Consider the following 42,892-nt stretch of genomic DNA (forward strand, 5'->3'; position numbering starts at 1 on the left):
CGATCGCCTGGGCGATGTTCCTGATCCTCGTGCTCGCCTTCGTCCTCCAGCGCGTCGTCAAGGGTGTCACGTCGCGCCGGACGCGGGCCACGGGCCCGACGAAGAACACCAAGTCCACGCCGTCCGCCACGTCCTGACCAGGGAGCAGCAGCCGCATGACCATCGACACCGCACCCGTCCGGGCGGACGCGCACGACCACGCGCACAAGGCGCCGGCCTCCACCGACCGCCGCCGGATCCGCCGCGCGCTGCGCCCCGGCGCCGGCCGCACCCACCACGCCGGACCGCTCGCCTATCTCCTGCTCGGCATCGCCGCGCTCGTCTCGCTCTTCCCGCTGTACTGGACGGTGGTGGCCGCCTCCACCGACAACACCCGTGTGGCGCAGACCCCGCCGCCCTTCCTGCCGGGCCCCAACCTCCTCAAGAACCTCGGCATCGCCTGGCAGGACGCGGCCCTGGGCAAGGCGATGCTCAACAGCCTGATCGTGGCCGGCGTCATCGCGCTGTCGACGGTCTTCTTCGCCACCCTGGCCGGCTTCGCCTTCGCCAAGCTGCGCTTCCGGGGACGCAACCTCCTGCTGCTGCTGGTCATCGGGACGATGATGGTGCCGCCGCAGCTCGGAGTCGTACCCCTGTTCATGATGATGGCCGACCTGGGCTGGGGGCAGACACTCCCGTCGGTCATCTTCCCGACACTCGTCAGCGCCGTCGGGGTGTTCTTCATGCGGCAGTACCTCAAGGAGGCCCTGCCCGACGAACTCATCGAGGCGGGGCGCCTGGACGGCGCGCACTCGCTCCGTATCTTCTGGAGCATCGTGCTGCCGATCGCCCGGCCGCCCATGGCCGTCCTCTTCATGATCACGTTCGTGCACGCGTGGAACGACTTCTTCTGGCCGTTCATCGCGCTCGACATGACCAACCCCACGGTCCCCGTCGCCCTCACCCAACTCAGCGCGGGCTATGTGCGCGACCAGTCCGTGATCATGGCGGGCGCGCTCCTCGGCACCCTGCCGCTGCTGGCGATGTTCGTCGTCTTCGGCCGCCAGATAGTCGGCGGAATCATGCAGGGAGCGGTCAAGGGCTGACCCTCCCGCCGCCCCCGCGCCCCGCGCCTCCCCGGTAACACCCAGCACACGGAACACAGTTCAACTCCTGAAAGGGACCCTCGTGGCCACATCCCCCTCCGTACGAGTCTTTCCGCCCGAGTTCCTCTGGGGCACCGCGACTGCCGCCTACCAGATCGAGGGCGCCGCACGGGAAGCCGGCCGCACCCCCTCCATCTGGGACGTCTACTCGCGGACCCCCGGCAAGGTCCGCAACGGCGACACCGGCGACATCGCCGCCGACCACTACCACCGCTGGCGCGAGGACACCGCCCTCATGTCGGACCTCGGCGTCGGCGCCTACCGCTTCTCGGTGTCCTGGCCGCGCGTCCAGCCCACCGGCAGCGGCCCCGCCTCCCAAGAAGGACTCGACTTCTACCGCCGCCTCACCGACGACCTGCTCACCAAGGGCATCGAACCGGTCGTCACCCTCTACCACTGGGACCTTCCCCAGCACCTGGAGGAGGCGGGAGGCTGGCCCGAGCGCCGTACGGCGGAACACTTCGCCGAGTACGCGGCCCTCGTCGCCGACGCGCTCGGCGACCGCGTCAAGACCTGGACCACGCTCAACGAGCCCTGGTGCAGCGCGTTCCTGGGTTACGGCTCCGGGGTGCACGCCCCAGGACGTACCGACCCCGTCGACGCCCTGCGCGCCGCCCACCATCTCAACCTCGGCCACGGACTCGCCGTCCAGGCGCTGCGCGAGCGGCTCCCGGCGGACGCGCGGCTGTCCGTCACGCTCAACCTCCACCTCGTACGGCCCCTGACCGACAGCGAGGCGGACCGCGACGCGGCCCGCCGGATCGACGGGCTCGCCAACCGGGTCTTCACCGGACCGATGCTGGAGGGCGCGTACCCCGAGGACGTCGTGGCCGACACCTCGTCGCTCACCGACTGGTCCTTCGTCCAGGACGGAGACCCGGCGCTCATCCACCGGCCGCTGGACTTCCTCGGCGTCAACTACTACTCGCCGACGCTCGTCTCCCATCACGAGGGGCCGCCCGCCCACGGTTCGGACGGCCACGGCGCCAGCGAACACAGCCCCTGGCCGGCCGCCGACAATGTCGCCTTCCACCAGACGCCGGGCCCCCGGACGGCAATGGGCTGGACGATCGACTCGCAGGGCCTGTACGAGTTGCTGATGCGGGTACGCGCGGACCACCCGGAACTGCCGCTGATGATCACCGAGAACGGCGCGGCGTTCGACGACTACGCCAATCCCGACGGCGAGGTCCACGACCCGGAGCGCATCGACTACCTGCGCGACCATCTCGCCGCCGTGCACAGCGCGATCGAGTCGGGAGCCGACGTACGCGGCTACTTCCTGTGGTCGCTGCTCGACAACTACGAGTGGGGCTACGGCTACAGCAGGCGCTTCGGCGCGGTGTACGTCGACTACGCCACCCAGCGGCGTATCCCCAAGTCCAGCGCGCACTGGTACGCGAAGCTGACGCGCAGCGGCAGTCTGGCGGCGGGCGGCGACGGGTCTCAGGCGGGCGCCGACGGGTCTCACGCGGGCGGCGCCGAGGCCGGGGCCGGTTCGGTGGTGGCCGCCGGTGCGGGTGATGTGGTCGACGCCGGAGAGGGCGTTCGGTAGGCGCGGAGGGGGCCGTTGACCACCGCCACGACGGCGATCGCCAGCGTGGCGGTGAGGCCGCCGGAGACCAGGGAGAAGGGAGCGGAGGTCGCCGAAGCGACCAGGCCGCCACGGAAGTTGCCGAGTTCCGGGCCCGCGACGCCGATGACATGTTCCACGGAGGAGACCCGCCCCCGGTACGCGTCCGGGGTCTCCAACTGGACCAGCGCGCTCCGGGTGACCACGGACACCGTGTCGGCGGCCCCGGCCACGGCCAGACAGCCGAGCGCCAGCCACAGCGGCCCGGCCAGACCGAACCCGGCCAGCGCCAGACCCCAGACTCCGGCGGCGCTCAGCTGGACGAGGCCGGCGCGGCGTCGGCGGGTCACCGTGCCGGAGAGCAGGCCGGCCGTGATCCCGCCGACCGCGACGGCCGACAGGAAGAACCCGAGGGTTCGCGGGTCGCCGCCGAACCGGGCCTCGTTGACCAGCGGGAAGAGCGCGATCGGCATGGCGAGCAGCGTCGCCGACAGATCGGTGGCCATCATCCCCCACAGGGTGGGGCGTTGCAGGACGATCCGCCAACCGCCGCGCTGCGCCCGGCGTTTACCGTCCGGCGCGCCGGTGCGCTCGGGGCGCATCGGTGGGAGGCGGATCACCGAGAGCATCGAGATCGCGACGGCCACGGCCTGGGCGGCGTACGCGGCGGGGAAGTCCCAGCGGGCGATGACCAGCCCGGCCAGCGCGGGCCCGGCCAGCATCGCCGCCTGGAAGGAGATGTTGCTCAGCGCGAGCCCGGCCGCGACCTGGTCGGGCGGCAGCAGCCGGACCGGGAAGGTCCGCCGGGCGGGCGCGCCGAGCGCGCCGCACGCGGCCCCCGTGGCGACGAGGGCGAGCAGCACCACGACGTTCCGGTTGCCCGCCAGGGCCTGGGCGCACAGCCCGGCGGCGGCCAGCAGTTGGCCGCCGGTCGAGACCCGTACGACCGTGCGGCGGTCGACGGCGTCGGCCAGCGTTCCGCCGACCAGCCCGAACAACAGCGTCGCGACACCGGTGACCAGCCCGATCGCACCGGTGCCCACCGGACTGCCGGTCAGCTCCCAGACCTGGGCCAGCACCGCCACCGTGGCTATCTGACCGCCGAGCTGGGAGGCCAGGGAGCCGATCCACAGGTCCCGGAACGGCCGGCTGCTTCGCATCGGACGCGTGTCGATGAACCCTCCGCGCCCCTTCACCGCGGCTCCACCAGATGGTCGAGGATCCGCTGCCGCATCGACCGCCGGTCCAGGGCCTGCCGCAGTTCATCGACCACGGCGGTCAGCGCGTACGGGATCTCGGCGTCCAGCTCGGCGACCGTGGCGTGGGTGGCACGCCACTCGGCTTCCAGGAACGGTACGAGCGACCGCCCGCGCTCCGTCAGATCGATCCGCCGGGTCCGGGCGTCGGGCCCCGGTTCGGAGGTCACCAGCCCCTCCTTGCGCATGGCGGTGAGGGTCTGGCTGAGGGCGGAGTGCGACCGGTTCAGGGACTCGGCGAGTTCACGGATGGTGAGCGGTCCGCTGTGCGCGAGCCGGATCAGCGGATAGGCGAACCGGGGCCGTACGCCTTCGATGCCGCGCGAGACGTAGACCTGCTCGATCTCGGCGTCCATGGCGGCGAGGAGGGTGTGCAGCGGCTGCCAGGGGTCGGGCAGCGTGGTGGGATCGGAAGATGTCACAGCGCTAATATAACAGCGCGGTGATAAATCACGCGGTGATTGTTCCGCCGCCGTCTCCCGCCTGCGCCTCAGCTGTCGAAGTCCGTGTCCCGCGCCACGTCCTCCCACGCCGCGATCTCCGCGCGGACAGCGTCGAGATGGCCGGTCACCGCGTCGACCGCGTCCGGGCCCAGGGGCAGCCGCAGCGGCGTCCGCTCGGCGGCCAGCGCCGTCAGGATCGCGGCGGCGGCCTTGGCCGGGTCGCCCGGCTGCGTACCGTCCACCGTCGCGGCCATCCGCCGCGTCGGGCCCACCGTGTCCGCGTACGCCTCGATCTCCGTGCTCAGGCTCTTGCCGCCGAACAGCCCCGTACGGAACGCGCCCGGCTCCACCACCAGCACCTTGATGCCCAGCGGCCCGACCTCGTCGGCCAGCGCCTCGGACATGCCCTCCAGGGCGAACTTCGTGGCGCTGTAGGCGGCGAAGCCCGCGAAGGACATCTGTCCGCCCATGCTGCTGAGCTGCACGATCGCACCCGAGCGGCGGGCCCGCATGTGCGGGAGCACGGCGCGGGTCAGCGCCGCCGGGCCGAAGACATGGACCTCGAACAGCGCGCGCAGCTCCTCGTCCGTGGTCTCCTCCAGGGCCCCGACATGTGTCCGGCCCGCGTTGTTGACGAGGACGTCGATCCGGCCGTGCCGGGCGGCCACGTCCGCCACCACCGCGTCGATCCGCGCCGTGTCGGTGACGTCCAGCCGGACCGGCTCGACCTGGTCGGGGTGGCGCGCGACCAGATCGTCCAGCGTCCCCGTACGACGGGCCGTAGCGACGACGGTGTCACCCGCGGCCACCGCCGCCTCGGTGATCGCGCGTCCGAAACCGCTGTTCGCGCCGGTGACCAGCCATACCCTGCTCATGCCGTACTCCTCGGTCGATGGGGCCCGTCCGTCGGTGGGGCCCGCACATACGAGCCTGCGCCCGGACGCCCTCGCGGGTCCAAGACCCTCCGTGATAACCATTGGTTATGGACGTGCACGGCCGGGACCTCCGCTACTTCGTCGCCGTGGCGGAGGAGCTCCACTTCACGCGCGCCGCCGAGCGCCTCTTCGTCTCGCAGCCCGCCCTCAGCAAGCAACTCCGGATGCTGGAGCGGACACTCGGCGCGCCGCTGTTCGACCGGGACCGGCACGGCGTACGGCTCACGAGCGCGGGCGCGGCGCTCCTGCCGCACGCCCGGCGGGTACTGGCCGACTGGGACACGGGCCTCGTCGCGTTCGAGGAGGCGAAGGCCGCGCAGCGGGCCACGCTGGCCGTCGGGATGAGCACCAGTCCGGGCCGGGGCGGCATGCTGCCCGCGATCAGATCACGCTTCACCGCCGCCCACCCGGAGGCCGCGCTGACGCTCCACCAGGTCAACTGGTCCGACACGACGGCCGGACTCGGCGACGGCGCGAGCGACGTGGCCTTCGTCTGGCTGCCGCTGCCCGACGGCGCCCGCTACCGCTGGACCGTGATGGCCGAAGAGCCCCGGCTGGTGGCGATGGCCGAGTCGCACCGCCTCGCGGCGCGCGAGACCGTCGACTTCGCCGACCTGCTGGACGAGCCGTTCCTCGCGCTGCCCGAGAGCGCCGGACCACTGCGCGACCACTGGCTCGCCACCGACGCCCGCGACGGCCGGCCCCCGGTGATCGGCGCGGAGATCGCGAGTCCCGACGAGACGTACGAAGCCCTCGTGGACGGGCTCGGTGTCTGTCTGCTCGCCGCCGGGAACGCACCCCTGGTGGCACGCGCGGGCGTCGTCACCCGGCCGGTCGCCGGCCTCTCGCCCGCCCAACTCGCCCTGGCCTGGCGGGCGGACGACACCCGCCCACTCGTACGCGCCTATGTGGAGGCGGCACGCGCGACGCACGGGACGACCGCGTGACGGCGAACCCGCGCGGCACGCGCCTCCCGCCCTTCGACGCCGTGCTGTGCGACCTCGACGGCGTCATCCGCTTCTACGACACCTCCGAGGTGACACGCCTCGAACGGGCGGCGGGACTCCCCGAAGGCACCACCGCGTCCGTCGGCTACGCCCCGGAGAACGATCTGCCCCTGCTGCTCGGGCGGATCACCCGCGAACAGTGGGCGGACTCGATCGTCCAGGGACTTCTGCCACGCGTGTCGCCGTACGAGGCCGAGGCCCTGGCACTGGCGTTCACCACCGCGGACTTCCGTGCCGACGAGACCGTCGTCGGCCTGCTCCGGCGCGTCCGGGACCACTGCCCGCTGGTGCTGGTCACCAACGCCACGCGCTGGCTCGACGAGGACCTGCGCCGCCTCGGGCTGACCGGCCTCGCGCACAGCGTCGTCAACAGCTCCCACGTGGGCGTGGCCAAACCGGACCCCCGCATCTACGAGATCGCCGTCCGGCGCGCGGGCGTGCCCCCGGACCGGTGCCTCTTCGTGGACGACCGGCAGGAGAACGTGGACGCCGCCGTCGCGCTCGGCATGACCGGTGTCCTTCACCGCGACGCAGCCGGTCTGGGGGCGGCGCTCGCCGCCGCCCTCGGCCACTGGGCGGGCTGACCGGCCCGCCCAGTGGCCCCGCGCTCCTCACACCGCGCGGCGGCGGACCTTCACGGCGTTGTCCGTACGTGTGCCCGGCCGGCCGTCGGGGCGGGTCTGGATCCGCTCGTGCTCCTCGCTGAGCAGCACCTCCCACTCCCCGTCGGGCAGTTGGAGCGAGGCGACGACCTCGTCCGGCGTGGGCAGGTGCACCTCGGGGTGGGGGAGTGGCTCCCAGGACGGCAGCCCCGCGTGCCCGACGATCAGCAGCACCCCGCCGGGTGCGACGGCAGCCGCGGCGGCCCGCAGGATCTCCTCGCGCGGCATGTCGCCCGGTGTGTGCAGGAAGTGCGTGGAGACCAGGTCGAACGTCCCGGCGGGGAAGGAGACCCCCAGGTCGTGCCGCTGCCAGTCGATACGGTCGGCGACACCCCCGGCCGCGTCGGCCGCGTGCCGCCGCGCCTTGTCGAGAGCCACCCCGGAGATGTCGCTGGCCGTGACCCGCCAGCCCCGGGCGGCGAGCCAGATCGCGTCGGCCCCCTCGCCGCACCCCAGGTCCAGCGCCCGGCCGGGCCGCATACCGGTCACCTCGCGGACGAGGACCGTGTTCGGGTTCCCGCTCCAGACGCGGTCGCTCTCGCCGTAACGCGAGTCCCAGAACTCCTCCGTCGTACCGCCGTCCGTCCCGTCCGTCCCGCCAGTCTCCTGGGTGCCGTTGTCCGTCGAGGTGTGGCCGTGGGTCATTACCGCTTCTCCTTCGCCGAGTTGGTCCCGCGCACTGTCTTCGCCGCTCACGCCGCGTCCCCCCGCCTCGCCGCGACCGCGCGCCGCGTGTCCTCGGCGGTCAGGTCCGCGTTGATCGCGGCTCCCGCCCGCAGCCCCGCCACCGCGGACCCGATCACGGTCTCCGCCGGATCGGCGACGTTGCCCGCCGCCCACACCCCCGGTACCGATGTCGCGCCGGCCGGGTCGGTGGGGACATGGCTGCCGACCACCTGACCCGCCATCTCCCGGTCGACCGCCGGCGCCCCCAGGTCCGCGAGGAGGCCCCCACGCGCCGTGAACAGCGGCGCCACCACCACCGCGCTGACGGGAATCACCCGCCCGCCGGCCAGCGTGACGCCGGTCAGCCGGTCGGCCGTCACCTCCAGGGCGGCGACCTCCCCGTCCACGACCGCGATGTCACGCGCGGCGAGCTGCTCGTACTGCTCGTCGTCGAAGTCGGGCGCGGTGTGGCGGAACAGCGTCACGTCATCGCTCCACTGCCGCCACATCTGCGCCTGGTGCACCGCGAGCGGCCCGGTCGCCAGAACGCCGATGGGCCTGTCGCGCACCTCCCAGCCGTGGCAGTACGGGCAGTGCAGCACCTCGCGCCCGAAGCGCTCGGCGACACCGGGGACGGGCGGCAGTTCGTCGACGAGGCCCGTCGTCACCAGCAGTCTGCTCGCCGTCACCTCGGCCACGGCCGCGCCCTCTTCGAGTACGACGCGGAATCCGTCGGCCGCCGGGCCCTTGACCGTCGCCACCCGGCCGGCCATGAACTCGCCCCCGTAGCCCGCCACTTCCTCACGTCCCACGGCGAGCAGTTCGCCGGGCGCGATGCCCTCACGGCCCAGGTAGTTGTGGACATGGGACGCCGGGGCGTTGCGCGGCTCACCGGCGTCGATCACCAGCACCGAGCGGCGCGCCCGCGCGAGGGCAGCGCCGCGCTCAGCCCGGCGGGCCCGCCGCCGATCACGACGACATCGAAATCCACCTTGTGTGTCTTCATGCGAAGCACCTCCATCTGCGACTGCTGGAGATGGTCCGTCCCCGCCGCGCGGTTGACAAAAATACTTGCCGAGGTGGCAAATGGAACCATGGCTGATGACGACTTCTCGACCGTCCTGAAGGGTGTGGGACCACGCCTGCGCGCCCTGCGCCGTGATCGCGGTACGACACTGGCCCTGCTGAGCGAGTCGACCGGGATCTCGGTGAGCACGCTGTCGCGACTGGAGTCGGGGGGACGCAAACCGACGCTGGAACTGCTCCTGCCGCTCGCCAAGGCGTACGGCGTGCAACTCGACGAACTGGTGGACGCGCCCCCGACCGGCGACCCCCGCGTCCATCTGCGGTCCTTCTCGCGCTACGGCATGACCTTCGTCCCGCTGACCCGCCACCTCGGCGGACTCCAGGCGTACAAGCAGATCATGCCGGCCGGCCCGCTGCAGACCGGCGAATTGGAACAGCGCACGCACGAGGGCTACGAATGGCTCTACATCCTGGCCGGCCGGCTCCGGCTGCGCCTCGGTGAGCACGACCTGGTGCTCGGCGCCGGGGAGGCCGCCGAGTTCGACACGCGCACCCCGCACGGGTGGGGCAGAGCGGGCACGGAAGCGGTGGAGTTCCTCACGATCTTCGGTCGGCAGGGGGAGAAGATGCACGTACGCGCCCGGCCCACCGAGAAGTGAACAGCGCCCGGAGCCGACCCGGCCGCAGGGGGAAGGGCTGTTCCGGGCCAAACGGCGGGCGCCGCAGGCCGGCTGACGCCGGATCAGTCCTTCGCGGGCGCGATCGACGCCAGCAGGGACAGCACCACGCGCTCCGTCGACGCGGCCATGTCCACCGACTCCGGCGACAGCAACCACTGCACCTGGAGCCCGTCCATCACCGCGATGATCGCGTTCGCCACGTTCTCGACGTCCAAGTCCTCGCGCGCCTCGCCCAGTTCGGCCGCCTCCCGCAGCGCGTCGACCACGAAGGCCCGCAGCCCCGTGTACCGGTTGCGGAAGTACTCCTGCGCGGGGTGGCTGTCGGTGACGCTCTCGGCCGAGAGCACCGCGTAGAGCCGTACGATGCCCTCCCGCTCGGAGTTGCGGCGCGAGGTGTCGATCAGATGCCGCAGGAAGGCGAGTCCGCGCGGGCGGTCGGGGCCGAGCTGTTCTATGTCGGTCTGGTCCCGTAGTTCGAGCACGCTCGTGAGCAGCAGTTCCTTGGACCGGAAGTAGTGCAGCACGCCCGCCTGCGTGAGACCCGCGCGGTCCGCGATCTCCGCCAGTGACGCGTTGTTGTAGCCGCGCGCGGCGAACGTCTCCATGGCGATCCGCAGGATTTCCTCCCGCCGCTGCCGTGCCCCCGGACTGCGCGGTGTACGCGGCCTGGCAGGCCGCCCGGCCGTCGCGCCGCCCCGTTCCCCCGCTCGTCTGTTGCTCACCGGGCGCAGTCTACGGCGCCGCGGATCACACCCAGGGTCCGCGCCCAACGCCCGTGCGGGCCAAGGAACTTCCGTCTGGAACAAGTTCGGCGCAACGACTTACTAAGTACTTAGTAAGCATGCTTTCATGTCGCCGACGCGCCACCCGGCCACGGCACGGGACGCCCCGGGCCGCAGGCGATTCGTTGGACACGAACCGGCAGGAGCCCCCACATATGCGAAGAGCCCCGCACACCCTGCAAAAAACCGTCGTTCGCAAAGCCGTCGTCGCGCTCAGCGTGCTCACGCTGGGCGGCAGCCTCGGACTCACGGCGTCCGGTACGGCGCAGGCCGCCGATCCCACCGCCCAGGTGTGGATCTCCACGGCCGACGGAAGCCGCAAGCTGGCATCGGACGGCCAGATCACCTTCAACTCCACTCCGCAGGCCATCGACATCAACGTCAACCCGGCCCAGCGCGAACAGCAGTTCACCGGCGCGGGCGCCTCGGTGACCGGCGCGGCCGGACATCTGATCAACCAGCTGCCCGCGGCGCAGAAGAACGCCCTGATGACCTCGCTCTTCTCCGCGCAGGGCGACGGCATCGGCATCAACTACCTGCGCCAGCCGCTCGGCGGCACCGACTTCAACCAGGGTGCCGCCTACACCTACGAGGACAACCAGGGCGACTTCAACCTCGGCCGTGACCACGAGGCGATCATCCCCGTCCTCAAGCAGGCCGTGTCGATCAACCCCGGCATCCGCTTCATGGGCAGCCCCTGGACACCGCCCGCGTGGATGAAGACCAACAACAGCCTCAACGGCGGCAGTCTGCGCACCGACCGCTACCAGAACTACGCCGACTACCTGGTGAAGGCGATCCAGGGCTACCAGCAGCAGGGTCTCAAACTCACCGACCTGACGGTGCAGAACGAGCCCGAGTTCGCGACGAGTTACCCCTCCATGAGCATGACCGCCAGTGAGCAGGCCGCGTTCTTCAAGGTGCTCGACCGCACCCTGACGGCGGCGAACCTGCCCACCAACCTCCTTGCCTACGACCACAACTGGGACCACCCGAACTACCCGCTCCAGGTCTTCGCCGAGACGCCGGGCATGAACCGCGTGATCGGCGCGGCGTTCCACTGCTACGGCGGCCAGCCCACCAGCCAGTCCCAGATCAGGCAGGCCGGCAAGCGCGTCTTCTTCACGGAGTGCTCGGGCACCGACAGCGACAACCCGGCCAGCACCTTCGCCGACACGCTGAAGTGGCACGCCGAGAACCTGGTCGTGGCCAACATGCGCAACGGCGGCGAGACCACGGTCATGTGGAACCTCGCCCTGAACCAGAACGGCGGCCCCCACCAGGGCCACTGCACCACCCGCTGCAACGGCGTGGTCGAGATCAACGGCAACACGGTCACGCGCAACGCCGAGTACTACGTCCTCGGGCATCTGACCAAGTTCGTCAAGCCCGGCGCCACCCGCATCGGCTCCACCAGCCAGGGCGCGGGCGGCGTGCAGAACGTCGTCTGGCACAACCCGGACGGCAGCAAGGCGGCGTACGTCGTGAACGGCGCGGGCGCGGCCCGGACCTTCTCCGTCACGGACGCCGGGCGCTCCGCCACGTACACGCTGCCGGCGGGCGCCGTCGCCACCCTCGTATGGACCGGCGCCGACACCGGCAACCCGGGCGACGGCTCCATCGACCCGGCGAAGTGGTACCAGGTCGTCAACAGCGGCAGCAACGCGTGCCTCGACGCGACCGGTTGGGGTACGGCGGACGGCACCGGTCTCCAGCAGTGGGCCTGCTCCGTCCCCGCCGCGAACAACCAGACCTGGCAGTTCAGGCCCACCAGCAACGGCTACCACCAGGTCGTCAACCGGCACGCCGGCAAGGTGTGGGACATCGACGGGGGAGCGGGTGCCACCGCCGACGGGGCCCGCGCGCACCTGTGGAGCTACACCGGTGCGACCAACCAGCAGTGGCAACCGCAGCGCATCGGCACCACCGACCGCTACCGGTTCGCCGCCCGGCACAGCAACAAGTGCCTGACGGTGAGCGGCGGTACGGGGAACGGGGCCACGCTGACGCAGCAGCCCTGCACGGAGGCGGCCAACCAGACCTTCCGTCTGACGGCGCAGCCGTAGCCCCACGCCCCACTGCCGCCACCCGGGCACCGGCTCGTACCACGCCGGCGCCCGGGTGGCGGCGGGACCGGGCACGGCACCGTGTGCGGGGTGATCCGTTCGGTGGCAGATTTGGCGCCAGAGGCCCGAAAGGGTCCGACTGGTTCGCCGGAGCCTCCAGGAGAGGACCACCCATGCCGTTCGTCGAGATCTCACTGGCCCGCGGCAAGTCCGCCGAGCACCTGGAAGCCGTCTCCCGGGCGGTGCGCGAGGCCCTGGTCGCCGAGCTGAAGGCGGATCCGGAGGACGTCTTCCAGCTCATCCACCAGCACGATCCGCACGAGAGGGTGTTCAGCCGCACCTTCCGGGGCGGTTCGCGCTCCGACGGCTGGACCGTCTTCAGGATCACCGACACCGCCGACCGTGGAACCGGGGTCAGGCGAAGGCTGTGCGAGACCCTGGTCCGGTTGCTGCGGGAGAGGCCGGGCGTCGAGCCGGCCGATGTGTCGGTGCTGATCACCGTGGTCCCGCCGGACGGTTTCTCGTTCGCCGGCGGCGTGCTCGGCAGCGACGCCCAGGCCGCCGGGGACCTGGAAGCGGCGCGGGACAAGTCGGCCGCCCGCACGGCCTACACCAAGGCGGAGATGGCCTACGCGCTCTCCGGACTCTTCGAGCGCCGCGACCTCGACCTGATTCTGCCGATGCTCCGCGACGACTTTCTGCTCAGCGTGCCCACGTCTCTCCCGTACGGCGGCGAGTTCACCGGCCCCGAGGCCTTCAGGGGTTTCTTCTCGGGTGTGCCCGGCGGCGCGGAGGTCTGGGAGTCCTTCTCCTCCGGCGTGGACCAGGTCCTCGAAGGCGACGATCACTTCACCGTGCAACTGACGAACACCGCCGTGCCGAAGGCGACGGGCAAGACGCTGGTCTTCCACAACCTCTGGCTGTTCGAGACGGCCGACGGCAGGCTCGTCAGCGGCCAGCTCTACGCCGACACCGCCGTCGTCACCACCACCGCCCCGGCGGGCAAGGGGTCCTGACACCCCGAGGGGTCAGAGGTCGAGCACCGCGCGCAGAGCCTGGCTGACGCGCTCCATCACCGCCGTGTCGACAGGCCCGAGCAGCTTCGCGCCGTCGAAGCGCGTGACCCTCAACTGCTGGAGGTTGACCGCCACGGCCGTGGAGGGCAGCGGGTCGTCGATCACCACGGACATCGCCGTGTCGGGGTAGCGCCCGGCGTCGTGGAGGACGACGGTCAGCACCGCGCCGTACGCCTCCTCCAGACCGTCCAGCGAGACGATCAGGACATTGCGCCCGTCGCCGAGCGCCCAGATCTCACCACGTTTCACAGGGTGTCGCCCTCGCCGCCCAGGTCGTCGCCGAGCCCCAGCGACGCGAGCCGACGGGCGGAGTCGAGCACGGCCTGCCGCTGGGCGGCGCGCACGATGTAGGCGTTGAGGGACAGCCCGGCGGCTGCCGCCCCCGCCTTGATCGAAGCGTTGATCTCGTCCGGGATACGGAGCGTCATGGCGGTCATGCGACCGACCATAGCAACCGCACCATGGTTGCACCATGTGGTGTCACACATCGAGCGGCCCGGACTTCAGGGAGCGGGCGGCAGCGCCGTACACAGCGCCTGGAGCGCCCCGTTGAACGCGTGATCGGGCGGGGCGCCGAAGCCGATCACCAGACCCTCGCGCGGCTCCATCGCGCTGTCCGGGTGCCGGAAGGCGCCGAGCCCTTCCAGCGCCAGCCCCAGCCGCCCGGCCGCGCGCACCGTGTCCCGCTCGGTGCCCGGCGGGAGATCGAGCACCGCGTGCAGTCCCGCGGCGATGCCACCGACCCCGATGTGCGGCGCCCGCTCGGCGAGGACCGCGACGAGCCGGTCGCGCCGCCGGCGGTAGGTGCGCCGCATGAGACGTACATGCCGGTCGTACGCGCCGCAGGCGAGGAAGTCGGCGAGGGTGAGCTGGTCACCGACCCCGGTCCACATCTCGCGCACACCCTTCACGGCCAGGACGTCGTCCACAAGAGACTCCGGCAGCGCCAGCCACCCCAGCCGCAACGCGGGGGAGAGGCTCTTGCTCGTGGAGCCCAGATACACCACCCGGTCCGGATCGAGCCCCTGCACGGCGCCGACCGGCTCCCGGTCGTAGCGGAACTCGCCGTCGTAGTCGTCCTCCAGCACCACCGCCCCGGTGGCCCGCGCCCAGTCGACGGCCGCCGTCCGCCGCTCGGGACGCAGCGGACCCCCGGTCGGGAACTGGTGGGCGGGCGTGAGCAGTACGGCCCCGGCGCCGACCGCGCCCAGCTCGGCGGTCCGCGCGCCGTCGGCGTCCACGGTCAGCGGCACGGTGCGCAGCCCGGCGCCGGTGAGCAGCGACCGGTGGAAGGCCAGCCCGTACGACTCGACGGCCACCGTGCCCTCCAGCACCTCCCCGAGGATCCGCAGGGCGTGGGCGAAACCGGCGCAGACGACGATCCGGTGCGGCGCGGTCCGTACACCACGGGCGCGGGCCAGATACTCGGTGAGCGCCGTACGCAGTTCGACCCGGCCCCGGGGGTCGCCGACGCCGAACGCGTCGCCCGGCGCGTCGTTCAACGCCCGGCGCGCCGACCGCAGCCACGCGGACCGGGGGAACGCGGAGGCGTCCGGCGACGTCGGCATGAAGTCGTACGCCACCTGACGCGCCTCGGGAGCGGAACGCCGGGCGCGGTCACCGGCGGCCGGCGCCGGCAGCGGCGTCGCGCGCGAGGCGACGTGGGTGCCCGAACCCTGCCGCGCCGTGAGCCAGCCCTCGGCGACCAGTTCCGCGTACGCCTCACCCACGGTGTTACGGGCGATGCCCAGATCCACGGCCAGTGTGCGGTACGGCGGCAGCCGCGTGCCCGGCGCCAGCCGGCCCGACGTGATGGCCTCCCGCAGGGCGAGCATCAACTGCTCCCGGCGCGACCCCCGCCCGCTCAGCTCCAGATGCAGATCCGTCCCCACGGACGCCTCCGCCTCACCCGAACTGACCCCTCGATCCGCCATGGAAACGCACCCTACGCAAGGTCTGTCCCACGACAGCCGCCGGTCGGCCCGGCTCGACGTGTTTTGCCGACCCGGCAAGTTCTCTTGGTGCGGGCACGGTGCCCGCCGAATCATGGTCAGCGGAAACGATCACCCCGAGGAGGACCCATGCCGGACCCCGCGACCCCGTCCGAGACAGCCACCCCCGTCACCCCGCCGGGCGCCCGGCACCGACTGGTCGACGTGCCCGGCGGCCGTATCCACCTGGTGGAACAGGGCAGCGGCCCCCTCGTCCTGCTGGTCCACGGCTTCCCCGAGTCCTGGTACTCCTGGCGCCACCAGCTCCCGGCGCTCGCCGCCGCCGGGTACCGCGCGGTGGCCGTCGACGTACGCGGCTACGGACGCTCCTCGAAGCCCCCGGCCGTCGAGGAGTACCGGATGCTCGCCCATGTCGCCGACAACGTCGGCGTCGTACAGGCACTCGGCGAGCAGACCGCGACGGTCGTCGGCCACGACTGGGGATCGAACATCGCCGCCGACTCGGCGCTGCTGCGCCCCGACATGTTCACCGCCGCGGCGCTCCTCGGCGTCCCGTACGCGCCACGCGGCGGCCCCCGCCCCACCGAGGCGTTCGCGCGGATCGGCGGCGACGAGGAGTTCTACGTCAGCTACTTCCAGACCCCCGGCCGAGCGGAGGCCGAGATCGAGTCGGACGTCCGCGGCTGGCTGGCCGGCTTCTACGCCGGGCTCTCCGGTGACACGATGCCGGCGCCCGACGAGCCGAGCCTCTACTTCGTGCCGCCCGGCGGCAGGCTCCGTGACCGGTTCCCCGCAGGCCCGCTGCCCGCCTGGCTCTCCGAGGCCGAACTCGACCACTACGCGGGCGAGTTCGAGCGGACCGGACCGACCGGAGCGCTCAACCGCTACCGCAACGTCGACCGGGACTGGGCCGACCTCGCCGCCTGGCACGGCACCCCGCTCACCCAGCCCTCCCTCTTCATCGGCGGCGCACTCGACGCCTCCCTCGCGTGGATGGCCGACGCAGTGAAGAACTTCCCGGCCACCCTCCCCGGCCTCGTCGCCTCGCACATCCTCGAAGGCTGCGGGCACTGGGTGCAGCAGGAGCGCCCCGACGAGGTCAACACCCTGCTGACCGAGTGGCTGGACGCGCTCCCGGCGCGCTGACCGCCGACACGTACGGGTGAAAAGCGCCGGGTGGTCCGGCCGGCGGCGGGCCGGACCACCCGCGATCACCCGAACGGCGGTATGCCCGCGCCGTGCCGGGACCGAAGGGGGCGGGCATGCCGGCGGGCCGGGAACGGGTCACGCCAAAGGGCGGGCGCGAGGCGCGACGGGACGTTACCCACGGTCCGCCGCCGGTCACCGGCACCCCGCCACCGAAAGGGGACAGGTCGGGCAAAGCGGCGAGAATGGTCGAACCGAGCACGCTGATCAGTTCGATCAGGTCAAGGAGTGAAGTCAGTGGAGAACGCCGACGTCCGGCCGACCGGGCCCGCTCTGCCGACGGGCCGTGGCGCCCTCAGCTACGGAGTCGTACGTGCCCTGCGTGGCCGCCCCGGTTCCGGCACCCCCCTTCCGCCGCGCGGGACGGCCGACGACGCCGCCCCGTACGGCGAGGACCTGCACCTCGCGCTCTACCTCTGCTACGAGCTGCACTACCGCGGCTTCTGCGGCGTCGACCCCGCCTGGGAGTGGGACCCCGCGCTGCTCGCCTTCCGCGCCGACCTCGAACGCCGCTTCCTCGACGCGCTGCGTACGGACACCAAACGCCGCACCGACGTCGACGAGGCGCTCGCCGACCTGCTGGTCGAGTCGCCGGACGGCGCGAGCGCGTCCCACTACCTGAGGGACGAGGGCGAGCTGTGGCATCTGCGGGAGTACGCGGCCCAGCGCTCCGTGTACCACCTGAAGGAGGCCGACCCGCACGCGTGGGTCATCCCCCGGCTCCGGGGGCGCGCCAAGGCGGCCATGGCCGCGGCGGAGTTCGACGAGTTCGGCGCGGGCCACGCGGACCGGATGCACTCACGGCTCTTCGCGGGCCTCATGACGGACCTCGGGCTCGACACGACGTACGGCCGGTATGTCGACGTCGCATCGGGGGAGATGCTGGCCTGCGTCAACCTGATGTCGATGTTCGGCCTGCACCGCGCGCTCCGCGGCGCGCTGGTCGGACACTTCGCCGCCGTCGAGGTGGTCGCGTCACCCGCGTCGCGCCGGCTGGCGGAGGCGATGCGGCGCGTGGAGGCGGGCGACGCGGCCGTGCACTTCTACGCCGAGCACGTGGCCGACGACGCGGCCCACGAGCAGCTCGTACGCCGGGAGGTCGTCGGCGGGCTGCTGGAGGAGGAGCCCTGGCTGGAGACGGACGTGGCCTTCGGCGCCGACGCCACCGGCGTACTGGACGCGCGTCTCGCCGAGAAACTGCTCCCCGCCTGGCGCGACGGCCTCTCCGGACTCCGTACGCCCCTGTGAACCCGGCCCCGTGACAAGGATCCGGCCCCGTCCCCCACCAATCCGCGTGGGGGACGGGGCCGGGTTCACGAAGCAATGTCCACGAAGCGGAGCTCACAGGCCAAGGTTCACGAGCTGAGCGAGCGCGCCCGCACGGGCGTGCTGAGCGCCTGCTGACCTCCGCTGGCCAGCATCCGCACCTCGCCCCGGTCGCTGATCTCCGCGCGCACGATGCCCGTCTCGTCCTCGTACACCGGAAATCCGCCCGCCCCGGCCCTGCCGGTACGCCGGACCGTCACCGCGTCCCGTTCGACGCCCTCGCGTGGGGCCGGATTCGTCGGGTCCGTCGGGGTCGGTTCCTCGAAGACGAGCTCGTAGCGTTCCGGATACGCCATGGGGGCCTCCTCCCGCGATAGGCACCACCCCCCATGGTCACCCAGTCAGCGGAGGCGGGCGACTCCGGCGTAGACGGCGTTCTCCTCGGGCTCCGGCGCGGCCGTGTCCTTGTACCACTCGGGGCCGGTGACGAGTCCGGGCTCGACGAGGTCGAGCCCGTCGAAGAACCGCGCCACCGCGTCCCGGGTGCGGAAGCTCAGCTCGATCCCGCCCTTGCCGTAGGCGCCGGTGATCTGGGCCTCCAGCTCCTTGTGGAAGTCGAAGGTGCCGTGCGAGAGCACCAGATAGCTGCCGGGCGCGAGCGCGTCCAGGAGCGTGCGGGTTATCTCGTACGGCCCGTCGCTGTCCGGGATGAAGTGCATCAGCGCGATCAGCGACACGGCCACGGGCCGGTCGAAGTCCAGATGCCCGCGCGCGTGGTCCAGGATCGCCGCGGGCTCGCGTACGTCCGCCTGGATGTAGTCGGTCCCGCCCTCTACCGTGCTGACCAGCAGCGCCTCGGCGTGCCGCAGCACGATCGGGTCGTTGTCGGTGTAGACGACCCGGGCCTTCGGATTGATCTCCTGCACGATCTGGTGCAGATTCGGCGCGGTCGGGATGCCGGTGCCGATGTCGAGGAACTGGTCGACGCCCTGGTGCGCCAGCCACGCGGACGCGCGGTGCATGAAGGCACGGTTCTGCCGGGCGCTGCGCTTGCCCAGCTCGGGCAGCTGCTCCCCGACGGCCCGGTCGACGGGGTAGTTGTCCTTGCCGCCCAGGAGCCAGTCGTACACCCGCGCCGGATGCGGCCTGCTCGTGTCGACCTGGGACTTCGGTGAACCTGCGTTCATGGGGTGCTCCGTTGACTGTCTGATCCGAACAGGGGGGTGGCGAGAGCGGGGAGTACGCGGCCGGGGACGGCCCGCGGCCGGACTCCGGCGGTCACAGCGCGTCGCGGTAGCCGGACAGCAACTGCCTCGTCCGGCCCGCGGACTCCGCGTGGGCCACCATCCGGTCCATGGCCTCCATGTGTTCGGAGACCTCGGCGTCCTCGTCGAGGTAGAGCGCGCCGGTCAGATACTCGATGTAGACCATGTCGCGCACCTCGGGGATACCGAAGCGGAACAGGACGAACGGGCTGTACGTGCCGGGGTGGTGCCCGGCGCTGAACTCGGCGATCTGGAGCGTCACGTTGGGCAGCTCGCTCGCTTCGAGCAGCCGGTCGATCTGGGCGCGCATCACGTCCGGCGACCCGACGTGCCGGCGCAGCACGGTCTCGTCCAGTACGGCCCAGAAGACGGGCGCGTCGGTACGGGTCAGCAGCGCCTGGCGCTCCAGCCGCAGCGCGACCTGGCGTTCGATCCGGGACGGGTCGGACAGTTGCTGGCCCAGGGCGCCGGCGGTCAGGACGTGCCGCGCGTACTCCTCGGTCTGGAGCAGCCCCGGCACGAAGTGCGGCTCGTAGCAGCGCATGGTCGCCGCGGCCTCTTCGAGGCTGACGTAGCCGCTGAACCAGTCGGGCAGCACATCGTGGAACCGCTGCCACCAGCCGGGTCTGTTGGCCTCGTCGGCCAGCCGGAGGAAGACGTCGATCTCCTCGTCCGGCACGTTGTACGCGGGAAGAAGGATCTGGAGGTACGGGACTTTGAGCCCGACCTCCGCCATCTCCATCCGGCGGACGGTGGCCGCCGTGACACGCAGCAGCCGGCCGGACTGCTCCCGGCTGAGCCCCGCCTTCTCGCGCAGGGCCAACAGCTGTCTGCTGAGCACGATCTGACCGATCGTCGGAGCCGACCGTGGCTCGCTCATCGTGTACCCCCGAGCACCACCGCAGCCATGGCGGACAGTCTGCCACAGCAACTCGCCTGTGGGGCAGTCCTGTTGATCTTTCCCGGCGTCCGGGCGGCGGGTCCGGCGGCCGTTCTCCGTGCTCTCAAGTCCTCAGCTCTATCCGGGATCTTGGCCGTCGGGCGGCCGGTCGGGCTCGCAGGCGGTCGTGCGTGCTGCCCTGGCCGAAAGGTGCGGGCACGGGCGACAGCATGGCGTTCCGGAGCCCGTGCCGCCAGAGGGCGGTGCTCCGGTCGGTCCCGCCGACCGGGTTCCGCACGGTGCGGACGGCTTCCGCGCGTCCTGGTTACGCGGGGGTCAGTCCCGGTTTGCCGGCCTCCGTGACGAACGACGCCGCCCTGGTGAGTGCCGAGCCCGGCTTCGTCACGGCCGTCAGGGTGTTGAAGGTGACGGTCGCGCGGTCCGCCGTGAGCGTGAACGTCGTATAGCCCCGGCGCCCGTTGTAGTACCTCATATGCGGATTGGCGGAGGTGAGGTTGGACCAGTTGGACGGCTTCTCCGCGCCGTCCATGCCGCTGCTGACCGAGGTCGTGGCGATCTCCGTCCCCACGGTCCGGGACTTCGGGTCGTCGAAGTCCTCCTTCAGGTCGAAGCCGTAGCCGACGTGCACGTCGCCGGTCAGCACCATCAGATTGTCGATACCGGCCGTCTTCGCCCCGTTCAGGACCCGTCCCCGGGAGGCCGTGTAGCCGTCCCACGCGTCCATCGACAGCTTGAAGCCCGACCCGGGCCGGTCACGGCGCTGGGAGAACGTCACCTGCTGGGCCAGCAGATTCCAGGTCGCGGCCGAGCTTCTCCAGCCGTCGATCAGCCAGCGCTCCTGTGTGGCGCCGGTCATGGTCCGCTTCGGATCCTTCGACTCGGCGCCCGGGACCTGCCAGTTGGCGCCCTGCACCTGGTTGGAGCGGTACTGCCGGGTGTCGAGGATGTCGAACTGGGCGAGGCGCCCGAAGTGCAGCCGGCGGTAGAGGCGCATGTCGGGGCCGTTCGGCTGTTGCGGGGCGCGCAGCGGCTGGTTCTCCCAGTAGGCGCGATACGCGGCGGCCCTGCGCAGCAGGAACTCCTCCGGCGGGACGTCGTTCTCCGGGGTGGCGTCGGCGTAGTTGTTCTCGGTCTCGTGGTCGTCCCAGGTGACGACGAAGGGGTGCGCGGCGTGCGCGGCCATCAGGTCCGGGTCGGACTTGTAGAGGCCGTAGCGCAGCCGGTAGTCCTCCAGTGTGATCGTCTCTTTGTTGTAGTGCGCGGGCAGCTTGCGGTCGGTGTACTTCCGCGAGCCGCCGTCCGCCGCCACCGCGTACTCGTACAGGTAGTCGCCGAGGTGCACGACGACGTCGAGATCCTCGGCCGCCAGGTGTTCGTACGCCGTGAAGTAGCCGTGGTAGTAGGCCTGGCAGGACAGCGTGGCGAACCTGAGCCGGCCGGGCGCGGACCCGGCGGCGGGGGCGGTACGTGTACGGCCGGCCGGGCTGATCCACGTACCGGCGCGGAAGCGGTAGTGGTAGACGCGGTCGGAGGTGAGCCCCGGGACCTCGACGCGCACGCTGTGGTGGAACTCCGGATGGGCGGTCGCGGTGCCGCTCTGGACGATCTGGGCGAAGCGCTCGTCGTGGGCGACCTCCCACTCCACCTCGACCCGCTCGGCGGGCAGACCGCTGTCCGCCGCGTACGGCTCGGGCGCCAGCCGGGTCCACAGCAGAGCCGTCTCCGGCAGCGGGTCGCCCGAGGCGACCCCCAGCGTGAAGGGATTCTTGGTGATGTCCCTGGGGTTGAGCCGGCGGGCGCTCGCCGCCCCGGCGGTCGGCAGGTGCGCCGCGAAGGCGAGCACGGCCGCCGCGCCGGTGCGGGTGACGAATTGGCGGCGGTCGATACGGCGGGCGGCGGCGCGGAATTCCGGCAGATGATTTCCCATGGTGAGAACTCATATGCCCTCTTATGTACGTTTACTGACCCCGCATCAGGGTGATCTCTTCCTCCTCCCGGCGTAGCCCGGCGTGCAGCGCGCGGGTGTGGTCCACCTCCCGTACCGCGCCGGTCAGCACGGCCCGCACGGTGAGCCGGGTGTCCGTGCTGGACGCGGCGAGCCGCAGCTCCAGCTCGCCCGGCTCCACGATCCGGCGCCCGTCCCGCCCGGTGAAGGAGGCGAGGTCGGCGGGGACGGTCGCGCCGATCCTCGCCGTCTCGCCCGGCTCCAGCGGCACCCGCAGATAACCCACCAGGCGCTGGACGGGCTGGACGACCGAGGCGACCGGGTCGTGCAGATACAGCTGCACCACCTCGGTCCCCGACCGGGCCCCGGTGTTGCGCACCGTGAAGGAGAGCCGCAGCTCGCCGTCGGTCGGCGCGGCACTGTCGGCGCTCAGCCCGGACCAGACGAACGACGTGTACGTCAGTCCGTGCCCGAATCCGAACGCGGGCGTCGGATCGACGTTCGACGAGTCGCCCGCCCGCGCCAGCCGCGCGCCCAGATAGGTGGACGGCTGGCCGCCCGGCCGCCGGGGAACGCTCACCGGCAGCCGGCCCGACGGCTCGACCCGGCCGCTCAGCACCCCGGCGATCGCCCGCGCGCCCTCCTGACCGGGGAAGAACGTCTGCACGATCGCGGCGGTCGCTTCGACGGTCTCGTCGCCCAGCGCGTACGGCCGTCCCGCGAGCAGCGTGAGAACCACCGGCGTCCCCGTGTCCAGCAGCGTGTCGAGCAACTGCTGCTGTACGCCCGGCAGGGCCAGCGACTCCGCGTCGCAGCCCTCACCACTCGTACCCCGGCCGAAGAGCCCCGCCCGGTCGCCGAGCGCCGCGACGATCACATCCGCCCCGCGCACCGCCCGCAGCGCGGCGGCGAACCCGTCGGTGACCGTCGAGTCGATGCCGCAGCCGGCCGCGGTGACGATCTCGCAGCCGGGGAACTCCGACAGCAACCCCTGGAGCAGTGTGGGCAGTTGCACCCCCGCGGGGGTGCCGGGGTGCTGGGACCCGACATGGACGGGGAAGGAGTAGCAGCCCAGGACCGCGGTGGGCGTGTCGGCCTGGGGGCCGACGACCGCGATCCGGGGCGGGCGCCCCAGCGGCAGCACCCCGTCGTTCCGCAGCAGGACCACCGACCGCTCCGCGAGCCGGCGGGAGATGGACCGGTGCGCGGTGGTGTCCAGGTCCACGGTGTCGCGCAGCCGGTGCGGCGCGTCGAGATCGGCGCCCGCCAGGGCGGGCGGCAGCGGGCTCCAGTCCGGGTCGAGCAGGCCCAGCTGCGCCTTCTGCGTCAGTACCCGGCGCAGGGCGCGGTCGACCGGCGCCGGCGTCAACTCCCCTGCGGCGACGGCGTCCCGCAGCGGCTGCCCGAACGTCTTCACGGTGGGCAGCTCGACGTCGACACCGGCCGTCAGGGCGATGGCCGCCGCCTGGCCCCAGTCGGCGGCCACCCCGTGCAGGGACTTGAGGAACGCGATGCCGAAGTAGTCGGCCACGACGGTGCCTTCGAAACCCCAGGTGTCCCGGAGCAGACCCGTCAGCGACTGCTCGTCGGCGGCGCCCGGTATGCCGTCGGTGTCGGTGTACGCGTGCATCACCGACCGTGCGCCGCTCTCCCGTACGGCCATCTCGAACGGCAGCAGGATCACATCGGCGCGCTCCCTGAACCCCATGCTCACCGGGGCCAGATTGCGCCCCGCGCGGGAGGCCGAGTAGCCCGCGAAGTGCTTCAGCGTGGCGACGAGCCCGGTGGACTCCAGCCCCCGCACATACGCGGTGGCGATCGTCCCGACGAGATACGGGTCCTCCCCGATCGTCTCCTCGACCCGGCCCCACCGCGCGTCGCGCACCACGTCCAGGACCGGGGCCAGCCCCTGGTGGACGCCCACGGACCGCATGTCGCCCCCGATCGCCGCCGCCATCGTCCGGACCAGCCCCGGATCGAAGGAGGCGCCCCAGGCCAGCGGCACCGGATAGGTGGTGGCGCCCCAGGCGGCGAAGCCCGCCAGGCACTCGTCGTGGGCCATCGCCGGGATGCCGAACCGGCCGCCCGCGACGATCCGTTCCTGTGTACGCATCAGGGACAGGGCGCCCAGTGCGGGATCCACCGGGACGGTGCCGAACGGCCGGGTCAGCTGGCCCAGCCCGTACGGGATCAGCTCGTCCAGACCGGGCGGCTCGTCCATGTCGTGCTGGTGCGGGGCGACTTCGGCGCCGTCGGCGGAGGCGCCGGCCCACAGGCCGTACAGCTGCGCCAGTTTCTCCTCCAGGGTCATCGCGGCGATCAGTTCCTCGACGCGGGCGGCGCGGGCGGCCCGCAGCGTGTCCCCGGTGACGGTCGCGTCCGAGGTGACGTCGGTGCTCACGTTGGCGGTCACTTTCCTCCGACGCCCATCAGCCCCTGGACCAGGGCCCGCCGGGCGAACAGGTAGACGAGCAGGACGGGCACGGTGGACAGCACCACGGCTGCCAGCAGGCCGGGGATGTCGACGCCGTACTGGGTCTGGAAGTTGTAGAGGCCGAGGGTGATCACCTTGGTCTCCTCGGACTGGGTGAGCACGAGCGGGAAGAGGAACCCGTTCCACGCCTGGAGCGCGGCGAACACCACGACGGTGGACAGCCCGCTCTTCGACAGTGGGACGACGAGCCGGAAGAACACCCGCCGGGCGTCCGCCCCGTCGATGGCCATCGCCTCGAAGAGGTCGTCGGTGATGTCACGCATGGTGCCGGTCAGGATGAGTACACAGACCGGCATGCAGAACGCGGCTGTCGGCAGGATGACGCCGATGAGGTTGTCGTAGAGCCCCGCCTTGCTGATGACGTAGAACATCGGCACGATCACCGCCTGCGCTGGAATCGCCAGCCCCAGCAGAAAGAGCCGGAAGACACCGGACGTGGTCCGGCGCCGGTTGCGTACGATCGCGAACGCCAGCGGCGGTACGAGCAGGACGACGATCGCGACCACACTGGCCGTCACGATCAGGGTGTTGACGAAGTACCGGCCGAAGCCGTTCGAGAAGCTGTCCAGGTAGTTGGCGAGGGTGACATCCTCCGGGAGGCTCAGCGGTCCGCCGGTGCCGTAGTCCGCGCGCGAGCGCACACCGGCGCCGAGCATGACGTACAGCGGCAGACCGACGACGAACAGCCACAGCGTGACACCCACGCCGGCCAGGTAGTTGGGGCGCCGCCGCCTCACATGCCCTCCTTGGTGCCGGCCATCTTGTCGAAACCGGAGACCCGCACCACGACCAGCGAGACGGCGGTCGCCACCAGGACCAGCAGCAGCGCGATGGCCGCGCCCGCGCCGAACTCGAAGCCCTTGAACGCCTTCTGGTACATGTAGTAGGCGCTGATGGTGGTGTCGGTGCCCGGTCCGCCCTGGGTGAGGATCAGCACCGTGTCGAAGGTGGTCAGACCCCCGACGACCATCAGGATCACCGACGTGATGATCGAGTTGCGCAGCTGCGGCAGCGTGATGTGGAAGAACTGCCGCACCCGCCCCGCGCCGTCGATCTCCGCCGCCTGGTAGAGGACCGCCGGGATCGCCCGCGTCGCGCCCTGATGGATGAGTGCGTGCAGCGGCGTGAACTGCCAGGTGCTCACCAGGACGAGTACGGCGACGGCTCCCGTACGGCTGCCGAGCAGGTTGCCGTCCCCGAAGAGCCAGGCCGCCTCCGCCGGCACCCCGAAGTTCGGGTCGAGCAGCGCCCGCCACAGCACCGAGACGGCGGTGGCGGACAGCAGCAACGGAACGAAGAAGACCGCCGACAGCACGGCCCGGTTGCGCTGCGGACCCGCCGCCCACACGCCGAGCAGGATGCTCAGCGGTGTCTGGACCAGTACACCCAGCCCGGTGAGGAGCACGCTCAGCCACAGACTCTTGATCATCACCGGGTCGTGGAACAGCGTGACCCAGTTGTCGAAGCCGCTGAACTCCGGTGTTCCCAGGCCCGACCAGGTGGTGAAGGACAGGACGGCCACCAGCACCAGCGGCACGACGGCGAACAGCGCGAAGAACACGACGGCGGGCAGCGCCCAGCCGAGACCGGGCCGGTGCCCGTCCTGCACCGAAGAGGCGGGAGAGACCATGGAGGACGTCACCCTCAGACGGTCGTCAGGTCTTGCATGGCCTTGATGAAGCCGTCCGCGTCGAGCTGCTTGTTGAAGAACTGCTGGACCGCCACATAGATGGGCGTCATGTTCTTCGGCGGATACGCCTGGTCCCACGAGAGCTGGAACGCGGGCGCCTTGTCCACCAGGTCGTACTGGTACCTCAGATACTCCGGGTTGTCCGCCGAGTCCAGGAACTTGGTGGTGTTCGTGGTGGTCGGCAGATTGCCCATCGCCAGCTGCGCCTCGACGAACTCGTCCGAGTACATGAGCTTCAGGAACTCGGCTATCGCCTCGGCGTGCTTCGTCGACTTGCGGACCGAGTAGAAGTTGTTGGTGTTGCCGACGAGGCCGGCGGCGTCGCCCTTGCCACCCGCGACGCTCGGGAAGGTCCCGTACCCCAGGTCGTTCCTGGCGAAGCCGGGATCGGCCTCCTGCTGGGTCGAGTACGCCCAGGACCCCATCAGTTCGAAACCGGCCTTGCCGCTCGCCAGCAGGGCGGGGGAGCCCCCGTCGGTGAACTTGACCGAGTCGTAGTTGGTCCCGAAGGCGCCCGCGTCGACGAGCTGCCTCAGCATGTCCAGCGCCTTCCTGCTGTCGGCGCTCTCCCAGACCTCCTTCTCGCCGGCCAGTGCCTTCTTGAACAGCTCCGGGCCCGCGACACGGTCGTACAGATACTCGAACCACATCATGGTGGTCCACTTGTCGCCGCCACCGAGAGCGATGGGCGTGACGCCCGCGCCCTTCAGCTCCTTCACCGCCGCCAGCAGGTCGTCCCAGCTGCGGGGCGGCTCGACGCCGGCGTCGGCGAGCACCTTCTTGTTGTGGAACAGCAGCACCGGCTGGGTGCCGCGCATCGGCACGCCGTACGACTTCCCGCCGACCCGAGCGGTTTCGAAGACCGACGGCAGGAAGTTCGCCTTCAGCCCCGGATCCTTCTTGATCATGTCGTCCAGCGGCAGCAGCAGATCCGCCTCCACGAACGGCTGGATGCTGCCGCCGCCCCAGTTGAAGAACACGTCCGGCGCCTGCGGGGTGTTGATGACCGTCTGGAGCTTCTGCTGGTAGTCGGCGCCGGGGACGGTGTCCAGGACCGCCTTCACCTCGGAGGTCTTGTTGAACGTCGCGACGAGCTGCTTCTCCACCCGGTTGCCGGCGTCGCCGTAGACGAGTACGTGGAACTCGTTCGAACCGCCGGCGGATGAGCCGCCGCCGCAGGCCGCCAGGGCCAGACTCAGAGCCAGCACCGCGCCGCCTGCGACGGCCCGACGGAACCGTGCGCGTGTCTTCATCGGTCGACCTCTCGAAAGTATCGGGAATCTATCCGAAAGTCTCTGCTGGGGAGCGACCGTAAGGTGCTCCCACGGACCGGTCAACATCGCTGTCATCGCTCGGCGAAACCGTTACACAAGCCCGTGCTTTATCCTTCAGCCCATGCGAGATGACAGGAGTGCGGGGCGAGTGACGCTCGCTCAGGTGGCCAATCAGGCGGGCGTTTCCCTTTCGACAGTTTCGAAGGTGCTCAACGGGCGCCCCGATGTGTCCGCCCCGACGCGCGTCAAGGTCGAGGAGTTGCTGGAGGCACACGGCTACCGGCGCTCCTCGTCCGCAGTCCCCGAGGCGCCGCTCATCGAGATCGTCTTCCACGAGCTGGACAGCGCCTGGTCGATGGAGCTGATCCGGGGCATGCAGAACGTCGCCAAGACGGCCGGCGTCAGCGTCGTACTCACCGAGACCGGGACGCGGCACTCCCCGGGGGCCGACTGGGTCGAAGGCGTCCTGCGCCGCCGCCCGCTCGGCGTGGTGCTGGTCTTCTCGACGCTCCCCGACGAACTCAAGAAGAAGCTGTGGTCACGCGCCATCCCGTTCGTGATCATCGATCCGGCCGGCGACCCGGAACCCGACGTGCCCTCCGTCGGCTCCGCCAACTGGGCCGGCGGACTGGCCGCCACCCGCCATCTGCTCGACCTCGGCCACCGCTCCATCGCCGTCGTCACCGGACCCGAGGACATGCTGTGCTCCCTCGCCCGCCTCGACGGCTTCCGCTCCGCGATGGCGATGGCCGGTGTGCCGGTCGACCCCGGACTCGTACGGTTCGGCGACTTCCACGTCCAGGCCGGCTACGACCACGCCATGGAACTCCTGCGGCTCGCTGAACGCCCGACCGCGATCTTCGCCGGGAGCGACCTCCAGGCCCTCGGTGTGCTGGAGGCCGCGCGGGTGCTCGGCGTCCAGGTGCCGGAGGACCTGTCCGTGGTCGGGTACGACGACATCCCGCCGGCCCAGTGGTCGAGCCCCGCGCTCACCACCGTGCACCAGCCACTGGTCGAGATGGCCGAGGAGGCCGCGCGGATGCTGCTGCGGCTGCGGCAGGCGTACCAGAGCGACCAGAGCGGCGGGGACCGCTCCGACGCCCGCCTCGGCCAGGCCGACACCCGGATCGAGTTCGCCACCCGGCTCGTCGTCAGGAACAGCACGACGGTGGTGAAGCCCGCGACGGAGTGAACCGGTCCGTGAGAGAAGCCGGTCCCGGGGAAGGTGAAGGGCGACCCAGCACGACCGGGAAGGGATGGACACCGTGGCACGACCGAGGATTCTCGTAGTGGGCGCAGGCTTCGCGGGGGTGGCGTGCGTACGCCGTCTGGAGCGGAGGCTGGAGCCGGGAGAGGCGGAGATCTCTCTGGTCACCCCGTTCTCGTACCAGCTCTACCTGCCGCTGCTGCCACAGGTGGCATCAGGAGTGCTGACCCCGCAGTCGGTCGCCGTCTCGCTGCGCCGCAGCAGGAAGCACCGCACCCGGATCATCCCCGGCGGGGCCATCGGAGTGGATCCGAAGGCGAAGATCTGCGTCATCCGGAAGATCACCGGCGAGATCGTCGACCAGCCCTACGACTACATCGTGCTGGCCCCCGGCAGCGTCACCCGCACCTTCGACATCCCCGGACTCGTCGACAACGCGCGCGGCATGAAGACACTCGCCGAGGCCGCCTACGTACGCGACCACGTCATCGCGCAGCTCGACATCGCGGACGCCAGCCCCGACGAGAAGGAACGCGCGGGGCGCCTGCAGTTCGTGGTCGTCGGCGGCGGCTACGCGGGCACGGAGACGGCCGCCTGTCTCCAACGCGTCACCACCAGCGCCCTGCGGCGCTACCCCAGGCTGGACCCGAAGCAGATCAAGTGGCACCTCGTCGACATCGCTCCCAAGCTCATGCCGGAACTCGGCGACAAACTCGGCGCCACCGCCCTCGACATCCTGCGCGGGCGCGGGATCGATGTGTCGCTCGGGGTGTCGATCGCCAAGGCCGGACCCGACGAGGTGACCCTCACCGACGGCCGGGTGCTGCCCTGCCGCACCCTCATCTGGACGGCGGGCGTCGTCGCCAGCCCGCTGGTGCGTACGTTCGACGCCGAGACGCTGCACGGCCGGCTCGTCGTCTCGCCCGAACTGCGGGTCGGCGGCCTCGACGGCATGTTCGCGCTCGGCGACGCGGGAGCCGTGCCCGACCTCACCAAGGGCGGCGACGCGATCTGCCCGCCGACCGCCCAGCACGCCATGCGGCAGGGCCGTACGGCCGCGGAGAACGTCATCGCCACGATGCGCCGCCGGCCCCTGCGGCGCTACGAGCACAAGGACCTGGGGCTGGTCGTCGACCTCGGCGGCCGGGACGCCGTCTCCAAGCCGATGGGAGTGGAACTGCGCGGGCTGCCGGCCCAGGCCGTCGCCCGCGGCTACCACTGGTCGGCGCTGCGGACCAATGTCGCCAAGGCCAGGGTGCTGACCAACTGGGTGCTCAACGCCGTCGCCGGGGACGACTTCGTACGGACCGGGTTCCAGGAGCGCAAACCGGCGACCCTGCACGACTTCGAGTACACCAACGACTATCTGACGGCTGATCAGGTAGGGGAGCGCACCCGGGCACTGACGGCGCGCGGCTGACCCGGCGGGCGGAGCGGCGGAGCGGGCCGGGTACGGGACACCTCCCGTACCCGGCCCGCCCACATCAGCGGTCAGGTGGTGAACCGGTGGTGCCCCGACCCCACCGCGTACACCGCGCAACCGTCCTCCATCCGCAGGAACTTCGCCCCCCGGTGCCTGACATCGCCCGCCTTCCGCGCCGGCACCCACACCTGCGCCGTGGTGTTGGGCGGCACCGAGCACTCCAGCTCGAACCCGCCGCGCCCCGACTCCCAGCGGGTGGTGATCGGCCCGTGGACCGACGCGTACCGGCCGCCGGCCCGCTTCACCTCACCACCGGGGCGCGGCCTGATGACGATCTCCTTGAACCCGGGCCGGCCCGGCGCGATCCCCGCGATGTTGGCGTACATCCACTCGCCCACCGACCCGTAGGCGTAGTGGTTGAAGGAGTTCATCCCGGCGTCCTGGAAGCCGCCGTCCGGCCTGATCGAGTCCCAGCGCTCCCACATCGTCGTCGCGCCGTTCTCGATCTGATACCCCCAGCCGGGGAACGTGCGCCGGTGCAGGAGCCGGTACGCGACGTCGGTGTGACCGGTGTCGGTGAGCACCGGCAGCAGCCGGGGCGTGCCGAGGAATCCGGTCGACAGATGCCAGTCCTTCGCCTCGATCAGCTCCACCAGCCGGTCGGCGGCCGGCTTGCGCGCCGCCTCGGGCAGCAGCTCCATGGACAGGGCGAGCACATAGGCCGTCTGAGTGTCGCCCTTCACCCGGCCGTCGGCGCTCACGTACGCCGCCCGGAACGCGTCACGGACCTGGCTGAACAGCGTCTCGTACGGCGCGGGATCCTTGCCCAGCACCCGCGCGATCCGCGCCGTGAGGCCGGCGACGTGCGCGAAGTAGGCCGTGCCGATGACGTCCTTCGGCGTCTCGTCCTCGATGTTCAGCCAGTCGCCGAAACCGTCCGCCGGGCGCAGGAAGCCGGTGCTGTGCGCCCGCAGATAGTCCAGCCATCTGACCATCGAGTCCCACGACACGTCGAGGATCCGCTCGTCGCCGTATGCCTGGTACAGCGCCCACGGCACCGTGACCCCGGCGTCGCCCCAACCGGCCGAGCCGTCGCCCACGTTCGCGATGTCGGGGGCGACATGCGTGAACGAGCCGGCGCCCGTCTGCGCGTCCCTCAGGTCCTGGAGCCACTTGGTGAGGAAGCGCGCGGACTCCATGACATAGGTGGCGGTCGGGGCGAAGACATTGATGTCCCCGGTCCAGCCGAGCCGCTCGTCCCGCGCGGGTGTGTCGGTCGGGATGGACAGGAAGTTGCCGCGCTGACCCCAACTGATGTTGCTGTGGAGCTGGTTGAGCATGGGGACGTCGGAGTCGAACTCGAAGGTGAACGGCGCCGAGGTGTGCATGACCCGCCCGGTGACCGCGCTCGCGCGCGGCGTGCCCGGGAAGCCGGTGACCTCGACGTAGCGGAACCCGTGGAAGGTGAAGCGCGGTTCGAACGTCTCCTCGCCGCCGCCCCGCAGCGTGTACGTGTCGGTGGCCCGCGCCGTACGCAGGTTCGCGGTGTAGAGCGAACCGTCCGGGTTCAGCACCTCGGCGTGCCGCAGCGTCACGGTCGTGCCCGCCTTGCCGGACACCTTCAGCCGCACCGAACCGACCATGTTCTGACCGAGGTCGAAGACGAAGACCCCCGGCGCGACGCGGGTGACCTTCCTGGCGGGCAGCTCCTTGGTGATCCGCACCGGGCCGTCCACCTGCGCGACGATCTCCGTTTCGACGCCGTCGACCCGCTCGGCCGGGAGCCAGCCCGCGTCGTCGAACCCCGGTGACGTCCAGCCCCTGGTCTCCAGCCGGGCGTCGTACGCCTCGCCCGCCTGCATGTCGCTCGACACCAGCGGCCCGCCGGCGGCCCGCCAGCCGTCACCCGACACGACCCGCTCCCGGGTCCCGTCCTGGTACGTGACCTCCAACTGCGCCAGCAGCGCGGGCCGTTCGCCGTAGTGGTGGGGCCCGAACATGCCGAGGTTCCCGCCGTACCAGCCGAGCGCGAGATGCGCGCCGAGCACGTTCGCGCCCCGCCGCACCAGCGCCGTGACGTCGTACGTCTGGTACTGCACCCGCTGCCGGTAGTCGGTCCAGCCGGGCGCGAACAGGTCCTTGCCGACGCGCTGCCCGTTGAGATGCGGCTCGTAGTGGCCGAGCGCCGTCGCGTGCAGCCGGGCGCTCGCGACGGGCTTGTCCGCCAGGCGGAAGGAGTGCCGCAACTGGGTGGCGGGGAAGTACGCGGGCGCCACCGCGCCCCACGGCCCTGAGCCCCACGCCGGGCCCTTCCGGGCGGCGGGCCAGGCGCTGTCGTCGTATCCGGTCTGCCGCCACCCGGCGCCGGGCTCCGTGTCCGTGCTCCGCCAGGTGTCGTCCGTGGGGACCGTGGTGGTGCCTTCGGCCGTGGTCAGCTCCAGAACGGCGAGGAGACCGGCCGGGCTCTCGGTGGCGTTGACCGCGGCCACCGCCAGGACGTTGGCGCCGGCGCCCAGATGGGCCGTGACGTCGACGACGGCCGGCCGGCGCCAGTTCTCGGCGGGCCCGTCGGGCTCCGTGCGGCTCACCTCGGTGCCGTTCACGTACACGGTGTACGCGTCGTCGGCGCCCACCACGAGCCGGGCGCCCGTGACACCCGCCGGGACGTCGACGGCGCGACGGAACCAGCGGGTCCCGGCGGGCAGGTTGCCCGCCGGATCGCCCTCGGGGAACCAGATCCAGGACGAACCCCGCAGGGACGGCGCGCCGCTCAGCGCCGCCGGTGCGGCGATCCACCGCGCCGACCAGGCCGCCGTACTCATCAGCCCGGTCTCCCACCAGGCGTTCTCGCTCCAGCCGGATACCTCACCGGCCGCGTTCCAGACGCGGACCGACCAGTGATACCGCGTCAGGGGACGCAGGGCGGGACCCGCGTACGCCACGAGCACCGACCGGTCCGACACCACCTTGCCGCTGTCCCACACATCGGGCTCGGCCAGCTCGCGCGCGCTGGAGGCGACCCGGATCTGGTACGCGCTCTGCGTCTGACCGGGCGCGTCGGACAGCAGCGGCCAACTCAGCCTGGGCTCCGGGGTGTCGAGGCCCAGCGGATCGCGTACGTACTCGACGGTCGGCGCGCCGACCCGGAGCGCGCCGGCGCGGTCCGGTCCGGTGGCGGCGGCTCCGGTCTGCCCGGCGGCCCGCGCCGACGGCGCGCCGGCCGCGACGGCGGAGGCGCCGAGCGCGGCTGCGGTGGTGGTGGTGAGCATGCGGCGTCTACTGATCACGTCAACCCCAGAACAATTCGACAGTGAATCGATTCATCGCGTGAAAGTAGGGGCGCTCTCCTGGCGCGTCAAGGTGTCGCGCTCACATTGCCCTGCCAGGCACTCGAATTCCGGTGCCGTGCTGAACCCTTTCATTCGGATCGCCCGTGGAGCCCGCTCCCGGCCGTCCGGCGCCGCGCGGATCACTTTGTGTGCGACCGGTGTGTACGGTTCCCGTCTCTGCCAGGATCTCTCCCGGGTACTCCGGCGGCCGCCCGACGGTGATCCAAGAAAATGTTGTCATGCGGTAACTGATCGCTTTAGTCTCAACCCGGACGCACCCGTCGGTCCCACGGGGCCGCGGCGCCCGTGGCGAGAGGAGAACAACTGCCATGGGCACCCGCCCGAGTACAGCGGTCAGATCCACCCCAGGCAGACCCGGCGCCCCCGCGTCCCCCGGCGCACGGAGCCACATCCCCGCCGGCCGCGACGCGGCGCGGGGGGACGAAGCCGCGGAAGCCCTGTGGAACGGGCGTCCGCCCACGGTGCTGCTCATCGAGGACGACCCCGGTGACGCGCTCCTGGTCGAGGAACTCGTGGCCGACAGCGGGATCCCGCTGAGGCTGAGCCTCGCCAGGACACTGGCCGAGGCGGTCACCGCGCTGGAGGCCGAGGTGCCGCAGTGCATCCTGCTCGATCTCCATCTCCCCGACGCCCAGGGACTCGAAGCCCTGGAACGGGTGATCGTCCACGCGGGCGGCTCGGCCGTGGTCGTACTGACCGGGCTCGCCGAGGAGCAGGCCGGTCTCGCGGCCGTCGCCGCCGGCGCCCAGGACTATCTGATCAAGGGACGGGTGGAGCCCGGCCTGTTCGTCCGCGCGATCCGCTACGCGATCCAGCGCAAACACACCGAACTCGCCGCGTCCGCCCTCCAGACGAGCCGGCTGCGCGCCCAGGAGAACGCCCGCCTGGAGCGTGGCCTGCTGCCCACCCCGCTCCTTCTCGACCGGAGCGTCGCCGTCTGCGCCCGCTACCAGCCCGGCCGCTCCCAGGCCCTGCTCGGCGGCGACTTCTACGACGTCGTCCAGACGTCCGACGGCATGACCCACGCGGTCGTGGGCGACGTCTCCGGGCACGGGCCCGACGAGGCGGCACTCGGCGTGTGCCTGCGGGTGGCCTGGCGCTCCTTCGTCCTGGCGGGCGCCCGTGGCCAGCAGCTCCTCGCGCTGCTCGAACAGATCCTCGTCGCCGAACGCTCCGGCCCCGAGATCTTCGCGACCCTCACCTGTCTGACCCGGCTGCCGGCCGAGGACCACATGAACCTTCAGCGCGCCGGCCACCCCGGCGTACTGATCCGCTCGCCCGACAGCGACGTGCGGCTGGAGGAGGTGCCGGGCGGTCCCGTGCTCGGCCTGCTGCCCGGCCGGGTGTCCTGGCCCGTGACCGCGGTCCCCGTCCACCGGCGGGGCGCGGTGATGATGTTCACCGACGGGCTCATCGAGGGTCGTATCGGCACCGGCTTCGAACGGCTGGGGGAGGACGGGCTGCTGGAAATCGCCCGGCGCCACCAGCACGAAGCGGCCGACCCCTTCGTCGACACGTTGATCCACACCGCGCAGACACTCGCGGCGAGCGGCGGCGGCCTGGCCGACGACGTCGCCGTGCTCCACCTCGAATGGAACGGTGCCACCTGATGTCCGAGACCGCACGACCCTCCGCCCGGGAGCCGGAGCCCCCGCCGCCGCGCCCCCCGTTCGGCCACCGGGTCCGGATACTGCGGCGGCTGACGGTCCAGGGCTGGTTCCTGCTGGCCGTCGCCGCCCTCTGCGTCATGACGCTGGGCGCGGGGTCGGTGGCCGTCGCCACGCTCGTGCGCACCACCGAGACCGGCGACCATCTGATCGACGAGGTGTCCCCGGCCCGTACCCAGGCGTTCCGCCTCCAGGCCGCCCTCCTCGACCAGGAGACGGGTGTACGCGGCTACCAGCTGACCAAGGACGAGGACCTGCTGGAGCCGTACCGGCGCGGCCTCAGCGACGAGAGCGCGGCGCGCGAACGGCTCGGCGACCTGGTCGAAGGACTCGACCGGCCGGTCGCCGACCTGCGCGCGGTCGACCGGGCGGCCCGCGAGTGGCGCACCGGGTTCGCCGGCCCGGCGCTGGCGGGCGTGTCCGGCGACGACGCCGCGTCGGTCGCCGGGGCGAAACAGGCCTTCGACCGGGTCCGCGCGGCGCTCAACGCCCAGCAGGAGCACCTCGGCCAGGAACAGCGCGCCGCGCGGGCCGCGTTCGCCGATGCCCGCTCGGACCGCGACCGGGCGCTGATCGCCGCCCTGGTGGCGTTCCTGCTGACCGGGGTGGCAATCACCGTCCTCGTGCACTTCACGGTGGTACGGCCGCTGGACACCGTGCGTACCGCGTCGCGTCGCGTGGCCGGCGGGGACTTCGACCACGCCATCCCCGCGCACGGACCGGCCGACCTGCGGACCCTCGCGGCGGCCGTGGAGGGCATGCGGCTGCGGGTGGTCAGCGAACTGGCCACGTCCCGCCGCGACGAGGCCGAACTCGCCCGCCAGGCCGCCGAGCTGGACGCGAGCGCGGTCGAACTGCGGCGATCCAACGCGGAGTTGGAGCAGTTCGCGTACGTCGCCTCGCACGACCTCCAGGAGCCGCTGCGCAAGGTCGCCTCCTTCTGCCAGTTGCTGGAGAAGCGCTACGGCGACCAGCTCGACGACCGGGCCGCGCAGTACATCGGCTTCGCCGTCGACGGCGCCAAGCGTATGCAGATCCTGATCAACGACCTGCTCACCTTCTCGCGCGTCGGCCGGGTCCAGGACGCGCAGGAGCCGGTCGCCCTCGACGCGGCTCTGGACCGCGCGGTGCGCAATCTCTCGGTGACGATCGAGGAGACCGGCGCGGTGCTGGAGCGCCCGGCGGAGCTGCCCGAGGTCGTGGGCGATCCGACGCTGCTCACGATGCTCTGGCAGAACCTGGTCGGGAACGCGGTCAAATTCCGCCGCCCCGACCGGGAACCGCGCGTCGCCGTCACCGTGGACCGCGACGACGAGGCCGGCTTCTGGACGTTCACGGTCACCGACAACGGCATCGGCATCGCCGAGGAGTTCGCCGAGAAGGTCTTCGTCATCTTCCAGCGGCTGCACGCCAGGGACGCGTACGCGGGCACCGGCATCGGTCTGTCGCTGTGCAAGAAGGTCGTCGAGCACAGCGGCGGCCGGATATGGATCGACACGGCCCACACCGACGGCACCCGTATCGCCTTCACCCTCCCGGTCCCGGAAGACCCGGGAACCCCGGGAACCCCGGAAGCCCTGGAAGCCCCGGAAGTCCCGGAAACCGCAGAAGCAGTGGAAACCGTGGGAACCACCACCGAAGGAAGCACCGTATGAGCACCTCCCCCCAGCCCCGGCCCGTCGAAGTCCTGCTCGTCGAGGACGACGCGGGCGACGAACTCATGACCCGCGAGGCGTTCGAGGACAACAGGATCGGCAACACCCTGCATGTCGTACGGGACGGTCTGGAGGCACTGGACTTCCTCTACCAGCGCGAGGACCACACCGAGGCGCCGCGCCCCGACCTCATCCTGCTCGATCTGAATCTGCCGAAGTACGACGGCCGGCAGGTGCTGGAGAAGATCAAGTCCGACCCCGAACTCAGCTCCATCCCGGTGGTCGTCCTCACCACGTCGGCGGCCGAGGAGGACATTCTGCGCAGTTACAAGCTGCACGCCAACGCGTATGTGACCAAGCCCGTCGACCTGGAGCAGTTCATCAGGGCGGTCCAGCAGATCGACGAGTTCTTCGTGACCGTGGTCAAGCTGCCGCGCGCGTTCTGAGAGCGGCACCCCGCGCTGTTAAGCTTCACAACAGAGACTGTTGCCTTACGTAAACAGTTGGGCGGGACCGGACCTCCGAACCCCGCACCGTCCACACCACTCGCACGCGAAATGGGGCGCGATGACGTCAGGCGCTGTCCGCCGCCGAGCCCCGGTCGTCCGCGGGACGCGCCTCGGCCGCCTCGTCGAGCCGGGCGGACGCCGCCGCGTGGAAGGCGGTCAGTCCCTCCGTCAGCGCGGCCACGGCCGAGTCGTCCATGCCGTCCAGTACGGCGCTGACCTCCCGTGCCCGGATCGCCCGGTGCTCGTCCAGCACCTTGCGCCCGCGCGGGCTCAGCCGCAGCTCCACCTCACGGCGGCTGGTCGCGCTGGTGCGCCGCTCGACCAGGCCCAGTGCCTCCATCCGGTCGCACAGCCGGCTCACCGACGGAGGGCGGGAGCCGAGCGCCTTGCCGAGCGAGCGCAGATTCGTCCCGTCGTACCTCTCCAGCACCAGCAGCGCTCTGAGCTGCGACGGCGACACCGTCCCCGACGGCGCCGCTTCCTGGCCGCGCCCCCACAACACCTCAAGCAGCTCCGAGGCGGCACGGGCGGCCTCGGACATCTTCTCGCGCGGACGCGGCTGACCGGTGAGGGGGGACATCCGTCCACTGTGTCACCCGACGGCGACCTCTGTCAGCTCTACCCCGCTCCCGATCCCGTCTCCGGGGCCGCCCGCGAGATCATCCCCGTCCCCCTATCAAGAATGTCTGAGAGACCGTGACGCAACGCGACGACGAACTCGGAAGATCGGTGCGGGCAGCCGCGCCGTACGCGCTCGTGGACAGGATCCGCGACGGGCTCGCCGCCTCGCACGGCGCGACGCGCGTACAGCTGTTCCTCGCCGACTACGGCGCCACGGTCCTCACCCCGTACGACCCGCCGCCCGGCCAGGAGCAGCCGCTCTCCCTCTACAACAGCCCCGAGGGCCGCGCCTTCGGCAGCCAGGAACCGCGTGAACAGCAGGTCCGGCACGGCGACGCCGTCGACCACCATCTGCCGGTGACCGTCCGCGGCGAACGGACCGGCATCCTCTCGGTCCGGCTCCCCGGCGACCGGTCCACCCCCGAGGCCGTGGACGAGCTGACGCACATCGCCGATCTCCTGGGGCACGAGATCCTCGTCGCCGAGCGCGATACCGACGCCTACCAGCGGGCCCGCCGGATCGCCCGGCTCACCCTCGCGGCCGAGATGCAGTGGCAACTGCTTCCCGCCCGCGCCTGCACCGCCGAGGAGTTCGCCATCGGCGCCCAGCTGGAGCCGGCGTACGCCATCCACGGGGACAACTTCGACTGGGCGGTCGACTCGCGGGAGCTGACCGTCGCCGTCACCAACGGCATGGGCGAAGGCATCCAGGCGTCCCTGCTCAGCAATCTCGCCGTCAACGCACTGCGCAACGCGCGCCGCTCGGGCCTCGACATCGCGGGCCAGGCGGCCCTCGCCGATCAGGCCCTGTACGAGCAGCACCGGGGCGCCTCGCACGTGTCGACCCTCCTGATGCGTTTCGAGCTGGCGACCGGTCGTGCGGAAGTCGTGGACGCGGGCTCGCCGCAACTGTGGCGCCGGCGCGGCCGGACGGTCGAGCGCGTCCCCCTCGAAGCACAGCTGCCCCTCGGCATGTTCGAGGAGTCCCACTACGAGGCCCAGGAGTTCGACCTGCTGCCGGGGGACCGGCTGCTGATGGTGAGCGACGGCGTGTACGAAGCGCTCTCACCGGACGGTGAGCCGTACGGCGAGCGGGCGCTGGCCCGCGCGATCAGCTCCACCGGTCTGCTCCCGGCGGCGACGGCGCCCCGCGCCCTGCTGCGCGCGCTGGCCGAGTTCCGCGTGACGGACACGACGGACGACGCGCTGGTGGTCTGCCTCGACTGGACGGGCAGACCGGCACAGAGCTGAGAAAGGGGGGTGCGGGCGCCCGACCGGCGCCCGCACCCCCTCTTCAGCACGCTTTGGGGGACGGCAGGGTCACTCCTCGGCGAGCATCCCCGTGCGCAAGGTCGTCAGGATGCGGGAGAGCATCCGGGACACATGCATCTGTGACACACCCAGCTCGGCGCCGATCTCGGACTGGGTCATCTCGCGCCCGAAACGCATCTCGACGATCCCGCGGTCCCGTTCGTCAAGCTCCCCCAGCAGCGGGGCCAGCGAGTGGAAGTCCTCGACGAGCTCCATGGCCGGATCGCACGCGCCGAGCGTGTCGGCGAAGGCGCGCCCCCCGGCGCCGGCCGGCCCGTCGTCCCCGCCATCGGTGGGCAGGTCGAGCGACCCCGCGGTGTAGCCGTTGGAGGCGACGCGCCCCTCGACGACCTCGGACTCGGTGAGGTCCAGATGCCCTGCCAGCTCGGCCACGGTGGGCTTGCGGCCCAGGGTGTCGGTGAGCGTGTCCTGTGCTTTGGCCAGCTCCGTACGCAACTCCTGAAGCCTGCGCGGCACATGGACCGCCCAGGTGGTGTCCCGGAAGAACCGCTTGATCTCGCCGTGGATGTACGGCACGGCGAAGGAGCTGAACTCCACCTCGCGGGACAGGTCGAAGCGGTCGATGGCCTTGATCAGACCGATCGTGCCGACCTGGAGGACGTCCTCCATGTCACCGCTGCCCAGATTCCGGAAGCGCCGCGCCGCGTATCTGACCAGGGACTGGTTCATCTCGATCAGCGTGTTGCGCGCGTACTGGTACTCATGGGTGCCTTCTTCGAGGACCTGGAGCCGGTCGAAGAAGACCTTCGAGAGCTTCCGCGCGTCCTGGGGGGAGACCTTCCCCGTGTCCTCGATCCAGGGAAGCTCGCCGCTCGACGAGTCTGTCCGTGTGGTGGCCGGCGCGCTGCCGGGATGTGCCGGAGCGGCGGGGGAGTGTGTACTCATCGTTGCGTCATCGCCTTCATCGGTGGGGGCACTCTGCTGTGAGGCCACTGCTTGAGAACCCTGCCGGTCCTACGGTGGCCTAATAGTTGCCGTCTGGCAAGAGTGTTACCCCGTGAGCTGCTTCTCAACGGGATGACTGAGTGAAGATCGCCTAGCATGTCCGCGGAAGGCTGGTGAGTCGTGGTACTCAAGACATTCGGCTGGGCATTCGGGTTCACCGTGCTCGGCCTCGCGCTGGCGGTGCTCTACGACGGCTGGACCGCGCTCGGAGTCGTGGCGATCCTCACCGTGCTGGAGGTCTCGCTGTCCTTCGACAACGCGGTGATCAACGCCGGGATCCTGAAGAAGATGAGTGCCTTCTGGCAGAAGATCTTCCTCACCATCGGCGTCCTCATCGCCGTGTTCGGCATGCGGCTCGCCTTTCCCGTCATCATCGTCGCGGTCACCGCCAAGCTCAGCCCCGTCAAGGCGGTGCAGCTCGCGGTCGACGACAAGGACCGGTACCAGCAACTGGTCACCGACGCCCACCCGTCGATCGCCGCCTTCGGCGGCATGTTCCTGCTGATGATCTTCCTGAGCTTCATCTTCGAGGACCGCGAGACCAAGTGGCTGGGATGGATCGAACGACCGCTGGCCAAGCTCGGACAGGTCGAGATGCTGTCCGTCTGCCTCTCGTTGATCGTGTTGCTGATCGCCTCCATGACGGTCGCCACCCACGCCCACCAGCACGGCGGCGGGCACGCCGACAAGGCGCAGACGGTCCTCACCTCCGGACTCGCCGGGGTCGTCACGTATCTCATCGTCGGCGGGCTCTCCAGCTTCTTCGAGAACAGACTCGCCGACGAGGCGGACGCCCAGGCCGACGCGGAGGTCATCCCGCCGGGAGAGCCGCGTGAGACGGGCACGGGCGCCGCGTCCGGTCCGGGTGGCAAGGGCGGTCCCTCGCTGGTCGCCGTCACCGGCAAGGCCGCGTTCTTCATGTTCCTCTACCTCGAAGTCATCGACGCCTCCTTCTCCTTCGACGGTGTGATCGGCGCCTTCGCCATCACCAACGACATCGTGCTGATGGCACTCGGCCTCGGTATCGGCGCGATGTACGTCAGGTCGCTCACCGTCTATCTGGTACGCCAGGGCACGCTGGACGACTACGTCTATCTGGAACACGGCGCGCACTACGCGATCGGCGCCCTCGCCCTGATCCTGCTCATCACCATTCAGTACCAGATCAGCGAGATCATCACCGGCCTCATCGGCGTCGTCCTGATCGGGCTGTCCTTCTGGTCGTCGGTCCTGCGCAACCGGCGGATCGCGGCGGGCCGGCCGCGCGCGTCGGACCTGGCGTGAGCCGTACATGACCACCGAGACCGCCCACTCGGGCACCGAGACCGCCCGCCGCGTCACCGACGTGCTCCAGCCACGCAACACCCTGATCGCCGGCATGACCGGCATCGGCGCCGCGGCGGCCGGCGACTGGACCGGCGTCCCCTGGGGACTGCTGGGCGCGCTGTGCGCCGGGATCGTGCCCGCCGCGTACATCGAGTGGGAGCGCGGGCGCGGCCGATGGGGCGACCGGCACGTCGTGGACCGGACCCAACGGGCGCCGATCTTCCTGGTGATCCTCGGCTCGATCGGTGCCGGCGCGCTCGCCATGACCGCCGGAGGGGCGCCCACGGGCATCCTGGTCGCGATGACCGCGCTGTGGGCGATGACGGTCGTCCTGCTGGCGGTCAACACCGTATGGAAGATCAGCGTGGACTCCGCCGTGGCCTCCGCGGTTGTCGCGATGCTCGCCGCTGTCCACCACCCGTGGTGGCTCGCCGCGTACGCCCTGGTCGTCGCCGTGTGCTGGTCCCGGGTACGTCTCGGCTACCACTCCCTCGCCCAGACGGCGGCGGGCGCCACCCTGGGCGCGGCCACGGCGGCGGCGTTCCTGCCGCTGTAAGCCGTGTTCCCGGCTCAGACCGGGCGGAATTCCTCCCGGCGGGGCAGGGTGGAGACGACGCACCCCAGGCGACGGAGGGCCTCATGACGAACGGTGCCGCGGCGACCGACGAGGACGGCGCGCCCGCCCTCCACTGCCTGGTGACCGGCGCCACCGGCTACATCGGCGGCCGGCTCGTACCGGAACTGCTGGACGCCGGACACCGGGTGCGCTGTCTCGCGCGTATGCCCGAGAAGCTGCGCGACCACGCGTGGGCGGGCCGGGCCGAAGTCGTACGCGGAGACGTCACCGACGCCGCGTCCGTCGGCGACGCCATGCGGGACATCGACGTCGCCTACTACCTCGTCCACTCGCTCGGCACCGGCCCCGGCTTCGAGCGGACCGACGCCGACGCCGCCCGCGTCTTCGCCGAACAGGCCCACGCGGCGGGCGTCCGGCGCGTCGTCTATCTCGGCGGACTCACCCCGGCCGGCGTACCCGAGCGGAACCTCTCGCCCCATCTGCGCTCCCGCGCCGAGGTCGGGCACATCCTGCTCGACTCGCCCGTCCCCACCACCGTGCTGCGCGCCGCCGTCATCATCGGCTCCGGCTCCGCGTCCTTCGAGATGCTGCGCTACCTCACCGAACGCCTCCCGGTGATGGTCACACCGAGCTGGGTACGCAGCCGGATCCAGCCCATCGCGGTACGCGACGTGCTGCGCTACCTCGTCGGCAGCGCGCGGATGCCCGCCGACGTCAGCCGCGCCTTCGACATCGGCGGCCCGGACGTCCTGACGTACCTGGACATGATGCACGCGTACGCCTCCGTCGCCGGGCTGCGGCGCCGGCTGATCATGCCCGTGCCCGTCCTCACCCCGACCCTGTCCAGCCACTGGATCGGACTGGTCACCCCCGTACCCCGCTCGATCGCCCGGCCGCTCGCCGAGTCGCTGCGCCACGAGGTCGTCTGCCACGAGCACGACATCGCGCGGTTCGTCCCCGACGGGCCCGG

Annotated in this window: 36 protein-coding genes and 2 pseudogenes; 18 read left to right on the top strand and 20 right to left on the bottom strand. The window is 71.2% G+C overall.

What is annotated here, in order from left to right; translation table 11 throughout:
* The first annotated feature begins 155 nt into the window (after positions 1-155).
* Both BHU15_RS28460 and BHU15_RS28465 read left to right on the top strand, forming a co-directional pair.
* On the top strand, positions 156-1,085 hold the full coding sequence (locus BHU15_RS28460; RefSeq protein WP_023536510.1) for a carbohydrate ABC transporter permease: 930 nt from the start codon (positions 156-158) through the stop codon (positions 1,083-1,085).
* Positions 1,086-1,167: 82 nt separating this feature from the next.
* Positions 1,168-2,571 (top strand): annotated as a pseudogene (locus tag BHU15_RS28465) (GH1 family beta-glucosidase); the annotation flags it as partial.
* A gap of 41 nt (positions 2,572-2,612) precedes the next feature.
* On the opposite strand, the gene BHU15_RS28470 reads toward BHU15_RS28465, so the two are convergent.
* The 3 genes from BHU15_RS28470 to BHU15_RS28480 all read right to left on the bottom strand — a co-directional run bounded on the left by BHU15_RS28470 (position 2,613) and on the right by BHU15_RS28480 (position 5,292).
* A complete protein-coding gene (locus tag BHU15_RS28470; protein WP_069629794.1) occupies positions 2,613-3,914 on the bottom strand; it encodes an MFS transporter in 1,302 nt (433 codons plus the stop codon).
* Complete coding sequence (locus BHU15_RS28475; protein ID WP_069629795.1) at positions 3,911-4,396, bottom strand: MarR family winged helix-turn-helix transcriptional regulator; 486 nt, start codon at positions 4,394-4,396, stop codon at positions 3,911-3,913. The genes BHU15_RS28470 and BHU15_RS28475 overlap by 4 nt, the downstream gene beginning before the upstream one ends.
* 68 nt (positions 4,397-4,464) lie before the next feature.
* Positions 4,465-5,292, bottom strand: coding sequence for an oxidoreductase (locus BHU15_RS28480; protein WP_069629796.1), 828 nt, complete (start codon positions 5,290-5,292; stop codon positions 4,465-4,467).
* A gap of 107 nt (positions 5,293-5,399) precedes the next feature.
* On the opposite strand from BHU15_RS28480, the gene BHU15_RS28485 reads away from it, so the two are divergent.
* Together BHU15_RS28485 and BHU15_RS28490 are read left to right on the top strand one after the other, a co-directional pair.
* Complete coding sequence (locus BHU15_RS28485; protein ID WP_069629797.1) at positions 5,400-6,299, top strand: LysR family transcriptional regulator; 900 nt, start codon at positions 5,400-5,402, stop codon at positions 6,297-6,299.
* A complete protein-coding gene (locus tag BHU15_RS28490; protein WP_069629798.1) occupies positions 6,296-6,943 on the top strand; it encodes an HAD family hydrolase in 648 nt (215 codons plus the stop codon). Before BHU15_RS28485 ends, BHU15_RS28490 begins: the two co-directional genes overlap by 4 nt.
* A 27-nt stretch (positions 6,944-6,970) precedes the next feature.
* On the opposite strand, the gene BHU15_RS28495 is transcribed toward BHU15_RS28490, so the two are convergent.
* Together BHU15_RS28495 and BHU15_RS28500 are read right to left on the bottom strand one after the other, a co-directional pair.
* Entirely contained in the window at positions 6,971-7,666 is a 696-nt protein-coding gene (locus BHU15_RS28495) for a class I SAM-dependent methyltransferase (RefSeq protein WP_069629799.1), read from the bottom strand.
* Positions 7,667-7,713: 47 nt separating this feature from the next.
* Positions 7,714-8,693, bottom strand: a pseudogene (locus BHU15_RS28500) (NAD(P)/FAD-dependent oxidoreductase).
* 88 nt (positions 8,694-8,781) lie between these two features.
* Here BHU15_RS28500 and BHU15_RS28505 point away from each other — a divergent pair.
* Positions 8,782-9,372, top strand: coding sequence for a helix-turn-helix domain-containing protein (locus BHU15_RS28505; protein ID WP_069629800.1), 591 nt, complete (start codon positions 8,782-8,784; stop codon positions 9,370-9,372).
* Positions 9,373-9,455: 83 nt separating this feature from the next.
* Here the strand turns inward: BHU15_RS28505 and BHU15_RS28510 are convergent, their stop codons facing one another.
* Positions 9,456-9,998 (bottom strand): TetR family transcriptional regulator C-terminal domain-containing protein, encoded by a 543-nt coding sequence (locus tag BHU15_RS28510; protein WP_069629801.1) that lies wholly within the window; start codon positions 9,996-9,998, stop codon positions 9,456-9,458.
* A gap of 332 nt (positions 9,999-10,330) precedes the next feature.
* Here BHU15_RS28510 and BHU15_RS28515 point away from each other — a divergent pair, with 332 nt between their 5' ends.
* Complete coding sequence (locus BHU15_RS28515) at positions 10,331-12,241, top strand: RICIN domain-containing protein (RefSeq protein WP_069629802.1); 1,911 nt, start codon at positions 10,331-10,333, stop codon at positions 12,239-12,241.
* Positions 12,242-12,414: 173 nt separating this feature from the next.
* Positions 12,415-13,257, top strand: coding sequence for a tautomerase family protein (locus BHU15_RS28520; protein ID WP_069629803.1), 843 nt, complete (start codon positions 12,415-12,417; stop codon positions 13,255-13,257).
* A gap of 12 nt (positions 13,258-13,269) precedes the next feature.
* On the opposite strand, the gene BHU15_RS28525 is transcribed toward BHU15_RS28520, so the two are convergent.
* From BHU15_RS28525 to pdxR, 3 genes are all read right to left on the bottom strand, one after another.
* Complete coding sequence (locus tag BHU15_RS28525; RefSeq protein ID WP_023536497.1) at positions 13,270-13,566, bottom strand: hypothetical protein; 297 nt, start codon at positions 13,564-13,566, stop codon at positions 13,270-13,272.
* Positions 13,563-13,754 carry a toxin-antitoxin system HicB family antitoxin gene (locus BHU15_RS28530; RefSeq protein WP_023536496.1) on the bottom strand — a complete coding sequence of 64 codons (192 nt, stop codon included), beginning with the start codon at positions 13,752-13,754 and terminating at the stop codon, positions 13,563-13,565. The genes BHU15_RS28525 and BHU15_RS28530 overlap by 4 nt, the downstream gene beginning before the upstream one ends.
* 66 nt (positions 13,755-13,820) lie before the next feature.
* On the bottom strand, positions 13,821-15,251 hold the full coding sequence (gene pdxR, locus BHU15_RS28535; RefSeq protein WP_069629804.1) for a MocR-like pyridoxine biosynthesis transcription factor PdxR: 1,431 nt from the start codon (positions 15,249-15,251) through the stop codon (positions 13,821-13,823).
* A gap of 147 nt (positions 15,252-15,398) precedes the next feature.
* Here pdxR and BHU15_RS28540 point away from each other — a divergent pair, with 147 nt between their 5' ends.
* The gene (locus tag BHU15_RS28540) at positions 15,399-16,415 is read left to right on the top strand and encodes an alpha/beta fold hydrolase (protein ID WP_069629805.1); all 1,017 of its coding nucleotides are present in this window, start codon (positions 15,399-15,401) and stop codon (positions 16,413-16,415) included.
* 297 nt (positions 16,416-16,712) lie between these two features.
* Positions 16,713-17,723, top strand: coding sequence for an iron-containing redox enzyme family protein (locus BHU15_RS28545; protein WP_069629806.1), 1,011 nt, complete (start codon positions 16,713-16,715; stop codon positions 17,721-17,723).
* 107 nt (positions 17,724-17,830) lie between these two features.
* Here the strand turns inward: BHU15_RS28545 and BHU15_RS28550 are convergent, their stop codons facing one another.
* The 8 genes from BHU15_RS28550 to BHU15_RS28585 all read right to left on the bottom strand — a co-directional run bounded on the left by BHU15_RS28550 (position 17,831) and on the right by BHU15_RS28585 (position 27,289).
* Positions 17,831-18,097, bottom strand: coding sequence for a DUF6296 family protein (locus BHU15_RS28550; protein ID WP_023536492.1), 267 nt, complete (start codon positions 18,095-18,097; stop codon positions 17,831-17,833).
* Between the two features lie 45 nt (positions 18,098-18,142).
* Complete coding sequence (locus BHU15_RS28555) at positions 18,143-18,928, bottom strand: SAM-dependent methyltransferase (RefSeq protein WP_069629807.1); 786 nt, start codon at positions 18,926-18,928, stop codon at positions 18,143-18,145.
* Positions 18,929-19,019: 91 nt separating this feature from the next.
* Positions 19,020-19,886, bottom strand: a complete 867-nt coding sequence (locus tag BHU15_RS28560) for a Sco1979 family transcriptional regulator (protein WP_023536490.1) — start codon at positions 19,884-19,886, stop codon at positions 19,020-19,022.
* Positions 19,887-20,211: 325 nt separating this feature from the next.
* On the bottom strand, positions 20,212-21,834 hold the full coding sequence (locus tag BHU15_RS28565) for an alkaline phosphatase D family protein (RefSeq protein ID WP_069629808.1): 1,623 nt from the start codon (positions 21,832-21,834) through the stop codon (positions 20,212-20,214).
* A gap of 31 nt (positions 21,835-21,865) precedes the next feature.
* Positions 21,866-24,265 (bottom strand): beta-xylosidase/alpha-l-arabinosidase, encoded by a 2,400-nt coding sequence (locus tag BHU15_RS28570; RefSeq protein WP_069629809.1) that lies wholly within the window; start codon positions 24,263-24,265, stop codon positions 21,866-21,868.
* Positions 24,262-25,083, bottom strand: a complete 822-nt coding sequence (locus tag BHU15_RS28575) for a carbohydrate ABC transporter permease (RefSeq protein WP_069629810.1) — start codon at positions 25,081-25,083, stop codon at positions 24,262-24,264. Before BHU15_RS28575 ends, BHU15_RS28570 begins: the two co-directional genes overlap by 4 nt.
* Positions 25,080-25,976, bottom strand: coding sequence for a carbohydrate ABC transporter permease (locus BHU15_RS28580; RefSeq protein ID WP_069629819.1), 897 nt, complete (start codon positions 25,974-25,976; stop codon positions 25,080-25,082). Before BHU15_RS28580 ends, BHU15_RS28575 begins: the two co-directional genes overlap by 4 nt.
* Before the next feature lie 14 nt (positions 25,977-25,990).
* Positions 25,991-27,289: an ABC transporter substrate-binding protein gene (locus tag BHU15_RS28585; protein WP_069629811.1), complete on the bottom strand. Its 1,299-nt coding sequence runs from the start codon at positions 27,287-27,289 to the stop codon at positions 25,991-25,993.
* 130 nt (positions 27,290-27,419) lie between these two features.
* Here BHU15_RS28585 and BHU15_RS28590 point away from each other — a divergent pair, with 130 nt between their 5' ends.
* Positions 27,420-28,502, top strand: coding sequence for a LacI family DNA-binding transcriptional regulator (locus BHU15_RS28590; protein WP_376204914.1), 1,083 nt, complete (start codon positions 27,420-27,422; stop codon positions 28,500-28,502).
* 73 nt (positions 28,503-28,575) lie between these two features.
* Positions 28,576-29,937 carry an NAD(P)/FAD-dependent oxidoreductase gene (locus BHU15_RS28595; protein ID WP_069629820.1) on the top strand — a complete coding sequence of 454 codons (1,362 nt, stop codon included), beginning with the start codon at positions 28,576-28,578 and terminating at the stop codon, positions 29,935-29,937.
* 71 nt (positions 29,938-30,008) lie between these two features.
* Here the strand turns inward: BHU15_RS28595 and BHU15_RS28600 are convergent, their stop codons facing one another.
* Positions 30,009-33,227, bottom strand: a complete 3,219-nt coding sequence (locus tag BHU15_RS28600; protein WP_069629813.1) for an alpha-L-rhamnosidase — start codon at positions 33,225-33,227, stop codon at positions 30,009-30,011.
* 371 nt (positions 33,228-33,598) lie between these two features.
* On the opposite strand from BHU15_RS28600, the gene BHU15_RS28605 reads away from it, so the two are divergent.
* From BHU15_RS28605 to BHU15_RS28615, 3 genes are all read left to right on the top strand, one after another.
* Entirely contained in the window at positions 33,599-34,900 is a 1,302-nt protein-coding gene (locus BHU15_RS28605) for a PP2C family protein-serine/threonine phosphatase (protein WP_079128437.1), read from the top strand.
* Positions 34,901-35,037: 137 nt separating this feature from the next.
* Positions 35,038-36,612 carry a sensor histidine kinase gene (locus BHU15_RS28610; protein ID WP_438284992.1) on the top strand — a complete coding sequence of 525 codons (1,575 nt, stop codon included), beginning with the start codon at positions 35,038-35,040 and terminating at the stop codon, positions 36,610-36,612.
* The gene (locus BHU15_RS28615) at positions 36,609-37,058 is read left to right on the top strand and encodes a response regulator (RefSeq protein WP_069629814.1); all 450 of its coding nucleotides are present in this window, start codon (positions 36,609-36,611) and stop codon (positions 37,056-37,058) included. The genes BHU15_RS28610 and BHU15_RS28615 overlap by 4 nt, the downstream gene beginning before the upstream one ends.
* A 127-nt stretch (positions 37,059-37,185) precedes the next feature.
* Here the strand turns inward: BHU15_RS28615 and BHU15_RS28620 are convergent, their stop codons facing one another.
* Positions 37,186-37,701: a MarR family winged helix-turn-helix transcriptional regulator gene (locus BHU15_RS28620; protein ID WP_023536478.1), complete on the bottom strand. Its 516-nt coding sequence runs from the start codon at positions 37,699-37,701 to the stop codon at positions 37,186-37,188.
* Positions 37,702-37,817: 116 nt separating this feature from the next.
* On the opposite strand from BHU15_RS28620, the gene BHU15_RS28625 reads away from it, so the two are divergent.
* Complete coding sequence (locus BHU15_RS28625) at positions 37,818-38,993, top strand: PP2C family protein-serine/threonine phosphatase (RefSeq protein ID WP_069629815.1); 1,176 nt, start codon at positions 37,818-37,820, stop codon at positions 38,991-38,993.
* 69 nt (positions 38,994-39,062) lie between these two features.
* On the opposite strand, the gene BHU15_RS28630 is transcribed toward BHU15_RS28625, so the two are convergent.
* Positions 39,063-39,959: a SigB/SigF/SigG family RNA polymerase sigma factor gene (locus tag BHU15_RS28630; protein WP_069629816.1), complete on the bottom strand. Its 897-nt coding sequence runs from the start codon at positions 39,957-39,959 to the stop codon at positions 39,063-39,065.
* A 180-nt stretch (positions 39,960-40,139) separates the two neighbouring features.
* Between BHU15_RS28630 and BHU15_RS28635 the strand changes: the two genes are divergently transcribed.
* The 3 genes from BHU15_RS28635 to BHU15_RS28645 form a co-directional block, all read left to right on the top strand.
* Positions 40,140-41,303: a DUF475 domain-containing protein gene (locus tag BHU15_RS28635; protein WP_069629817.1), complete on the top strand. Its 1,164-nt coding sequence runs from the start codon at positions 40,140-40,142 to the stop codon at positions 41,301-41,303.
* A gap of 7 nt (positions 41,304-41,310) precedes the next feature.
* Positions 41,311-41,901: a hypothetical protein gene (locus BHU15_RS28640; protein ID WP_069629818.1), complete on the top strand. Its 591-nt coding sequence runs from the start codon at positions 41,311-41,313 to the stop codon at positions 41,899-41,901.
* A gap of 83 nt (positions 41,902-41,984) precedes the next feature.
* A partial coding sequence (locus BHU15_RS28645; RefSeq protein WP_141726898.1) for an NAD(P)H-binding protein occupies positions 41,985-42,892 on the top strand: 908 nt, incomplete at its 3' end.

The organism is Streptomyces niveus, from assembly GCF_001723055.1.
In the GTDB taxonomy this organism is placed as follows: domain Bacteria; phylum Actinomycetota; class Actinomycetes; order Streptomycetales; family Streptomycetaceae; genus Streptomyces; species Streptomyces niveus.

Bases quoted from the DNA above. Each gene is read 5' to 3' on its own strand.
- BHU15_RS28460 (WP_023536510.1), top strand. From the start codon at position 156: ATGACCATCGACACCGCACCCGTCCGGGCGGACGCGCACGACCACGCG.
- BHU15_RS28480 (WP_069629796.1), bottom strand. From the start codon at position 5,292: ATGAGCAGGGTATGGCTGGTCACCGGCGCGAACAGCGGTTTCGGACGC.
- BHU15_RS28485 (WP_069629797.1), top strand. From the start codon at position 5,400: ATGGACGTGCACGGCCGGGACCTCCGCTACTTCGTCGCCGTGGCGGAG.
- BHU15_RS28495 (WP_069629799.1), bottom strand. From the start codon at position 7,666: ATGACCCACGGCCACACCTCGACGGACAACGGCACCCAGGAGACTGGC.
- BHU15_RS28505 (WP_069629800.1), top strand. From the start codon at position 8,782: ATGGCTGATGACGACTTCTCGACCGTCCTGAAGGGTGTGGGACCACGC.
- BHU15_RS28510 (WP_069629801.1), bottom strand. From the start codon at position 9,998: ATGGAGACGTTCGCCGCGCGCGGCTACAACAACGCGTCACTGGCGGAG.
- BHU15_RS28515 (WP_069629802.1), top strand. From the start codon at position 10,331: ATGCGAAGAGCCCCGCACACCCTGCAAAAAACCGTCGTTCGCAAAGCC.
- BHU15_RS28520 (WP_069629803.1), top strand. From the start codon at position 12,415: ATGCCGTTCGTCGAGATCTCACTGGCCCGCGGCAAGTCCGCCGAGCAC.
- BHU15_RS28530 (WP_023536496.1), bottom strand. From the start codon at position 13,754: ATGACCGCCATGACGCTCCGTATCCCGGACGAGATCAACGCTTCGATC.
- pdxR (WP_069629804.1), bottom strand. From the start codon at position 15,251: ATGGCGGATCGAGGGGTCAGTTCGGGTGAGGCGGAGGCGTCCGTGGGG.
- BHU15_RS28540 (WP_069629805.1), top strand. From the start codon at position 15,399: ATGCCGGACCCCGCGACCCCGTCCGAGACAGCCACCCCCGTCACCCCG.
- BHU15_RS28550 (WP_023536492.1), bottom strand. From the start codon at position 18,097: ATGGCGTATCCGGAACGCTACGAGCTCGTCTTCGAGGAACCGACCCCG.
- BHU15_RS28555 (WP_069629807.1), bottom strand. From the start codon at position 18,928: ATGAACGCAGGTTCACCGAAGTCCCAGGTCGACACGAGCAGGCCGCAT.
- BHU15_RS28560 (WP_023536490.1), bottom strand. From the start codon at position 19,886: ATGAGCGAGCCACGGTCGGCTCCGACGATCGGTCAGATCGTGCTCAGC.
- BHU15_RS28565 (WP_069629808.1), bottom strand. From the start codon at position 21,834: ATGGGAAATCATCTGCCGGAATTCCGCGCCGCCGCCCGCCGTATCGAC.
- BHU15_RS28580 (WP_069629819.1), bottom strand. From the start codon at position 25,976: ATGGTCTCTCCCGCCTCTTCGGTGCAGGACGGGCACCGGCCCGGTCTC.
- BHU15_RS28585 (WP_069629811.1), bottom strand. From the start codon at position 27,289: ATGAAGACACGCGCACGGTTCCGTCGGGCCGTCGCAGGCGGCGCGGTG.
- BHU15_RS28605 (WP_079128437.1), top strand. From the start codon at position 33,599: ATGGGCACCCGCCCGAGTACAGCGGTCAGATCCACCCCAGGCAGACCC.
- BHU15_RS28610 (WP_438284992.1), top strand. From the start codon at position 35,038: ATGACGCTGGGCGCGGGGTCGGTGGCCGTCGCCACGCTCGTGCGCACC.
- BHU15_RS28615 (WP_069629814.1), top strand. From the start codon at position 36,609: ATGAGCACCTCCCCCCAGCCCCGGCCCGTCGAAGTCCTGCTCGTCGAG.
- BHU15_RS28620 (WP_023536478.1), bottom strand. From the start codon at position 37,701: ATGTCCCCCCTCACCGGTCAGCCGCGTCCGCGCGAGAAGATGTCCGAG.
- BHU15_RS28630 (WP_069629816.1), bottom strand. From the start codon at position 39,959: ATGAGTACACACTCCCCCGCCGCTCCGGCACATCCCGGCAGCGCGCCG.
- BHU15_RS28640 (WP_069629818.1), top strand. From the start codon at position 41,311: ATGACCACCGAGACCGCCCACTCGGGCACCGAGACCGCCCGCCGCGTC.